50 protein-coding genes and 2 riboswitches (2 of these 52 cut by a window edge) are annotated in these 57,671 nt (G+C 41.6%); of the genes, 4 read left to right on the top strand and 46 right to left on the bottom strand.

Going from position 1 to position 57,671, the window contains the following annotated elements; translation table 11 throughout:
• The 5 genes from PGQ33_RS04210 to PGQ33_RS04190 all read right to left on the bottom strand — a co-directional run.
• Positions 1 to 558, bottom strand: partial view of a serine hydrolase domain-containing protein gene (locus PGQ33_RS04210; RefSeq protein WP_270205329.1) — the 5' end (the start) only. Its footprint begins 882 nt before the window's first position; only the first 558 of its 1,440 coding nucleotides appear in the window; the start codon lies at positions 556 to 558; its stop codon lies off the left edge, out of view.
• Positions 559 to 644: 86 nt separating this feature from the next.
• Positions 645 to 1,940 carry an SLC13 family permease gene (locus PGQ33_RS04205; RefSeq protein WP_118217565.1) on the bottom strand — a complete coding sequence of 432 codons (1,296 nt, stop codon included), beginning with the start codon at positions 1,938 to 1,940 and terminating at the stop codon, positions 645 to 647.
• A 170-nt stretch (positions 1,941 to 2,110) separates the two neighbouring features.
• Positions 2,111 to 3,040: a LysR family transcriptional regulator gene (locus PGQ33_RS04200; RefSeq protein WP_173686736.1), complete on the bottom strand. Its 930-nt coding sequence runs from the start codon at positions 3,038 to 3,040 to the stop codon at positions 2,111 to 2,113.
• Between the two features lie 336 nt (positions 3,041 to 3,376).
• Positions 3,377 to 3,916: a beta-class carbonic anhydrase gene (locus PGQ33_RS04195; protein WP_270205328.1), complete on the bottom strand. Its 540-nt coding sequence runs from the start codon at positions 3,914 to 3,916 to the stop codon at positions 3,377 to 3,379.
• A 93-nt stretch (positions 3,917 to 4,009) separates the two neighbouring features.
• Positions 4,010 to 4,873, bottom strand: a complete 864-nt coding sequence (locus tag PGQ33_RS04190; RefSeq protein WP_270205327.1) for a LysR family transcriptional regulator — start codon at positions 4,871 to 4,873, stop codon at positions 4,010 to 4,012.
• A gap of 208 nt (positions 4,874 to 5,081) precedes the next feature.
• On the opposite strand from PGQ33_RS04190, the gene PGQ33_RS04185 reads away from it, so the two are divergent.
• Both PGQ33_RS04185 and PGQ33_RS04180 read left to right on the top strand, forming a co-directional pair.
• Positions 5,082 to 5,771: a DUF6198 family protein gene (locus tag PGQ33_RS04185; RefSeq protein WP_270205326.1), complete on the top strand. Its 690-nt coding sequence runs from the start codon at positions 5,082 to 5,084 to the stop codon at positions 5,769 to 5,771.
• A 283-nt stretch (positions 5,772 to 6,054) separates the two neighbouring features.
• Positions 6,055 to 7,314: a dihydroorotase gene (locus PGQ33_RS04180; RefSeq protein ID WP_270205325.1), complete on the top strand. Its 1,260-nt coding sequence runs from the start codon at positions 6,055 to 6,057 to the stop codon at positions 7,312 to 7,314.
• Between the two features lie 51 nt (positions 7,315 to 7,365).
• Here the strand turns inward: PGQ33_RS04180 and PGQ33_RS04175 are convergent, their stop codons facing one another.
• The 3 genes from PGQ33_RS04175 to PGQ33_RS04165 all read right to left on the bottom strand — a co-directional run bounded on the left by PGQ33_RS04175 (position 7,366) and on the right by PGQ33_RS04165 (position 10,541).
• Positions 7,366 to 9,054 (bottom strand): Na/Pi cotransporter family protein, encoded by a 1,689-nt coding sequence (locus PGQ33_RS04175; RefSeq protein WP_270205324.1) that lies wholly within the window; start codon positions 9,052 to 9,054, stop codon positions 7,366 to 7,368.
• Positions 9,055 to 9,399: 345 nt separating this feature from the next.
• The gene (locus PGQ33_RS04170; RefSeq protein WP_195368209.1) at positions 9,400 to 9,945 is read right to left on the bottom strand and encodes a chromate transporter; all 546 of its coding nucleotides are present in this window, start codon (positions 9,943 to 9,945) and stop codon (positions 9,400 to 9,402) included.
• Complete coding sequence (locus tag PGQ33_RS04165; protein ID WP_270205323.1) at positions 9,942 to 10,541, bottom strand: chromate transporter; 600 nt, start codon at positions 10,539 to 10,541, stop codon at positions 9,942 to 9,944. Before PGQ33_RS04165 ends, PGQ33_RS04170 begins: the two co-directional genes overlap by 4 nt.
• Positions 10,542 to 10,563: 22 nt before the next feature.
• Here PGQ33_RS04165 and PGQ33_RS17130 point away from each other — a divergent pair, with 22 nt between their 5' ends.
• Complete coding sequence (locus tag PGQ33_RS17130; RefSeq protein ID WP_195250291.1) at positions 10,564 to 10,917, top strand: LysR family transcriptional regulator substrate-binding protein; 354 nt, start codon at positions 10,564 to 10,566, stop codon at positions 10,915 to 10,917.
• A 40-nt stretch (positions 10,918 to 10,957) separates the two neighbouring features.
• Here PGQ33_RS17130 and PGQ33_RS04155 read toward each other — a convergent pair whose 3' ends face one another.
• Both PGQ33_RS04155 and PGQ33_RS04150 read right to left on the bottom strand, forming a co-directional pair.
• Positions 10,958 to 13,276 carry an ABC transporter permease gene (locus PGQ33_RS04155; RefSeq protein ID WP_270205321.1) on the bottom strand — a complete coding sequence of 773 codons (2,319 nt, stop codon included), beginning with the start codon at positions 13,274 to 13,276 and terminating at the stop codon, positions 10,958 to 10,960.
• A gap of 14 nt (positions 13,277 to 13,290) precedes the next feature.
• On the bottom strand, positions 13,291 to 13,989 hold the full coding sequence (locus tag PGQ33_RS04150) for an ABC transporter ATP-binding protein (RefSeq protein WP_117822769.1): 699 nt from the start codon (positions 13,987 to 13,989) through the stop codon (positions 13,291 to 13,293).
• A 329-nt stretch (positions 13,990 to 14,318) separates the two neighbouring features.
• On the opposite strand from PGQ33_RS04150, the gene PGQ33_RS04145 reads away from it, so the two are divergent.
• Positions 14,319 to 15,647, top strand: coding sequence for an MATE family efflux transporter (locus tag PGQ33_RS04145; protein ID WP_270205320.1), 1,329 nt, complete (start codon positions 14,319 to 14,321; stop codon positions 15,645 to 15,647).
• A gap of 156 nt (positions 15,648 to 15,803) precedes the next feature.
• On the opposite strand, the gene PGQ33_RS04140 is transcribed toward PGQ33_RS04145, so the two are convergent.
• The 36 genes from PGQ33_RS04140 to PGQ33_RS03965 all read right to left on the bottom strand — a co-directional run.
• Positions 15,804 to 17,177 (bottom strand): NAD(P)/FAD-dependent oxidoreductase, encoded by a 1,374-nt coding sequence (locus tag PGQ33_RS04140; RefSeq protein ID WP_270205319.1) that lies wholly within the window; start codon positions 17,175 to 17,177, stop codon positions 15,804 to 15,806.
• 372 nt (positions 17,178 to 17,549) lie between these two features.
• Positions 17,550 to 18,083 (bottom strand): prolyl-tRNA synthetase associated domain-containing protein, encoded by a 534-nt coding sequence (locus tag PGQ33_RS04135; RefSeq protein WP_270205318.1) that lies wholly within the window; start codon positions 18,081 to 18,083, stop codon positions 17,550 to 17,552.
• A gap of 159 nt (positions 18,084 to 18,242) precedes the next feature.
• A complete protein-coding gene (locus PGQ33_RS04130; RefSeq protein WP_270205317.1) occupies positions 18,243 to 19,034 on the bottom strand; it encodes a hypothetical protein in 792 nt (263 codons plus the stop codon).
• Positions 19,035 to 19,609: 575 nt separating this feature from the next.
• Positions 19,610 to 22,246 (bottom strand): pyruvate, phosphate dikinase, encoded by a 2,637-nt coding sequence (gene ppdK, locus PGQ33_RS04125; RefSeq protein ID WP_117822757.1) that lies wholly within the window; start codon positions 22,244 to 22,246, stop codon positions 19,610 to 19,612.
• Positions 22,247 to 22,593: 347 nt separating this feature from the next.
• Complete coding sequence (locus PGQ33_RS04120) at positions 22,594 to 23,994, bottom strand: aminopeptidase (RefSeq protein ID WP_270205316.1); 1,401 nt, start codon at positions 23,992 to 23,994, stop codon at positions 22,594 to 22,596.
• Between the two features lie 71 nt (positions 23,995 to 24,065).
• On the bottom strand, positions 24,066 to 24,887 hold the full coding sequence (gene folK, locus PGQ33_RS04115; RefSeq protein WP_008372039.1) for a 2-amino-4-hydroxy-6-hydroxymethyldihydropteridine diphosphokinase: 822 nt from the start codon (positions 24,885 to 24,887) through the stop codon (positions 24,066 to 24,068).
• Positions 24,888 to 24,900: 13 nt separating this feature from the next.
• The gene (gene folP, locus PGQ33_RS04110; RefSeq protein ID WP_270205315.1) at positions 24,901 to 25,710 is read right to left on the bottom strand and encodes a dihydropteroate synthase; all 810 of its coding nucleotides are present in this window, start codon (positions 25,708 to 25,710) and stop codon (positions 24,901 to 24,903) included.
• 16 nt (positions 25,711 to 25,726) lie between these two features.
• Positions 25,727 to 26,263, bottom strand: a complete 537-nt coding sequence (locus PGQ33_RS04105) for an HD domain-containing protein (RefSeq protein WP_227084685.1) — start codon at positions 26,261 to 26,263, stop codon at positions 25,727 to 25,729.
• A gap of 4 nt (positions 26,264 to 26,267) precedes the next feature.
• On the bottom strand, positions 26,268 to 26,822 hold the full coding sequence (folE, locus tag PGQ33_RS04100) for a GTP cyclohydrolase I FolE (protein ID WP_173699321.1): 555 nt from the start codon (positions 26,820 to 26,822) through the stop codon (positions 26,268 to 26,270).
• Positions 26,816 to 28,141 carry a bifunctional folylpolyglutamate synthase/dihydrofolate synthase gene (locus tag PGQ33_RS04095; RefSeq protein WP_173692492.1) on the bottom strand — a complete coding sequence of 442 codons (1,326 nt, stop codon included), beginning with the start codon at positions 28,139 to 28,141 and terminating at the stop codon, positions 26,816 to 26,818. The genes folE and PGQ33_RS04095 overlap by 7 nt, the downstream gene beginning before the upstream one ends.
• 80 nt (positions 28,142 to 28,221) lie before the next feature.
• The gene (gene lpdA, locus PGQ33_RS04090; RefSeq protein ID WP_173699325.1) at positions 28,222 to 29,625 is read right to left on the bottom strand and encodes a dihydrolipoyl dehydrogenase; all 1,404 of its coding nucleotides are present in this window, start codon (positions 29,623 to 29,625) and stop codon (positions 28,222 to 28,224) included.
• A gap of 14 nt (positions 29,626 to 29,639) precedes the next feature.
• Positions 29,640 to 30,638 carry a lipoate--protein ligase gene (locus tag PGQ33_RS04085; protein WP_173699351.1) on the bottom strand — a complete coding sequence of 333 codons (999 nt, stop codon included), beginning with the start codon at positions 30,636 to 30,638 and terminating at the stop codon, positions 29,640 to 29,642.
• 30 nt (positions 30,639 to 30,668) lie between these two features.
• Positions 30,669 to 32,099, bottom strand: coding sequence for an aminomethyl-transferring glycine dehydrogenase subunit GcvPB (gene gcvPB / locus PGQ33_RS04080; RefSeq protein WP_270205314.1), 1,431 nt, complete (start codon positions 32,097 to 32,099; stop codon positions 30,669 to 30,671).
• On the bottom strand, positions 32,099 to 33,412 hold the full coding sequence (gene gcvPA / locus PGQ33_RS04075; protein WP_270205313.1) for an aminomethyl-transferring glycine dehydrogenase subunit GcvPA: 1,314 nt from the start codon (positions 33,410 to 33,412) through the stop codon (positions 32,099 to 32,101). The genes gcvPB and gcvPA overlap by 1 nt, the downstream gene beginning before the upstream one ends.
• A 24-nt stretch (positions 33,413 to 33,436) precedes the next feature.
• Entirely contained in the window at positions 33,437 to 33,814 is a 378-nt protein-coding gene (gene gcvH, locus PGQ33_RS04070) for a glycine cleavage system protein GcvH (protein WP_117555635.1), read from the bottom strand.
• A 106-nt stretch (positions 33,815 to 33,920) separates the two neighbouring features.
• On the bottom strand, positions 33,921 to 35,009 hold the full coding sequence (gene gcvT / locus PGQ33_RS04065) for a glycine cleavage system aminomethyltransferase GcvT (protein ID WP_055246402.1): 1,089 nt from the start codon (positions 35,007 to 35,009) through the stop codon (positions 33,921 to 33,923).
• Between the two features lie 15 nt (positions 35,010 to 35,024).
• On the bottom strand, positions 35,025 to 36,272 hold the full coding sequence (glyA, locus tag PGQ33_RS04060; protein ID WP_117555631.1) for a serine hydroxymethyltransferase: 1,248 nt from the start codon (positions 36,270 to 36,272) through the stop codon (positions 35,025 to 35,027).
• Positions 36,273 to 36,536: 264 nt separating this feature from the next.
• Positions 36,537 to 36,649: riboswitch (glycine riboswitch) on the bottom strand.
• A gap of 493 nt (positions 36,650 to 37,142) precedes the next feature.
• Positions 37,143 to 38,534 carry a glycine--tRNA ligase gene (locus PGQ33_RS04055; RefSeq protein WP_117822739.1) on the bottom strand — a complete coding sequence of 464 codons (1,392 nt, stop codon included), beginning with the start codon at positions 38,532 to 38,534 and terminating at the stop codon, positions 37,143 to 37,145.
• 178 nt (positions 38,535 to 38,712) lie between these two features.
• Positions 38,713 to 39,465 carry a DNA repair protein RecO gene (recO, locus tag PGQ33_RS04050; protein ID WP_270205312.1) on the bottom strand — a complete coding sequence of 251 codons (753 nt, stop codon included), beginning with the start codon at positions 39,463 to 39,465 and terminating at the stop codon, positions 38,713 to 38,715.
• On the bottom strand, positions 39,410 to 39,580 hold the full coding sequence (locus tag PGQ33_RS04045) for a hypothetical protein (protein ID WP_173699385.1): 171 nt from the start codon (positions 39,578 to 39,580) through the stop codon (positions 39,410 to 39,412). The genes recO and PGQ33_RS04045 overlap by 56 nt, the downstream gene beginning before the upstream one ends.
• Positions 39,581 to 39,696: 116 nt before the next feature.
• On the bottom strand, positions 39,697 to 40,593 hold the full coding sequence (gene era / locus PGQ33_RS04040; protein WP_008372068.1) for a GTPase Era: 897 nt from the start codon (positions 40,591 to 40,593) through the stop codon (positions 39,697 to 39,699).
• 11 nt (positions 40,594 to 40,604) lie between these two features.
• The gene (locus PGQ33_RS04035) at positions 40,605 to 43,529 is read right to left on the bottom strand and encodes an insulinase family protein (RefSeq protein WP_270205311.1); all 2,925 of its coding nucleotides are present in this window, start codon (positions 43,527 to 43,529) and stop codon (positions 40,605 to 40,607) included.
• Between the two features lie 274 nt (positions 43,530 to 43,803).
• Positions 43,804 to 45,402 carry a Na+/H+ antiporter NhaC family protein gene (locus PGQ33_RS04030; protein ID WP_442872450.1) on the bottom strand — a complete coding sequence of 533 codons (1,599 nt, stop codon included), beginning with the start codon at positions 45,400 to 45,402 and terminating at the stop codon, positions 43,804 to 43,806.
• A gap of 139 nt (positions 45,403 to 45,541) precedes the next feature.
• Positions 45,542 to 45,709: riboswitch (Lysine riboswitch) on the bottom strand.
• A gap of 62 nt (positions 45,710 to 45,771) precedes the next feature.
• Complete coding sequence (locus tag PGQ33_RS16770; protein WP_117835537.1) at positions 45,772 to 46,086, bottom strand: hypothetical protein; 315 nt, start codon at positions 46,084 to 46,086, stop codon at positions 45,772 to 45,774.
• A complete protein-coding gene (gene nifJ / locus PGQ33_RS04020) occupies positions 46,040 to 49,579 on the bottom strand; it encodes a pyruvate:ferredoxin (flavodoxin) oxidoreductase (protein WP_117822717.1) in 3,540 nt (1,179 codons plus the stop codon). Before nifJ ends, PGQ33_RS16770 begins: the two co-directional genes overlap by 47 nt.
• A 264-nt stretch (positions 49,580 to 49,843) precedes the next feature.
• Positions 49,844 to 50,944, bottom strand: a complete 1,101-nt coding sequence (gene ychF, locus PGQ33_RS04015) for a redox-regulated ATPase YchF (protein ID WP_022220674.1) — start codon at positions 50,942 to 50,944, stop codon at positions 49,844 to 49,846.
• Between the two features lie 77 nt (positions 50,945 to 51,021).
• Complete coding sequence (locus PGQ33_RS04010; RefSeq protein ID WP_195196425.1) at positions 51,022 to 51,174, bottom strand: hypothetical protein; 153 nt, start codon at positions 51,172 to 51,174, stop codon at positions 51,022 to 51,024.
• A gap of 240 nt (positions 51,175 to 51,414) precedes the next feature.
• Complete coding sequence (locus PGQ33_RS04005; protein ID WP_270205310.1) at positions 51,415 to 52,137, bottom strand: hypothetical protein; 723 nt, start codon at positions 52,135 to 52,137, stop codon at positions 51,415 to 51,417.
• Between the two features lie 11 nt (positions 52,138 to 52,148).
• Positions 52,149 to 52,832 (bottom strand): ABC transporter ATP-binding protein, encoded by a 684-nt coding sequence (locus PGQ33_RS04000; RefSeq protein WP_270205309.1) that lies wholly within the window; start codon positions 52,830 to 52,832, stop codon positions 52,149 to 52,151.
• Between the two features lie 100 nt (positions 52,833 to 52,932).
• Positions 52,933 to 53,853 (bottom strand): sensor histidine kinase, encoded by a 921-nt coding sequence (locus PGQ33_RS03995; protein ID WP_270205308.1) that lies wholly within the window; start codon positions 53,851 to 53,853, stop codon positions 52,933 to 52,935.
• 1 nt (position 53,854) lies between these two features.
• Positions 53,855 to 54,508: a response regulator transcription factor gene (locus PGQ33_RS03990; RefSeq protein WP_270203273.1), complete on the bottom strand. Its 654-nt coding sequence runs from the start codon at positions 54,506 to 54,508 to the stop codon at positions 53,855 to 53,857.
• A 194-nt stretch (positions 54,509 to 54,702) separates the two neighbouring features.
• Complete coding sequence (locus PGQ33_RS03985) at positions 54,703 to 54,891, bottom strand: hypothetical protein (RefSeq protein WP_270205307.1); 189 nt, start codon at positions 54,889 to 54,891, stop codon at positions 54,703 to 54,705.
• A gap of 190 nt (positions 54,892 to 55,081) precedes the next feature.
• Positions 55,082 to 55,207, bottom strand: a complete 126-nt coding sequence (locus tag PGQ33_RS03980; RefSeq protein ID WP_270205306.1) for a hypothetical protein — start codon at positions 55,205 to 55,207, stop codon at positions 55,082 to 55,084.
• 97 nt (positions 55,208 to 55,304) lie between these two features.
• Positions 55,305 to 55,919, bottom strand: coding sequence for a TetR/AcrR family transcriptional regulator (locus PGQ33_RS03975; RefSeq protein ID WP_270205305.1), 615 nt, complete (start codon positions 55,917 to 55,919; stop codon positions 55,305 to 55,307).
• A 140-nt stretch (positions 55,920 to 56,059) separates the two neighbouring features.
• Positions 56,060 to 56,962: an ABC transporter permease gene (locus tag PGQ33_RS03970; protein ID WP_270205304.1), complete on the bottom strand. Its 903-nt coding sequence runs from the start codon at positions 56,960 to 56,962 to the stop codon at positions 56,060 to 56,062.
• On the bottom strand, positions 56,962 to 57,671 hold the 3' portion of the coding sequence (locus PGQ33_RS03965) for an ABC transporter ATP-binding protein (RefSeq protein WP_270205303.1). 202 nt of this gene lie beyond the right edge of the window; the window shows 710 of its 912 coding nt (coding positions 203-912); the start codon falls outside the window, past its right edge; it ends in the stop codon at positions 56,962 to 56,964. The genes PGQ33_RS03970 and PGQ33_RS03965 overlap by 1 nt, the downstream gene beginning before the upstream one ends.

Genomic DNA, 57,671 nt, shown 5'->3' with positions numbered 1-57,671 from the left:
AATGTACGGTGCCAGTTCTTCTTCGATCAACTGATGGCATGTTTTTCCTGTAATACGCTGTACAATCGCTGACGTAATATAGGAATTCCCACTTGAATACATAAATTCACTTCCCGGCTCCTTTACAAACGGTACTTTAAAATATGCATCCAGCCAGCTGGTCTTTAATGGTCTCCATTCATTTCCACCTATACTTCTTTCCTGACCACTGCGCATCGTAAGTAAATTCCGTATTGTAAGCTTCTGAAGATACTCATTTGCTCCCTCCCGGTATTCCGGAAAATAATCAAGCACCTTATCCTCCAGCTTTATAAGTCCTTTTGTATAAGCGATTCCTGCCGCTGTATTTGTAAAACATTTTGTAAAAGAATGTACAATATGCGGGATTTCTTTCCGGTACGGTTCGTTATATGCTTCAAATATAACTTTATTGTTTTTCAAGATCATGATCCCATGGATCTCTGCTTCTCTTTTTTCCATCTCATTCAGGAAATTAATAATATATTCTGATGATACGCCTTCATCTTCCGGAGTTGAATAAGTTAATTCTGTGTTCATGCTGCCACCTCATCTATCTTTATTTTAAACTGGAAACGGGGGACAAAATTTTGCCCCCTTTGTTATACATAACTCTTTTCTGTCTTTTAAAAGAACGGGAATACCAATGGAAGAATTCCTACACAGCATATAAAGCTGATAATAACCAATGGCCATCCAAATTTTGCAAAGTCAGTAAATTTTAAGTTTGTAAAGATCATTAATGTCTGATTTGTTCCTGATGCGATTGGTGTCAGGAAAGAGCATCCCGCTCCGATTGCAATTGCAAGAACAATTGCCTGTGGGTTTGCTCCCATTGATTCTGCAATGGAAATCCCAATCGGGGCAAGCACTCCTGCTGTTGCCATATTGTTCATAAACTGTGTTGCAATTGCCGATCCAAGGAACAGTACAGCTGTGATCAGATACAGATTATGTGTATCTCCAAGAATGCTCAACACGATGGATCCAAACACCTCTCCAAGTCCGCTGTTCTTCATAACTGCAATGATCAAATTGATACCTGCACAGAAAAGTACCATATCTACCCCGAATGAAGTAATGACTTCTTTTGGTTTTACAACGGTTGTAAGTACAGAAACTGCAATCAATGCATATCCGATAAAATTCGGGTTCACTGTAATATCTGTAAGTGAATCCAAAATCAGAGCAAGTACAAACAGAAGGAAACTGATTCCTACAACCATCTGTTTCTTTTTCATCTCAGGTGTAATTTCTGTAGCTGCCTCTATCTCTGAATTACTTGGCACTGTTTCCTCATAAGACGGACACCAGCGGTTCATCACAATCATATAAATTCCACCCAGAATAAAAATCGGGATGCCTACCCAGGCAAAATCAAACATACCAAAAAGAGAAAGTCCGGCTTCTTCAAGTGCTGTATTTGCATAAATATTTGTCGGTGTTCCAATCAGTGTACAAGCTCCACCTAAAGTACTTGCATAGATTACGAATAAAATCATTTTTGAATGACTGATCTTATTTTTCTTGGCAATACTGAAAATCACCGGTAAAAATGCCATTGCAACATAACTGTTCTGCAGAACAAATGATACCAGTCCTGATGCCAGATAAAGAATTGCAAAAATTAACATTTCTTTTTTCTTTCCACTTACATTACCGGTTAATTTATCTAAAGCATTTCCCATTACAATATCAAGTCCTGTTGCAGCAATCATTCCAGAAAACATACATATAATTGCCATCAGATGAAAACTTGAACTGCTTAACACGGCATATACACCATCTGCATCCATTGTTCCTGTAAATACAACGATCGGTGCCATGATCAAAAAACAAAACCAGTTTGGTAATTTTGGCGTTGCAAGAACTGCAACGAAAACTATTAATGTCAGGATCGCTCCTATTGTAGCCATACTCATCTTTCTTTTCCTCCGTATACAATAAGCTTTTCGGAATGCGCTTTTCCCAAAACTCTCATTCTTCTCTTGTATGATGTTTACCGGTTCATCACGTTAACCTTATTATAATCATCCGGTACTCTTTTCACCAATGCCAAAGAAAAATAGGGGCATAGCTTCATGCTATGCCCCTACATTTCTCCCTCTTTGATTTTTTCTTTCAAAACAGCTATACAATACTTTTCCTGTCTGGAAAGAATTTTATTTTTCAAATACATAATTCCTGTTTTTGTTTTTTTAATCTTGTTTTTCCCAATACAAAAAAGATCAATATTTTCTGTATTCGTTAAATACGGAAGAAACACTTCTGAAATAAAACAGCATCCCATTCCCCGCTCAAGTGTCTGCATCGCAAGCATCGAACTGTTTACGATCATTTTTGGTTTTAATTCTTTGCCCTGTTCTTCAAATATCTGATCAATCTCCTGTCTGACATGACAGGATTCATCCTGTATGATAAACTCGTCCGGCATTCTTGAAATATCCATCCATAGATATTTTTCGCCTTCTCTTTTTTCTGCTTTCTGAAGCATCTTATACTTTTTGGGAACTGCAAGCAACATATAATCTTCTACAATAAGATCAAATACGATTGACGAATCTTTTTCACTTATATCAGGTCCAAGTGCAAGATCGTATGTCCTGTTTTTTAAACCTGTTATAATTTCCTTTGCCATGACATTTGAAAATGTTGCCTTACAACCGGTATATTTTTTACTGATCTTATCCTGAACTTCCATTGCTAACAAAAGACTGGCACTTAGAGACATACATACATGTATTTCCTGTTCTTCGGATAGTTGAAGCTCCTTTAGTTTATGTTCCATTGTGCTGTTCAAACGTTTGATTTCTTTTCCATACTCAACATAGATTTCTCCAGCCTCAGTCAGACTGATTCCATTCGATTTCCGCTCGAAAAGTAAAATTCCCAGTTCCTGTTCCAGACTGGATATAAATCTGCTGAGTGATGGTTGTGAAATATATAAAAGTTCGGCAGCTTTTGAAATGCTTTTGCACTCTGCAACCGCTAAAACATAGGTAAATGATTTTAAATCATCCATTTTTATCCTTATCCTCCTGTGATCTCACTAAACAGATTATAGACTTTTTTATTTCAAAAGTGCAAGACTTTTTAATAGTTGTTAAGGTTGGGATTTATGAAAATCTGACGATAGACTTTGGATTGATGAAATTTTAAGATCTTACAAGTTTCAATAATCTGAATCTATCTCCTAAATGCGCTATATTAAATGAAAAGAAGGGAAACCGCAAGCGGCTCCCCTATATAGTAACAGCTATTTATATGACAGCCGTCAACTATTGCAGTAGTTGGCGGCTATTTCCGTTTACCCTTGAAAATCTCATATCAAAGACCTACAAGGACAACTTTGTTTTCCTTACACTTCCGTAAGCTCCCCGGTTTCCGAATCCATAATGAATCCCTTGATCTCAATATCCTTCGGCATCAACGGATGTGCCTTCAGTGTATGCACAGTCTCTTCTACCGACTTCTCTACAGATTCAAATCCACCCAGCCATTTTTCCAGATCAATTCCACTGTGTCTCACGATATCGATATGTTCTTTGTCGATTCCGCGTTCTACCAGTTCTTCTAACAGCTCATTTCCATCCATTCCCTGCACGCCGCAGTCAGTGTGTCCGATGACCATAACCTGCTCCACACCAAGCTCCAGAATCGCAACCAGAAGGCTTCTGACCACACTTCCGTATGGATGGGTAATAACTCCGCCTGCATTCTTGATAATCTTTGCATCTCCGTTTTTCAGCCCCAACGCTGCCGGAAGGAGCTCCGTCAGACGGGTATCCATACAGGTCAGCACGGCAAGCTTCTTGTTCGGGTACTTGCTGGTCAGGTACGGCTCATAGCCTTTATTTTCCACGAATTTCTTATTATACTCTACAATCTGTTCTATCATCCTGTGTAACCTCCCATTTGATTTTCGCAACAATATTTCTAAAACAGATTATAGACTTTTTTTCTCTGTAAGCGCAAGGATTCTTAATGAATTTTAATGATGTTCTTTCTTCCAATACCGGAAAAATGCATCCTCCTGCTCTGAACGGATTCCATACTTTCTTCTCGCAATGTAAAATTTAGAATTCCACCCTGAAGTCTTCACCGGAATCGTCACCACATTGTGCAACCGCACGATATCCATATACGGCAATACGGAAATCCCGAACCCATTCTCCACAAGTCCTGTGATAACTTCAATCTCTTCTGCAGCACACACCGGCTTTACCTTAATTCCTTCTTCTGCAAAAATCTGCTCCTGCAAAGTACGAAAACCGCTGGTCTTGGAAAACATGATCTGAGGGTATCCGGCTGTCTCTTTCAGACTGATCTGTTCTCTATTTTCAAGCGGATGCCCCTTCGGAACCACTACCGCGATATACGAATCCCGAATCGGATAATACTCGATTTCATCCGATTTCAGAAGATCCGAACAGAAGCCGATATCATATTTTCCATCCAAAAGTCCTTCTGCGATCTCCGGTGTCATCCGGTTGTAAATGATAAACGGAAATGTTGCCCCAAACTCTTTCAGCATATGTGGGATCGTCCCCGGTGCCAGAGGATACACACTGCCGATCCGCACCGTTTTCTCTTCCGTCCGAAGTCCTGCCGCCCGCTCTTCCAGACGAAGATATGCTCCCAGGATTTCATCCACATCCTTCATCAGTTCTTTGCCGTAGCGGCTGAGACTCACATTCCGCCCTTCCTTCTGAAAAAGCGGGACTCCATACTCTTCTTCTAACGATTTGATTGCATGGCTGAGCCCCGGCTGTGAAATATTCAGCGCCTTTGCCGCCTTTCCGTAATGCTGGATTTTTGCCAGCTCTGAAAAATATTTTAAATATTCGATATTCATATATTCCCTCTTTTATCTTCCGCAGTCACCTTATTTTTCAAAATCAACTCTTTACTCTCCATTACCTTAACATATTTCATTCTATTTTAGAATCAGTTTATTCAAAATAATCATTTGTTTTTATCGATTTTCTTCATTATAATGAGAAACAGCTTAAATATAAAATTTTTGTAAATTATTATTTATCAGGAAAGAAGGATTTGTACCTATGAATAAGAAAAAATTTCATCTGGCCGGAGAAGTCGCTCTGCTCATCGTCCTGCTGATCAATTCACTCGGCGTGGATCTGATGTCGAAAAGCGGATTCGGGATCTCAACGATCTCCTCAGTGCCCCTTGTATTTAGCATCGCCTTCCCACTATTTAGTTTCGGAACATGGAATTATATTTTCCAGACACTGCTTGTTATTACACTGATGATTCTTAAGCGTTCATTCTGTCCCGGCTACCTCTTTTCTTTCGTAGTCGGAATCGGATTTGGAAAAATGATCGACGTACATAACTCATGGATACAGGCTCTGCCGAACTCCCTGCCTCTTCACATCGTTTATTTCCTGGCAGGATTCTTACTGATGTGCTTCGGTATCTGCCTTGCCAACAACTGTATGCTACCGATCATTCCAACGGATATTTTTCCGCGTGATCTGTCCGAGATTGTAAAAAAGAACTATAAAATCGTTAAGACAACCTTTGATCTTACCTGTCTGACAACCACCGTGATCCTCTCCATTGCAATCCTCCATGGATTCTACGGAATCGGAATCGGCACTGTCTTCTGCGCATTTCTGACCGGAAAAACAGTATCTGTCATCCAGAGATTCATTGGAAACCACGTGGAATTTTACCGTGCAACCGGGAAAAAGAAAATTTCTCTTGAAAAGAATATGAGACATGCATAAAAGAAAATAGATTTCAATTTTGATACATACCAGATCGGATATATCAAAACTGAAATCTCTTCTTTATTCTACTTTCCCTTCTGATTTCCTTCTTCTTTTGTTTTCCCCAATTTAAATACGATGACTTATCTTTAACATACCTTATTTCCATCATTTCGGCAAACACTCTTTTGGATTCTGTAGCCAGTCTTATTTTCTCAACTTCTCCTGTCGCATTGACAAACCTTTTTCCCATCCCGTATACTAGAAGCAGACTAATATCCTGCAAGGAGGCTTAACTACTATGATTATCAAAAACGGACTTGTCATCGATCCTGCTTCCGGACTTTCCGAAAAAATGGATCTTCTGATTGAAAATGGCATCATCAAAGAAATGGCATCCCTGATTACAAAAGAAGGAGAGGAAGTCCTTGACGCAGCCGGGCTTGTGGTTGCACCGGGACTGATTGACACCCACGTTCATTTCCGTGATCCGGGATTTACTTATAAAGAAACCATCCACACCGGCGCACTTGCCTCTGCAAAAGGCGGTTTTACTTCCGTGATCTGCATGGCAAATACTTCCCCGACTGTGGACTCTGTTCCGGTTCTCAAAGACAACCTTTCGCGTGCTTCCAAAGAAAAGATCCGTATCTTCCAGGCTGCTTCGATTTCCTGCAACCTGAAAGGGCAGGAAGAAACCGATATGGACGCCTTAAAAGAAGCAGGCGCATGTGGATTTACCGATGACGGGATCCCGCTTCTAAACGCAGAATTCTGCTTCCACGCAATGGAAAAGGCGGCAAAGCTTAACGTACCGGTCAGCCTTCACGAAGAAGATCCTTCTTTCATCCGCAACAACGGAATCAGTCACGGAAAGGTATCCGATGCGCTTGGCATCTACGGTTCTCCTTCCATTGCAGAAGAATCTCTGGTTGCAAGAGACTGCATGCTGGCACTGAAATCCGGTGCCGATGTTGTGATCCAGCATATCAGCTCCGGTATCTCTGTCGATCTGGTTCGTACTTATAAGAAAATGGGTGCAAAACTTCACGCCGAAGCCACACCGCATCATTTTACACTGACGGAAGACGCAGTCCTTGAGCATGGAACACTTGCGAAAATGAATCCGCCGCTCCGTACCGAAAAGGACCGTCAGGCGATTATTCAGGGACTTGCAGATGGAACCATCGACTTGATTGCCACCGACCATGCACCGCACAGCAAAGAAGAAAAAGCAAAACCAATCACCGAAGCTCCAAGCGGAATCATCGGTCTGGAGACTTCCCTTGCCCTTGGCATCACAAGCCTTGTAAGACCGGGACATTTATCTCTTCTTCAGCTGCTTGAAAAAATGACGATTAATCCTGCAAAGCTTTACCACCTTCCATACGGACAGCTCGCCGAAGGAAAGGCAGCTGACCTTGTGATCTTCGATGAAAACGAATGTTGGACTCCGACCGAATATGCATCCCTTTCATCCAACTCACCATTTACCGGAACTCCTTTGTATGGCAAAGTGAAATATACAATCTGTGATGGAAAAATCGTTTATCATGATTAAAAAAATCCACGGACTTTGAATCTTCTAAAGTCCGTGGATTTTTCCATCTTCTTATTTTTCTTCCAGCATAAAGTATTTCATACTTGTTCCGCTTTCCGCCACATCCGCAAGGTTGATACAACTGTTTCCCATACGGTCGATCAGATGCAGGATATTGGTAAACGGAGCAGTAAGACTCGCCTTACATTTTCCTTTATTGACACGCTCAATATGCGCTTTCCGCATCTTGATATCCAGATCCAGAAGCTTATCCTTTCGCTTCATCATCTTGCCTGGTTCGATACCATCATCTCCCTGCAGTGCCTTCAGAGAATCACAGAACATCTTATTCAGTACTTTCAAACTCTTCTGCAGCTCATCCATCGCTTCCGGTGTATATTTATACTTCCGGTCTGATCTTTCCAACATACATTCTGCCATTTCCACACTTAAGGTTCCCATACGTTCCACATCGCTGAGTACACACATGAGGCTCGCCGTCTGCGCTGCCTGCTGCTCGGTCAATGAACCCGAAGAAAACAAAGCTGCAAGATATTCGGTAATACACTTTCCAAGGCGTTCAACCTGTTCTCCGTTTTCTTTCAGACCGTCAATAGATTTCACTTCTTCATTTTTCACAAGCTCAATCGTTTTCTTCAGAATATCTCTTACCTGGTCACTCATACGGAAAATCTCTTTTGCTACAAGCTGCAGCGCTGCTGCCGGCTGACTGATGATATTTTCATCCAGATAAATCGGGCTGCCTGGATCTTCGACACCTTTTTTGCCATCCGGGATCAGTGTCATGACAATCTTCACCATCAGTTTAATCAGGCATACCCAGATCAGTGTCATTGTAATGTTAAATACAGTATGTGCATTTGCAATCTGTCTGGAAATCACTTCAATCTCCGGACCTTTCGGTGAAATGCTCTGGATCAGTGCCGCAAATGGTTTTACGAACCAGATAAACAAAAAGCAGCCGGAAATATTAAAAATACAATGCGCCACAGCGGTTCTCTTCGCATCTTTTGACTGTCCGATACTGGCAAGGAGTGCTGTGATCGTTGTACCGATATTATCACCTAAAAGAATCGGGATTGCTCCTGCAAGCCCAAGTATACTCGTAACCCCGTCCGGTCCCGGCTGGGAAGCGAAGTTCTGCAAGACTGCGATCGTTGCACTACTGCTCTGTACGACCAGCGTCATAAGTGTACCAACTGCCACACCAAGTACCGGAATATGTGCAACCCGTCCGATCAGGTCTGTGAATACCGGACTGGATGCCAATGGCTTCATGACATCTCCCATTGTCTCAATTCCAAGGAACAGAAGACCAAAGGCAAAAATCGTCTGGCCGATACTTTTTACTTTTTCTGATTTTGTTACAAATGAAATCAGAAATCCTATAAAAATAATCACATAAATATAGTCACTGATCTTAAACGCAATAATCTGTGCTGTCATGGTTGTACCAATATTTGCACCAAAAATGATGGAAATTGCCTGTGGTAGGTTCATCAGTCCCGCACTTACAAAACCGATCGCCATAACTGTCGTCGCACTGCTGCTCTGGAGTACCGCGGTTGTGAGCGCACCGGCAAGCACTCCCAGAAGCGGATTCTTCGTCAGAAGTGCAAGAATGCTTTTCATCTTATCGCCCGCCGCCTTTTGCAGACATTCACTCATCATGTTCATTCCATAGATAAAAACTGCCAGACCGCCAAGCAGTCCGAAAATGATCTGAATTTTCTCGTTCATGTTAATTCCTCTCTCAATTTACCCTGTGTTTGTTAACATCTTTTAAACTTACTTCTTACAATGATGTCTTCCCTTTCAGCTCATTTTCCATTTTATCTGTGGTCTATGCAATTCCAATCAAATCTATGTTAAGTTTAGGTTAAATTTTCTTTCTTCTATCATTTTTTCTTTCCCATGATCATAGTTATGTAAAATCGCATTAAAAAAGATTGTGCCTCTCCGGCACGCAGTGCCTTTTGTTTCATAGGAAGTTTCTTCGGAATTTCCTATGAAACAAAAAGAGAGTTACCCTCTTACAAATCTTCAAATTTGCAAAAGAATAACTCTCCTGTTCTATCTATAAATCTATCCAATCCCAAGCACACCATATCCAACTATTCCAAACACCGCCGCAAGAATGATCACCTTCGGTACTGACCAGTTCTTCTTCAATATCAGATAGAACATCACCACTCCGATCCCGCACCCAAACCAGTCAATCCTCGCATCCGGAAAATAATTTTCCTGCATCAGATCCAGAATCACCGCAAGGATCATTGCGATGCAGATTGGCTTGATCACATTTAACATACAGCTCATAATATCATTGCCACGGAACTTTGCGAAGCACACCGCTACGCCAAGCGTCAGCGTATAAGCTGGCATCAGCACGCCCATAACCGCTGCAATCCCACCCAGAACACCTGCCGTCTGCATCCCGGCAAAAGTCGCACAGTTAATCCCAAGCGGTCCCGGTGTCATTTCTGCGATAGCGATCAAGTTAGTCAGATCCTCCGCCGTCATCCACTGATTGACCTTCATCTCCTGCATAATAACCGGGATCATCGACATTCCGCCAAAGCTGGTAAATCCGATTTTCATAAACGCTGTAAAAAGTCTGAGATAGATCATGCCGTCTGTCCTCCTCTTGTCTGTTTCACCGCTCTTATAGAAAGCGCCAGTATCACTCCCGCTACGATCATCACCACATTACTGATATCCGTAAATACACAGAGCGTCAGTGCTAACGCACAGATCGGGATTGCTGATTTTCTGCGGAACGCTTCTTTCCCCAGTGAAAGTGCCGCACTTCCCATAATCGGAACTACCGCACAGCGGATTCCGCGAAGTGCCGCATAGCACCAGACATTACTTTTCAGCACCTTATAAAATGCAGTAACAAACGACAGGATCAGAACCGCCGGACAGGTCATTCCGAGTACTGCACAGACACCTCCGAACCAGCCACCTACATAATAGCCAAACAGCATACTGATATTGGTGATCATAATTCCGGGAACTGACTTTCCAACCGCAACCATATCCAGCAGTTCCTCTTTTGTGATCAGCTTTCGTTTATCTACAAACTCCTGCTCCATCTGCGCCAGAATACTCCATCCGCCTCCAAATGTAAAACATCCTATCTTAAAGAAAAAGGAAAGTTTTGTCCTGGCAATCCCTGACTCTCTGTGTCCTTTTTCCGATCCATCACAAAAAGAGGAGGGCATCTCTGCCACTCCTCAAATTCATTTGCCTGCGTTATCTGCAGTTCCTTTTATTCTGCTTTCAGAAGATCACGATCTCGGAAAGATCAGCCGGAAGATCTGCGATACTGCTGCTTTCCATCCAAATATCCGCTGCATCTGCACCAGCAGTAATACTGCCTTTTCTCTTGCAAGACGAGGGATGGGGATTGCCTTTCTTCCTGAAATTTATGCACGGACTACTTCCTTTCCGGACATTCATTTCTTTACCCCGGATCACTTTCATGACACCAGGGACATTTGTGCTGTCTATCGGAAAAATATTTATCATCACGCACAGTTTCAGGCGCTTCTTGCTCTCCTCCGCGAGATTGTCCCGGCAATCTACAGGGCAGCTTAGTCTGCCCTGATCCGTACCTTAATTCTCTTCTTTTACTCCCTTACTCTACATTTTTCAGTGCCTCATCCATCGGCACATGTTTAATCCTTCGATATTCTAACATTGCCACAACTGCATAGGTTCCGATCCCGATCAGGAACATTTCTACATAGATCTTCGGATCGATCCAAAGCGCGATCCAGCCGGAAATACTAGTCAGCATCATTTCCCGGAACAGCACATTCATAACTGCTTTCTCAATCGGCAGGCTGAGAAGCAGACAGATGATCACCACGATCGTCGTTGACCAGATATAAAGCCTGCTGATCTCTCCATTGGTATATCCCAGGATCTTCGTCATGGAAATAGCCTGTGCATTTTTCTCAACAATGATCTTGGACAACAGATAGATCACAACCATATAAATACCGATTGCAAAAGCGTTGACCATCCCCATCATATTTCCCATAGATACATCCAGCTGTCTCGAAATCTTTGTCAGTGCTTCCAGATCAAGCACCGAACCGATGTATTTCCCGTCAATATCCTTGATCTTCGAATCGGAAAAATATCCACTGAAATAATCGTTTCCCAGATCAAAGGTATCATTTAACTGCTCCTGTGGCATAAAGACACAGATTCCGCCGTTGTATTTGTAGATTCCTTTAACCTTGAATGTATACTTTGTCTTTTCATATTTTTCTTTCAACGTGATCGAGTCGCCCGGCTTCAACAGAAACTTCTCTGCATAGGCACTGGAAATATAAACACCGTCACCGTCCTCCAGATCTGCATCGATATATTTACTGTCCGGTTTGATTCCGTACAGGATCACTTCATCTGTCTTATATTTGCTTGGCAATGTTTCCAATGAGTAAGCGCTGAACGCTTCCGCATCTTCATTTTCCGTCTTTGTTCCATAAGAGAACTGTAAAAGTTCCAGCATACTGTCCAGTTTATTTCCGCTCATCGCACTTACCGGAACCTCCAGCATATACTGGTATTTTGCAAGCATATTGCTCTGGATATCCTGCTGATAGTGCGAAAGTACTGACGGCAGCAAAAGTCCAAAGAACAAAAGCAGATTCGCAAATATGATTCCAATAAAAAGTACGATGTAATTGCTCATATTCTGGAAGATCACACGCAGTCGGAACCGATGGAAGATTCCAAGCTTCGGACTTAACCGAACTGCTCTTTTCCGCCTGCTTCCAGAAAGATCTCTTCTCAGGAATTTCAGCGGTGAAAGCCTCAGCTTGTAACGGAGGATTCCATAGTTGACTACCAGCATGATCAGCACCGGAACCACTGTTGTCATCCAAAAAGCATCTGCATTCCACACCGTCACATAGGTCGGCAGACTATAGCTTCCATAATACATCCCCGCACATACATTTTTCAGTGCTGTATAACCCAGAATATTTCCGACCACCGCACCGATCAGCGTAACGATCACCGGAAGTGCCATGTAATGTCCGATCAGTTCTTTTCTTGTATACCCGGAAGCCCGCAGAGTTCCGATCACACCTGCTTCTTTCCGGATCGTATTGCTAATCGTGATTCCAAATACAAACGCAATGATCACAATGATCATATAAAGGAGCATTGTGATCATTGCACGGTCACTCCCCATATCATCACCGGTAAATGTAATTGCCTGGTTCAGATACTGTGGCACAAAAGACTCCAGAGTGACTTCTTCCCCCAGTGCTTCCATCAGATCTTCCGACATCTTTTTTTCCTGTTTTTCATTTTTCGGTTCTTTGTCATACACCCAGGAATAACTGTACTGAATCTTATCCTGATTCAGAGATTCAAACTCTTCCGGTGTTACAACCGATACCCCGAATTTGATTGCATCAAACATGCTGTCATTATTGTTCTGGAACAGGCAGCTATAGTCAGACAGTGCCACAAATCCTGTGACTTTCCACTTTTGTGAACCACTTTTCAGTGTATCTCCGACAGAAATCTTATTATTGTCCGCATACATACGGTCAATTGCCATTTCTCCTGCTTTTTCAGGAAGCTTTCCTTCCATCAGGCACACCAGGTTGATCTCTTCCCTGTTTTTGAAAATACGCATGGTACTTCCATTATCCAGTGCCTCTTCCAGATAAAAGTTTTCATACAGTGTCACACCATTTTTCTCGATGTTTTCCTGTTGTGCTTTGGTAATTTTTTTCTTTACCCGGAAATTTCCATCTTCAATCTTGTATTTCTCAAAGCCTTCATTATATGCTTTTATCATGCTTCCGTCAGCAACCAGAAAGCCGGATACAAACCCAATCGTTGCAATCATAAGGATCAGAACCACCAGGTATTTTCCAATTTCTCCCTTCAGTTCTCTCGGAAGCCGTTTTCTCAACGGACTCTTCATAACACGCGTCCTCCTTACCATTCCAGCTCACTTGCAGAAAGTTTATGCTCATTACAGTAATTTTTGCGGATCATTCCATCACGAAGTTTTACCACCCGGTCTGCCATATCCTTGATTGCATCGTTATGGGTAACCATAATAATGGTATTCCCATATTTCTGATTGACTGTTTCGATCAGCTTCAGGATTTCCTTGGATGTCTTATAATCCAGCGCACCGGTTGGCTCATCACAGAGCAGGATGTCCGGATTTTTGACAATTGCACGTCCAATCGCGGTTCTCTGCTGCTGTCCTCCGGAAAGCTGGTTCGGCAGCTTGTTCTGATGTTCATAAATACCCAGCGTTTGCATCAGCTCATCCACATCCAGCGGACGATTACTTAAATAAGCACCAATTTCAATATTTTCTCTAAGTGTCAGGTTTGGAATCAAATTGTACATCTGGAATATATAACCCAGATGCTTTCTCCGATACAGGGACAGCTTCTTCTCTGTCATATCCTCCAGCTGTTCTCCATCAATCGTAATACTTCCTTCATCTGCCCCGTCAATACCGCCTATAATATTCAGAAGAGTCGATTTTCCGGAACCGGATGGTCCCAGAAGCACACAAAACTCTCCTCTTTCAATTTCCAGATCAAATCCTTTCAGAACATTTACCCGGCTGTCGCCTGTTCCAAACGATTTTTTGATCCCCTTAATCTCTAAAAACATTCCTCTACTCCTTCCTTTAGTTACTCATATCGTAGTAATGTTATATTTCATACACTTATGTTAGTTTAGGCTTACTTTTTTGTCAATATTTTAATTGTTATTTTTAAAAAAAGATATTGACAAATGGAAGGAAAATTTTTAAAATAACTATCTGTGTAATTTTATACCAAAATCTTTGTGGATTTTTCTGGATATCAAAATAGATATCTACTTTTCGCCACATAACTTGTTGCATACAGCGACAGTTATGTGGCTTTTTATATATCGGGCTTCTGCCCTTTTTTACAGATTTTGTACCTTATGCTTTACATTTATCAGGAGGAATGTTTATGAACCAGACTTACATGAAAGAAAAACCAATTCTGCCACTTCTGATTTCCATGGCTCTGCCAATGGTGATTTCAATGATGGTCAACTCTCTTTATAATATTGTTGACAGCTATTTCGTTGCACGAATCAGTGAAGAAGCAATGACTGCTCTGTCTTTAGTCTACCCGATCCAAAATTTTATCACCTCAGTCGGTGTCGGCTTTGGAATCGGAATCAATGCCGCCATCTCCTTTTTCCTTGGCGCCCAGGATCAGAAAAAAGCAGATGCAGCTGCCACACAGGGACTTTTTCTCTCTGTCATCCACGGTATTGTTCTTACCGTAGTCACAATTGCCGTAATGCCGCTATTTTTACAGATTTTTACAAAAGACATGACCGTTATTCAGATGGGAAATGCCTACTCCCGGATCGCATTTGGATTTTCCATTGTAATCTCTCTTGAAATTACCTGGGAAAAAATTTTCCAGGCAGTCGGACGGATGCGCGTGTCCATGATCTGCATGATGAGCGGATGTATTTTCAATATCGTACTGGATCCACTTCTGATCTTCGGAATCGGACCGTTCCCGAAAATGGGAATTGAAGGAGCCGCACTTGCAACCGGTCTTGGTCAGGTTGTCACACTGGTACTGTACCTTGCCTTTTATTTTACCAGACCGCTTCCGGTGAAGATTCATAAAAGCTGCCACGTAGACCGTGCCATGGCCGGACGGCTTTATGCGGTTGGAATCCCTGCCACTTTGAATATGGCACTTCCATCCCTGCTTATCACCGCACTAAATGGGATTCTCTCCGCCTACTCCCAGGTTTACGTGGTGGTGCTCGGAATCTATTACAAGCTTCAGACCTTCCTGTATCTTCCGGCAAATGGAATCATCCAGGGAATGCGTCCGCTGATCGGATACAACTACGGTGCCGGTGAGACAAAGCGTGTCCACAGACTGTTTGCCGATACCCTTTATCTGAGTCTTGGGATCATGCTCTTTGGTACCGTTTACTGCCAGCTCTTCCCGGATTCACTGATCGCACTGTTCAGTTCTAATCCGGAAACCATTCAGGCAGGAGGAATGGCACTTCGGATTATCAGCCTCGGATTTTTAGTTTCTTCCGTGTCCATCACCAGCTCTGGTGCACTCGAAGGACTTGGAAAGGGAACACCGTCCCTGCTCATCTCACTGTGCAGATATACGATCATCATTATTCCGGCCGCATTTATCTTAAGCCGGATCTTCGGGGCTTCCGGAATCTGGTACGCATTCGGAATTACCGAATTTGCAACTGCTGTGATCGCCTATATGACTTACCGGCAGGCAACCATAAAAAACTAGACATATCTGCATCAAAAAGTTCTACTACTTTTTCGATACAACAAAAAACCGTAAATCCGGATTTGCTCTTTACAATACTGCAAATCTCCGGATTTACGGTTTTTAATTTTCTCTTTATTTTACTTTTCCATCCCAGTCCGACTTTTTATTTGCAGACTATTCTTCTTCGCTGATAATATGTCTCGCAACATAAACACCACTTGCAGATGCATGGGACAGAGAATGTGTAACACCACTTCCGTCACCGATCACATACAGTCCCTTATGGCAGCTTTCCAGATTCTTATCGATCTCTACTTCCATATTGTAGAATTTTACTTCCACACCATAGAGAAGGGTATCGTCATTTGCTGTACCAGGTGCTACCTTATCCAGGGCATAGATCATCTCAATGATTCCATCCATGATTCGCTTTGGAAGAACCAGACTCAGATCACCAGGCGTTGCTGATAAGGTTGGTGTTACCAGACCTTCTTCAATACGCTTTTCTGTACTTCTTCTTCCACGTACCAGATCACCAAAACGCTGTACGATCACACCACCGCCTAGCATATTGGAAAGTCTTGCGATACTTTCACCATATCCGTTACTGTCCTTAAATGGCTCAGAGAAATGCTTTGCAACCAGAAGGGCAAAGTTGGTATTGTCCGTCTTTTTTTCATTTCCTTCATAGCTGTGTCCGTTTACTGTGATGATACCGTTTGTATTTTCATTTACCACAATACCGTTCGGATTCATACAGAAAGTACGCACATTGTCCTCGAATTTTTCTGTACGGTATACGATCTTGCTCTCGTAAAGTTCATCTGTCAGGTGTGCGAAGATCACTGCCGGAAGCTCTACACGGACACCAATATCCACACGGTTTGATTTGGTCGGGATTGCAAGATCCTTGCAGACCTTTTCCATCCATTTGCTTCCGCTTCGTCCGACAGAAACCACACATTTCTTACATTCATAAGCGCCATTTTCACATACAATGCGGTATCCGCCATCAGTAATCTCGATTGTCTCAACCGGTGCATCAAAGAAGAAGTCCATTTTATCCTTCATCTGATCATAAAGATTCTGAAGAACGACGTAATTGATATCTGTTCCCAGATGACGTACAGATGCATCCAGAAGATTCAGCTTGTTCTGAAGACAAAGCTTTTTAAATTTTGTTCCGGCTGTGGAGTACAGTTTTGTCCCTTCTCCACCATTTTCCATATTGATCTCATCGACGTACTTCATCAGCTCAACAGCCTGTTTTTTACCGATATACTCAAATAAAGTTCCGCCGAAATCATTGGTGATATTGTATTTTCCATCTGAAAATGCTCCGGCTCCGCCAAATCCGCACATGATCGAGCAGCGTTTGCAGTTGATACAGCTCTTTACTTTTTTGCCATCAATCGGACATTTTCTCTTTTCCAGCGGATAACCTTCTTCAAATACTGCGATCTTGCAGTCTGGTTTCTTTTTCATCAATTCATAAGCAGCAAAAATTCCCCCCGGTCCGGCACCGATAATAATTACATCATACTTCATCCGTATATCTCTCCTTTTATTTGCATGATAAAATATAATTTTCACTAAATTGCCTGTGTCATAAATATAGACTGTAATATATGTGCAATTCTATACTATGTCACATAATAAAACTGCCGCATATCTGTCTGTATCCAGATGATTCTGCACGGCAGTTGTTCTTCTTTTGCACAACCTTTCATATTTTAAGAGAAATCTTTCTTTTCGTCAAGGTGTTTCTTTCTTTTTTTATATGAATTTTGCATGAATTTATTTTGTTTTTTATATAGATTTTGTAATATTTTTCATTATCCAGTTTTTATATTTGCACTGTCAAAAATCTTTCTGTTTCTATATTGCTGTTTCTGCTACCCTTTTCGTTTTCTGGCGGATTTACAGCTTCACGATGGTCGGCTCATGTTCCATTGCCGGAATAATCTTCTCTACCAGATCTTTTGTCCTAAGTCTGAGACTCGATGTATTGATGCATGGATGACATCCGATATATTCTCCTGTAAGCACATCTTCATCGATCAGAAGCCGTACCATCCTGTCCTTATCATTCATCAGTCCAAGCACACTTAAAGATCCCGGCGTGATGTCCAGATATTGTTCCATATACTCCTCTTTTGCAAAAGAAAGTCTGGACGAACCAATCTGCGCTGACAGATTCTTTGTTTTAAACACCTTATCCCCCGGAAGCATCAGTAAATAAAACTGTGTCTCCTGTCGGTTGCATAAAAGCAGATTCTTGCAGATCGTCGCCTCCAGCGTCCGGTCGATTTCCTCGCATGCCTCCATTGTCATTGCGGCTTCATGGTCGATTCTCTGGTAGCTGACTCCTAGCGAATCCAGGAAATCATATACGCGGATTTCCTTATCCAATCTGCCTTGTGTGTCTGTTGGTCTTCCGTTTACTAATTCCATGTATTTCTCCTCCGTCCTAGACTTTATTCTTTTTAAACATTTCATTCTCTGCATACTTGTATAGCAAATGTTCATCGCGGTGTAAGATTTTTCCAAACAGCTCTATCTCTCCATCAGAGTATCCTTCTCCCCAACAAGCTAATTATATCATAAGTCCTTTTATATCAAATATTTTTCTATCAGATTCTCTATTATCTTTGAATTTAATATATTTTGTTCTGTTTCGAAAGTTATGATCAACCGCTCCCCAGGATATATATGATTTATTTGATAGGATTCAATTTTACGCACTGCTGCTCTTGCATAATCCTGTTTATCCATCATTCCTTCATGTTCCCAATATATTTCCCGGTAAGTCTTTCTTGACAAAAATGTAAAATCCGGATACACGGTACCATACCCTTTCAGATAAAGTGGCTTTTCATATTTGTAAAGAATATTCTTTCTATAAAAATAATCTGCTAATATCTTCTCTGACTTTGATCTGACACGTTCTCCCTTCTCAGTAAGAATTAATGGTGTTCCCTCCTTAAACTCTTTCCCATGATATTCTTCTTCATACCATTTTGTAAGCAGCTGATCCCATGTTGGTTCTATCGGTGTTACCAGTAATTGTCTTGCTTTATTCATAGACGTATAAATTTTTTCAATCTCATCATCCGAATAATTTTTTGTTATTCTCTTTATTTGTTTAAGCCTTGCTTCTCCCTTTTTTACCACTGCCTTATTATAACCTTTTTGCGCCAGGCGCTTTGGCAATTCTTTATTATCTCTTGGAATGTAGACTCCTTTGTTATCATCTATACATTGATAATAGCGCGGCTTATTTTTATCTATTGAAATTCTGAGGTGTCCTTCTGGTACTGTTGTATTCAAATCAGCTTTAGCTTGCGTAACAACTTTCTCCAAATGTTCCTGCATCTGAAGAAGCATGTTTTCTAATTCATACATATATATAAACATTTCTCCTTTGCTTTTCTATTTTTCAAATCCTAATCAATTCATTTCGAGAATTTTCTTGATTTATTTCGAATTTTGAAAATTATAATCAACTTATTCCTATAATCTTCTTGATTTATTTCGAGTTTTGTCAATTACAATCAACTCATTTCTGTAATCTTCTTGATTTTCTTTGAGTTTTTGAGAATACAATCAATTTATTTCCATCATCTTCTTGATTTATTTTCATTTTTCCGGTATGCAATCAATCCATTTCTGGAAACTTCTTGATTTATTTTCGTTTTTTGGAATTATAATCAACCTATTTAATTAGACTGTCTTGATTTGTTTTAGCTTGTAATAATTTGCAATCAATTTACTCTTTGCAAAAATGATTTGATAAAAGATTTTTTGATTTGGTGGATTCAGTGTATCATATATATTCTGAAAAGAACAGTAAAATTTTCATTTTAATCATAATTTAATATTTCTAATCTATAACTAGATAAAATAAGAGAGCGTGTGAAAAAACGAAAGTTTTTTTCACACGCCCTCTTATTATTTATTTCTTGCTATACGCAATATGCTTATTTTGCATTCTTCTGAGCGATTGCAGCCTGAGCAGCAGCCAGACGAGCGATCGGTACACGGAATGGTGAGCAAGATACATAATCAAGACCAATGCTGTTGCAGAATTCTACAGAGCTTGGATCTCCACCATGTTCTCCACAGATACCAACGTGAAGTTTCGGATTAACCGGTTTTCCGAGTTCGATAGCCATCTTCATAAGCTTACCAACACCTGTCTGGTCAAGTTTAGCAAATGGATCGTTCTCGAAGATCTTAGCGTCATAGTAAGCGTCAAGGAACTTACCAGCATCATCACGCGAGAATCCGTATGTCATCTGTGTAAGGTCGTTTGTACCGAAGCAGAAGAAGTCAGCTTCTTTTGCGATGTCATCAGCTGTAAGAGCAGCTCTAGGAATTTCGATCATTGTACCAACTTCGTACTCAAGGTCGCTTCCTGCAGCAGCGATTTCAGCGTCGGCTGTTTCTACTACAAACTTCTTAACATATTTAAGCTCTTTGATATCGCCAACCAGCGGGATCATGATTTCCGGTTTAACATTCCAATCCGGATGAGCTTTCTTAACATTGATAGCAGCACGGATAACTGCGCTTGTCTGCATCTTAGCGATTTCCGGATAAGTTACAGCAAGACGGCATCCACGATGTCCCATCATTGGGTTGAATTCGTGCAGAGAGCTGATGATTGCTTTGATCTGGTCAACAGATTTGCCCTGTGCATCAGCAAGTTTCTTGATATCTTCTTCTTCTGTTGGAACGAATTCATGAAGCGGTGGATCAAGGAAACGGATAGTAACCGGATTTCCTTCCAGTGCTTCATAAAGTTTTTCGAAGTCTCCCTGCTGTTCCGGAAGGATCTTAGCAAGTGCAGCTTCTCTTTCTTCTACTGTTTCAGAGCAGATCATTTCACGGAATGCATCAATTCTGTTGCCTTCGAAGAACATATGCTCTGTACGGCAAAGTCCGATACCTTCAGCACCAAGTTCGCGGGCTTTCTTAGCATCAGCTGGTGTATCAGCATTTGTACGAACTTTCATAGTTCTGTACTTGTCAGCCCATCCCATGATTCTTCCGAATTCACCTGCAATTGTAGCGTCTACAGTCGGGATGATTCCGTCATAAATGTTACCTGTAGATCCATCAAGAGAGATTGCATCTCCTTCATGGTATTCTTTTCCACCAAGTGTGAATTTCTTGTTTTCTTCATCCATGTTGATGTCACCACAACCAGATACACAGCATGTTCCCATACCACGTGCAACAACGGCTGCGTGTGATGTCATACCACCACGAACTGTCAGGATACCCTGAGCAGACTTCATACCTGTGATATCTTCCGGTGATGTTTCAAGACGTACAAGAACAACTTTTTCTCCTCTTGCAGCCCATTCTACAGCATCATCAGCTGTGAAGACGATCTTACCACAAGCAGCTCCTGGAGATGCTCCAAGTGCTTTAGCCATCGGTACAGCAGCTTTCAGTGCAGCTGCATCGAACTGTGGATGAAGCAGTGTATCAAGGTTACGAGGATCGATCATAGCAACTGCTTCTTCTTCGGTTCTCATTCCTTCATCAACGAGATCGCAAGCAATCTTAAGAGCAGCCTGAGCTGTTCTCTTACCATTACGTGTCTGAAGCATGTACAGTTTACCATGTTCTACAGTAAACTCCATATCCTGCATATCTCTGTAATGTGTTTCCAGAGTCTTGCATACTTCTTTGAACTGTTTGAATGCTTCTGGGAATTTCTGTTCCATTTCTGAAATGTGCATTGGTGTACGAACACCTGCAACTACGTCTTCTCCCTGAGCATTTGTAAGGAATTCTCCGAACAGTCCGTTATTTCCTGTAGCTGGGTCACGTGTAAATGCAACACCTGTACCACAGTCATCACCCATGTTACCAAATGCCATCATCTGTACGTTAACAGCAGTTCCCCATGAATACGGGATATCGTTGTCACGACGGTATACATTTGCTCTCGGGTTGTCCCATGAACGGAATACGGCTTTGATAGCTCCCATTAACTGTTCCTTTGGATCTGTCGGGAATTCAGCACCGATTTTTTCTTTATATTCTGCCTTGAACTGGTTAGCTAATTCGTGAAGATCTTCTGCTGTAAGTTCAACGTCCTGTTTAACGCCTCTTTCAGTTTTCATCTTGTCGATCAGTTCTTCGAAGTATTTTTTACCTACTTCCATAACTACGTCAGAGTACATCTGAATAAATCTTCTGTAGCAGTCCCAAGCCCAACGTGGGTTGCCTGATTTTTCAGCAAGTACATTGACAACGTCTTCGTTAAGACCAAGGTTCAGGATTGTATCCATCATACCAGGCATAGATGCTCTTGCACCAGAACGAACGGAAACAAGAAGTGGATTCTCTTTATCACCGAATTTCTTTCCTGTGATTCCTTCCATCTTTGTAATAGCTTCCATGATCTGAGCCATGATTTCTTCATTGATCTGTCTTCCGTCCTCATAATACTGAGTACAAGCTTCTGTTGTGATTGTGAAGCCCTGTGGCACTGGAAGACCTAAGTTTGTCATTTCAGCAAGGTTAGCGCCTTTTCCACCAAGCAGGTTTCTCATATCGGCATTACCTTCTGTAAACATGTAAACCCATTTTGTTGCCATTTTACAATTCCTCCTCGTTATTGGTAATTGATATATATAAAACTTGAAAATCACAGTCAGACTGGTAACTGTCTGCTCTTTTCATATCTTATATCGCCCTTAAAAAACGGATTTTACCGCACTAATATTGTAAATGTTTTAACTGTGATAGTCAACCCTTATGCACTTTTTTTCGTACAAAAAAAGTGAATTTATCGAAGAGTTCAATTTCTTCAAGTGATTTCTTCTATAAAAAAAATCTCCGTAATTAAATTTCTTTTATATACTATAAATTTTGTTATTATCAAAAAAAAAACTCAGGCAAAACCGGACTGTATCCATTGTTTTGCCTGAGTTCTTTTCATCTCTTACATATTCAGAAGGAATGCTCTGTATCCCTTTACTGCTTCATACACATCAGCTTTGCTGCTGACTTCATAAGGTGCATGCATGGAAAGTACAGCAACACCGCTGTCGATCACTTCCATACCATAATTTGCCATAATATATGCGATGGTTCCGCCGCCGCCTACATCGACTTTACCAAGTTCTGCGAACTGGTAAGTAACGCCTGCATCGTCCATCACCTTGCGCAGTCTTGCAAGATATTCTGCATTTGCATCATTGGATCCGCTCTTTCCGCGGCTTCCTGTAAACTTGTTGAATGCAAGTCCCTTTGTAAAGAAAGCGGCACTTCTCTTTTCAAATGCTTCTGCAAACATCGGATCATAAGCAGCACTTACGTCAGAAGAAAGCATTCTTGAATTAGCAAGTGCACGGCGTACCTTCAGTTCAGATTCACCTTCTGTAAGTGCAACAAGCTCTGCAACTGTATTTTCAAAGAAACGAGAATGCATTCCTGTTGCTCCGACGCTTCCGATCTCTTCTTTATCTACTAACAGACAGCATCCTGTACGCTTTGCATTTTCCACATCCAGCATAGCGAACAGAGAAGTAAATGCGCAGACTCTGTCATCCTGTCCATAAGAAAGGATCATGCTGCGGTCAAATCCACAGTCTCTTGCCTTTCCGACCGGAACAATTTCCAGCTCAGCCGATGCAAAATCCTCTTCTTCGATTCCATAGTTCTCTTTTAAAATATGAAGTACGTTAGCCTTGATCGTTTCTTTTTCTTCTTCATCAAGTCCCTCCGCTTTATCAAGCGGACTGTTTCCAATCAGAAGATCCAGCTTTTCTCCTTCAATCACTTCACTTGCTTTCTTTGACATCTGGTTTGCTGCAAGATGAACAAGAAGGTCTGTAATAACAAATACCGGATCAGACTCTTTTTCCCCAATGCTGATCTCTTCTACGCTTCCATCTTTTTTCGCAACAACACCATGAAGTGCCATCGGTCCTGTTACCCACTGGTATTTTTTGATTCCACCATAGTAATGTGTATCCAGATAAGCCATTCCTTCACTTTCATATAATGGATTCTGTTTCACATCAATACGTGGTGAATCGATATGAGCTCCAAGGATATTCATACCGTTTGAAAGCGGTTCTTCGCCCATACGGAACATGGCAAGCATTTTTTCCATGCATACCGCATATACTTTATCTCCTGCTTTCAGGCTCTTTCCTTCTTTCAGAACATCTTTGATATCCTGATATCCTGCTTCTTTCGCCATCTCAACCGCAAGCTTTACGCATTCACGCTCTGTCTTTCCGGCATCCAGGCAAGCTTTGTACTTTTCATTGATTTCATGAAGTTCTTTTTTGGCAGCTTCATCATAAGAGCTCCAGAGATTCTTTTTTTCTTCCATTTCTATACCTCTCTTCAATTCAGTTGGGATTCCCCACAATATTTTTAGTATAATCCTCTCCCGATAAGAAGTCAATTATTACCCTTTAACTTTACAAGCATTTCCGTCATCGTTTCCTTCAAAACCGGATGCCGTTTATGCGGTGCGATCTCACACATTGGTCCAAGCACAAATTCCCTGTTCTGCATATCGATATGTGGTATACATAAATCATCCTCTTCAATGATCTGATCCCCATAGAAAATGATGTCCAGATCCAGTGTTCTCGGTCCCCATCTGCGGATCCGCTTTCTTCCGGCTTCCTGCTCAATTCGGTGTAACAGCTCCAGAAGCTCATGCGGGGTAAGCAGTGTTTCCATTTTCAGAGCCCCGTTCAGGAATTCATCCTGATCCGTCACGCCATATGGCTCGGTTCCGATCAGTTTCGATACCTTTAGGACTCTACAAAGTTTTTCATTTTTCAGCTCTTCTACCGCATTCTCAATGTATTTTTTCTTGTCACCCATATTCGATCCGAGTGCGATAAACGCTTCATTCCAGCAACGTTCAATCTTCACGGAAACCGTCTCAAGCGGCAGTCCTACCGGTGCCCATGGTTTCTTTACTTCCACCATGACTTTCCGGATCTTCTCATCAAATAATAAGATCTCTTCTGCAAGCTGCTCTGCTACTGCTTCGATCAGCCTGTAATTCTTCTCTTCCATCTTTTCTTTTATCAGATGGGAAATGGTTCCGTAATTCACAGACGCTTCCAAGTCATCCGTTTTTCCCGCCTTGCGTGTATCCACATATAAAATGCAGGAAACCAGAAACTTCTGTCCCAGTCTGTTTTCTTCCGGATACACCCCATGATTTGCAAATATTTCCAGGTTTTCAATTTTTATCTGATCCATCTTTTTCTCCTGCTTACTCTCTTGCCAAAATCACTTCTGTCATCTTGATCGCTCTGCGGTTTTTCTCAACATCATGAACGCGCACAAATCCATAATGACTCTGTACTGCCATCACGGTTGTGACAAGAGTTCCTTCTTCTCTTTCTGATACCGGCAGATCCAGTGTCAGACCGATCATGGATTTTCTGGAAGTTCCAAGAAGCATCGGATATCCAAGTCCGTTAAAAAGATCCAGATGCTTCATCACATCCAGGTTCATCTCGTAGGTCTTTCCAAATCCAACCCCCGGATCCAGCATGATCCGGTCATCTTCAATCCCAGCCGCTTTCGCTGTATCTACACACTTCTGCAATTCTGCATACATATCCTTCAGGAAATTCTTGTACACCGCCTCATTTTTATTATGCATCAGACAGCATGCCGCATCATATTTTTTCACAAGACCTGCCATCTTTTCATCGTACTGGAATCCCCAGATATCATTTACCAGATCTGCCCCTGCCTGAAGTGCTGCCTCTGCCACATCACTCTTATAAGTATCAATCGAAACCGGCACATCAAAATTCTTTTTGACAGCCTCGATAACCGGCGCAGTTCTTGTAATTTCTTCTTCTGACGTAATCTGCTGGTGTCCTGGTCTTGTGGACTCTCCTCCGATATCCAGGATATCGGTTCCGCCTTCTAAAAGCTCTTCTGCATGACGCATTGCCGCATCATAACCGTTCCACTTTCCCCCGTCCGAAAAAGAATCCGGTGTTACATTCAGGATTCCCATAATATAAGTATGTTTTGCTGTGTCAAATTCTTTATTCCCAATTTTCATTTTGTTTCCTCGTTTTCTACCAGATGATTTTCTGATTCTTCTTTTCTCCACTCCAGTTACAGTCCTTCTCAGCCGGACACGTATAACACGCACGGGAAATCTTATCTGCATCATAAAGGATTTCTGCAAGCTGCCACTTATCCTGCCCTGCATTTTCTGTCTCTTCTGCATTGCCCCGGTGGCTTAAAATTGCAAAAAGAATCCTGTCCGACTCCTCCTTTGTAAATCCAGTCTCTTCCAGAATCCTTTTTGCAATTTCAGCACTCGCTATCTCATGGGGAACTCCCGCCTTATACTGCTGCCATTTCCCAATATCATGAAGTAATGCCGTCGCATAAATCTCTTCTTTTCCAAAGGCATATCCACGCTCCATCGAAAAAATATACATCAGACGTGCCACGTCCAGAAAATGGTTCATATCATGATGGCAGAATATTCTTTCCTTTTCTGCATCTTTATTCTTTACCAGTCCTTCTATAAAAAGAGGATGCTCATATATTTTCCAGATTCTCTGCATCCTCCTCTGTTCTTCCAGTTTTCGTTTTATTTCCATCGCACTAACCTATCATACGGAAAAACATGTTCTGCAGCTTTTCATTTTCTTCAAATGCACCTCTTGTAACAACACTGACCGTCTTGCTTCCCGGCTTCTTGATTCCACGCATGGTCATACACATATGCTCTGCCTCAGCAAGTACCATTACTCCCTTGGGATGAAGATTCTCCATCAGGGCATCCGCGATCTGTGCTGTCATCTGCTCCTGCAGCTGAAGTCTTCTGGCAAACACTTCCACAGTCCGTGCAAGCTTGCTAAGTCCCACTACCTTTCCATCCGGAATATAGGCAATATGAACCTTTCCGTAAAATGGCAGCATATGATGTTCACACATGGAATAAAACGTAATATCTTTTTCCACAACCATCTCATTGTTTTCTGCTGTAAATGTCTTTTTCAGGTGTTCCTCTGCATCCTCATTCATTCCGCCACAGATTTCTTCATACATTCTTGCAATCCGGTCCGGTGTCTCAGCCAGTCCTTCCCTATCCGGATCTTCACCGATTCCTTCCAGTAAAAGACGGATTGCCTGTTCTACTTTTTTATGATCTACCATAATGTTCTCTCTTCCTTTTTTCTTTCAAACACGTTTGTTTCCCGTTCAAGTCTTATCACTTCTCCCAGATAAGATAAGGAACCAAACACCAGAACAACATCTTCTTTCCCACATTCTGCTTTTGCTTTTTCAAGCGCATCTGCAATGTTCTCTGCCGGTTCTGACTGTACGTTCTTGGCCTTTAATACTTCACATAATCTCTCTTTTCCCAGATTCCTCTCCCCATTTGGAAGATCGATCGTATACACCTTTGAAAGATACGGAGCCATGATCTCTGCGATTTGTTCATATTCTTTATCTTTAAAAACCCCCATCACACCGACAATCTTTCTGTCCGTCAGATAGGTTCTCACATTTTCCGCAAGTCTTCTTGCGGCATCCCTGTTATGCGCTCCGTCGGCGATCACGGTCGGTTCTTTTTCAAGTACCTGAAACCGTCCAGGCCATGTCACTTTCACAAATCCCTTTCTTACAGCGTCTTCCGGAATCGGGACACCGCTCCTTCTTAACGCATCCACAGCTTCCAATACTGTCGCCGCATTGTCAATCTGATATCTGCCAGCCAGGCGAAGACGGATATCTTTATATTCTCCATAAGAAAAAATCTGTCCATCCATCGTTTCTTCAGAAATCACAGCCTTTTCCGGATGCGAAACCACAAACCGGCATCCACACTCTCCGGCCTTTTTCTGGAGGATATCGGTCACAGACATCTGCTGTGGCGACGTGACAACTGCCAGACATGATGGTTTTATAATTCCGGCTTTATTTTCTGCTATCTCTTCTAATGTGTTTCCCAACACTCCGATATGATCCATACTGATCGATGCAAAAATACTCAAAACAGTTGTATCTATTACATTTGTCGCATCAAGAAGCCCACCCATTCCGGCTTCCAGAACGACATAATCACACTGCTTTTCTCTGAAATAGAGAAATGCGATCGCTGTTTCTATCTCGAAAACAGTTACGGTGAGATCCGTTTTTTCTTCTACTTTTTCTGCTGCCTCTTTCACCTGAGATACAAAAGGGGCGAGCTCGTCCTCCGCCATCCATTGGCCATCAACCTGAAATCGTTCCATATATCCCATCACGGTCGGAGAACAGTATCTTCCGGTCCGGTATCCAGCCTGCTGCAGGATACCGGAGAGTCCGGCGAGAATCGATCCTTTTCCATTAGTCCCGGCTATATGTATAAATTTCAAATCTTTCTGCGGATTTCCAAGCTCACCCAATAAGCTCTTTATACTATCTAAGCCAAGTACACTTCCGTATTTCGATACATGATCCAAATATACCCTTGCTTCTTCGTATAACATGATTTAATTTTCCTTTTTGTACTTTTCAGCATATGCTGATATCTGAATATTTTATCATATTCCCTTACTGCTGTACAGTTCTATTTCTTTTTCTTTGGTACAACGTGGATCGCTCCACCCTCTGCTTCTTCCAGGGCTTCTCCGATTCCTTCATTATACGTCGGATGTGCACGCATTCCCTTCAAAAGCTGTGCAACCGTCATTTTGTTTGCGATCGCAGTTACAAATTCACCGATCATGTCTGTGGCTCTTGCACACATCATCTGTGCTCCGAGAATCACATTTGTCTCTTCATCTGTCACGATCTTGATAAATCCTCTTTCTTCTTTTGTAATAAGCGATTTACCATTGGCACTCATGATAAATTTACCAGTCTTCACTTTGATTCCCTGTTCTTTGGCTGCATCTTCGGTAATACCTGCTGATGCGATTTCCGGATCTGTATAAACACATCCCGGAACCACATCCAGATTCACAGAAGGTTCTTTTCCCGCCAGCTGCTCTGCAACAACGATTCCCTGTGCACTTGCTGCATGGGCAAGCTGTGCGCCAAAGATCAGATCACCGATCGCATAGACTCCCGGAATACTGCTTTCGAATTTATCATTTACAAGAACACGTCCTCTTTCCATATCCGGAGCAGCACCTTCTGCAAATAATCCGTCGGTATTCGGGCATCTTCCGACTGCACACAGAACATATTCTGCTTCTACAGTCTGTTCTTTTTCTTTTTCAACGAAGGTACATACACAGGTATCCCCTTCCATATGCACACCCTGTACTGCTGCTGATGTATGGCTTTCTACGCCACGTTTCTTCAGGATCAGTTTCAGGTTTTGTGCGATCTCTTTATCCATATTTGGAACCAGACGCGGCATTGCTTCAAGAATGGTAACCTTAGATCCAAGTGCGGAATATACGGTAGCAAATTCTACACTGATCACACCGCCACCGATGATAACCAGACTCTTTGGAACTTCTCTCATCTTGAAGAGTTCATCACTTGTCAGAACTCTCGGAAGATCCATTCCCGGTATTGGAAGAATCAGTGGTTTGGAACCAGAAGCCAGAATGACATTCTCTGCTTCAATAGACTGTTCTTCATTCCCTGTAATCTTAACTTTTTTCCCCTCAAAAAGTGTGCCTTTTCCATGATATCTTGTTACGCCGTTTGCCTGCAGAAGCTGTTCTACTCCCTGAACAAGCTGTCCGGTTGTCTGCTCCTTATATTCCAGAATTTTTTCAAAATCATAAGTAACATCTGATGCTGAAATTCCGAAGCGGTCCGCTTCTTTGATTTCACGATATAATGTCGATGCATGAATCATTGCTTTTGCCGGAATACATCCTCTGTTCAGGCATGTTCCCCCGACTTCTCTCTCTTCGATCACTGCGGTCTTCATTCCAAGCTTCGCAGATTTGATTGCTGCCACATATCCTCCCGGACCGGCTCCAATTACTACTACATCAAACTTCTCGCTCATTTTATTTCATCCTCCTACAGTTCCTCGCCCTGAATCCATTCGATAATGTCTTTCATCATCTCTTCTTCCTGTGGATCATCTGACCAGAACAGCCCCAATTCCGTACAGATACTTTCCTTTCTGTACTTCAGTCCTTTCAGATACTTCGGAAGTGCATGTATGAAATCCGGATTCAGTGCATCCGACCATGCAATTGCATCCTTGATCTTTCCTGATTCTACTGCAAACTGAAGTGTAATTCCTCCCCATCCAAAACGGTGGGAAAGCTCATACTGAAAATCAATTTTTCTGCCATAGAGCCAGTTCCATGAAGAGAAAAATTTCTCTCTTTCTGCAATTACTCCGGTATCAAGGTCTTCTATTTTTTTATCACGTACCTTTAATCCGTATACTTTTTCAAATGACTGCTTAAGTGCCACCTTCAGTTCTTCCATTGTAAGCTCCGGAAGATAATCTCTTAAATTTGTCACTCTGGATTTTACCGAATCAACCCCCTTTGATTTCAGTTTATCCTTTGATACAGTCAGATATCTGGATAAGGTTTCCATGTTTACTCCTACCATGATCGTGCCATGGTGATAGCAATGTTTTTCCTGCTCATAAAACGCATTTCCCGAGAATTTCTTTCCATCGATCAGGATATCGTTACGCCCGGATTTTTCAGCCTTCAATCCAAGGATCTCCATCGCTCCTATGATTACCTGAAGCTGCCGGTCCAGATCATATTCTTCTTTACTGATCAGAAATGTGAAGTTTATATTTCCCAGATCATGGTACACAGCTCCACCACCTGACAGACGCCTGGCAAGATGACCACCTTCTTCTTCCAGCTTTGTTGTTCTACATTCTTTCCAAGCATTTTGATTCCGTCCGATAACAACTGTATTCTGATTCTGCCACAAATAAAGAATACATTCTTTATCCTCGCAGTGGAGGAGCAAATACTCCTCCACTGCAAGATTTCTATATGGACTGAACTGATTGCTTTCAATATAAGTAATCTTTTCAATCATAGTTTTTCCCTCGCTTTAAGCTATAACTTATTAGTCCTGCCATTCGTATCGCAGATATGGATGTCTTGCTGCTCCAACCTCATCCATTCTTGTAACCGGTGTTGTAACAGGAGCCTGATGAAGCTGTTCGGCATCTGTTTCTGCAATTTCATACAGTTTGCGTAATACTTCTACTGCTTCATCCAGAGTTTCTTTGGACTCTGTCTCTGTCGGCTCTACCATCAGTGCTTCCTCAACGATCAGCGGGAAGTACATTGTCGGTGGATGTATACCGTTATCAAGAAGTCCTTTTGCAATATCCATTGCAGAAATTCCTGTTTTCTTTTTCAGATCTGCAAGACTCATTACGAATTCATGCATACATACCTCGTCATACGCCATTGTATAAAGGTCTTTCAGTTTGTTCATCATGTAATTTGCATTCAGAACTGCATTCTGGCTCGCTTCCGGAATACCTTCGCGTCCCAGTGTCTTCACATAGGTAAGTGCTTTTACGATGACTGTAAAGTTTCCATAGAAGCTCTTCATCTCACCGATGCTCTGTGGTTCTTTTACAAATTTCAGTTCTTCTTCTCCATCTACTACATAAGACGGAAGGAACGGAACCAGCATGCTCTTGCATCCAACAGGTCCGCTTCCAGGACCACCGCCACCGTGCGGAGTTGAGAAGGTTTTGTGAAGATTCAGATGGATCACATCAAATCCCATATCTCCAGGGCGAACAGTTCCCATAACTGCATTTAAGTTTGCTCCGTCATAGTAGCAAAGTCCGCCACAGTTATGAACGATCTCCGTGATCTTCAGGATATTCTTATCGAAAAGTCCTACCGTATTTGGATTGGTAAGCATAAGTCCTGCTGTATCCTCTCCGCATACTTCCTGTAATTTTTCAAGATCAACACCACCATCCGGTGCAGATTCAATGCTGACTACCTGGAATCCTGCCATTGCCGCACTTGCGGGGTTGGTTCCATGTGCAGAATCCGGAACGATAATTTTCTTTCTCTTTTCGTCTCCACGGCTCTTATGATATGCTTTGATCAGAAGAAGTCCTGTAAATTCTCCGTGAGCACCGGCTGCCGGCTGAAATGTCATGCGATCCATACCTGTGATCTCGCAGAGAAGATTTTCAGATTCTTTGATGACTTCCAGGCATCCCTGTACCGTATGTGTCGGCTGCAGTGGATGAATCTCTGTGAATCCCGGAAGTGCTGCCATATCTTCATTGATCTTTGGATTATATTTCATTGTACAAGATCCGAGTGGATAGAAACCATCATTCACACCATGTGATTTCTTTGCAAGCTCTGTATAATGTCTGCTCAGTTCAATCTCAGAAAGCTCTGGCAGATGAAGTTTTTTCTCTCTTTTATCTTTTTCCTGTGGAAGTGTTACTTCTACATCGCATTCTGGCAGTAAATCGCAACCTCTTCCAGATCTGCTTTTTTCAAATATTAACATTACTGCACCTCCTTCAGAATCTGAATAACTGCGTCCATCTCTTCTTTGGTATTCACCTCTGTACAGCACCACAGAATTCTGTGTTCGTTAAGCGGAAATCCTCCAAGGATTCCTTTTTCCTCAAGTGCTGCAAGTGCTTTTGCGGCCGGAACATCTGATACAGTTACGAATTCATGGAAAAATTCTCCTTTGTTCTCGGTCTGGTATCCAACTTTTGCAAGTTCTGCTGAAAGATAATGTGCTTTTGAGGTTGAAAGTGTTGCTGCTTTCTTAATCCCTTCATTGCCCATTGTTGCCAGATAAACGCCTACTGCAAGTGCGCAGAGTGCCTGGTTTGAGCAGATATTGCTGGATGCTTTTTCACGACGGATATGCTGTTCTCTTGCCTGAAGAGTAAGTACATAACCTTTCTTTCCATTGTGGTCTTCTGTCTGTCCGACGATACGTCCCGGAAGATTTCTCATCATCTTCTGTGTTGCAGCCATAAATCCAAGATATGGTCCGCCGAATGCAATAGAAAGTCCAAGTGGCTGTCCTTCGCCAACTGCCACATCAGCTCCATATTCTGCCGGTGTCTTTACTACACCGAGAGAAATCGGATTGACATTCATCACATATTTCGCACCGGCTCCATGTGTGATCTCACCAATCTCGGCTGCTTCTTCCAGATTACCGTAATAGTTCGGATGCTGGATCAGTACACATGCTGTCTGTGCATCTACATGTTCCTTCAGATATTCAATATCTGTAAGTCCGTCTTTTTCCGGAATTACTTCTACTTCCATTTCATTTCCGAAGCAGTATGTTTTGATCGTCTCAAGGACATATGGATTCACGGTAGCTGAAACAAGTGCTTTGCTGCGTTTTCTGTCACGGCACATTGCCACACCTTCTGCGGATGCTTCTGCGCCATCGTATACGCAGGCATTGGAAATATCCATTCCTGTCAGATCACAGATCATGGTCTGATATTCAAAGATCGACTGCAGGATTCCCTGGCTGATCTCTGCCTGATAAGGAGTATATGCAGTTAACAAATTTTCTTTTGAAATCACGCTCTTTACTGTTGCCGGAATAAAATGCCGGTAAGCGCCTGCGCCGCGGAAAATCGTCTTAAAGACCTGATTCTTTGCAGCAATATTTTCCATATCACGACGTACTTCTAATTCTGTTTTTCCTTCCGGAATATTAAGACCGCCCTGGATCTTTACTTCTGCCGGAATATGTGCGAACAGATCATCAATTGTCTGAAAACCGATTTCTTTCAGCATTTCCTGACGCTGTTCTTTTGTATTCGGTACATAGCTTCCCATGAATGGTTCACCGCCTTTCCCTGATTATTCTTCGCTTGCTACAAATGCCTCATATTCTTCTGCTGAAAGAAGTTCCTCTGTTCCGGATACATCTTTTACTTTGATAAACCATGCATCATACGGAGCGCTATTGATCGTTTCTGGTGCGTCAAGAAGTTCTTCGTTGATTTCTTCAACTTCTCCAGTTACCGGTGAATATACATCTGATACCGCTTTTACAGATTCAACATCTCCAAATACTTCTCCTGCCTCTACACTGTCTCCGGCTTCCGGAAGATTTACAAATACGAGATCACCGAGTGCTGACTGTGCATAATCCGTAAGACCAATTGTCCAGACTCCACCTTCTTCTTTTACCCATTCGTGTGATTTTGTATATTTTAATTCTGCTCTTACTTCCATGATTTTAATCTCCTTTTCTTTTCAACTGCCGGTCACCTTTTCCAAACACTCTCTATCGCTTTTTTCTGCGACCGACCTGTTAATCTATTTTCGTTATTATTTTCTTTTATTTTGCTCTCTTATAGAACGGAAGCTGCACAACTTCTGCTTCCACTCTTCTTCCACGTACATCTGCTTCTACCTTGTCGCCAATTGCTACGCTTCCGGCATCAACAAGTGCCATGGCGATCGGATATCCAAGATAAGGGCAATGCGTTCCGGATGTTGTATGTCCGATCTTCTGATCTCCAGCATACAGATCCTGATGTTCACGGATGATTCCTCTTCCTGTTACTTTAAGACCAATTCTTTCGATCTTTGGTGTTCCTCTGTCTTCCATGGCTTTCTTTCCGATGAATTCGTCTTTCTTCATCTTAACACCGAAGTTCAGACCTGTTTCAAGAGGTGATACTTCATCATCCATCTCATGTCCGTAAAGAGGCATTGCTGCTTCCATACGAAGTGTATCACGAGCACCAAGTCCACAAGGGATTAGTCCCTCTTCTTTTCCTGCTTCAAGAAGTGTCTCCCACATCTTTTCTGCCAGATCACTTGCCAGGTAGATCTCTACACCATCTTCACCGGTATATCCTGTCTTGGATACGATGCAAGGCATTCCGGCAACTTCTGCGCCAAATACTGCATGATAATATTTCTTTGGAATATTTTCTTCTGTTGTAAGTTTTCTTAAGATTTCCATCGCCTTCGGTCCCTGAAGAGCGATCTGTCCATACTGGTCGGATACATCTGTAAATGTAACCTCTCCTGACTGATGTGCGAGCATCCACTGATAATCCTTATCCTTGTTTGCTGCATTTACTACGATAAAATAGTGATCATCTGATCTTTTGTATACGATCAGGTCATCTACAGTTCCACCGTTCTCGTTACACATCGGGCTGTATCTTGCCTGTCCGTCTACCATATTTGTAAAATCGTTTGTAAGAATGTGCTGCAGATTGACAAGAGCATCTTTTCCTTCACAAAGGATTTCGCCCATATGAGATACATCAAAAAGTCCTGCCTGTGTACGTACTGCCATATGCTCTTTGATCACGCCTGTCTCATACTGAACCGGAAGAAGGTATCCGGCAAACGGCACGATCTTTCCACCTGCTTTTACATGAGCGTCATAAAGGGGTGTTTTTAATTCCATTATTTTTTCCTCCTGTTATTCATAAAGTGGATATTTATCGCAGATCTTTGTAACTTCGGCACGGATTTCATCTGCTTTGGTATCAAAGTCTGTAATCGTCATCTTGATCAGTTTTGCGATGGTCTTCATATCTTCTTCTTTCAGACCTCTTGTTGTAACAGCCGGTGTCCCGATACGAACTCCACTGGTCACAAACGGGCTTGCAGGATCATTCGGAACTGCATTCTTATTAACTGTGATGTAAACTTCATCCAGTCTGTTCTGAAGTTCTTTTCCTGTGATGTTCATGTTCTGAAGATCTACCAGAATCAGATGGTTGTCTGTTCCACCACTGACAAGGTTGAATCCTTCTTCAACCATGGCTTCTGCAAGTGCTTTTGCATTCTTGACAACCTGTTCCTGATAGGTTTTGAATTCCGGTTTTAATGCTTCTCCAAAGCATACAGCTTTTGCTGCGATAATGTGCATCAGAGGTCCGCCCTGTGTTCCCGGGAAGATTGCTTTGTTGATCGCTTTTGCATATTCTTCTTTGCACATGATCATTCCACCACGAGGTCCTCTGAGTGTCTTATGTGTTGTTGTTGTAACTACATCAGCATAAGGAACCGGGCTCTGGTGAAGTCCTGCTGCAACAAGACCTGCAATGTGTGCCATATCTACGAAAAGATAAGCTCCAACTTCTTTTGCGATATCTGCAAAAATATCAAAACGGATCTCTCTCGGATAAGCCGAAGCTCCTGCTACGATCATCTTCGGTTTGCATTCATGTGCAAGCTTTCTGATCTCATCGTAATCCAGAACACCGTCATCATTGACATTGTAAGGTACGAAATTGTAAAGGATACCAGAAAGGTTTACCGGTGAACCATGTGTAAGATGTCCGCCGTGTGCCAGGTTCAGTCCCATAACTGTATCGCCTGGTTTGATCAGCGCCTGATATACAGCTGTATTCGCATTTGCTCCTGAATGTGGCTGTACACATACATGGTCACATCCAAATAACTTCTTTGCACGTTCGATTGCAAGATTTTCAAGAATATCTACATCCTCGCATCCACCATAATAACGTTTTCCCGGATAACCTTCTGCATACTTGTTTGTCGGTACAGTTCCCATCGCAAGCATAACTGCCGGGCTTACGATATTCTCTGATGCGATCAGTTCAAGGTTTCTGCGCTGACGGCCAAGTTCTAACTGCAGCGCTTTTCCTACTTCTTCATCACATTCAGTAATGTAATTTGTTACATCTTCAATTCTGTTCATTCTCTTTTACCTCCTTAGAACCAACTACCTTGTCTTTTTTGCTCCCTTTTTTGTGTGTTAAATTCAGAATTTTATCATTTATATCTATGTTTTTCTGAATATTCCGCTTTTTATGGTACAAAAAAAACAGGCAAAAAAGTTTTCGTCATTGAAATCTTTTTTGTCTGCCTCTGTCCGTTCACCTGAAAGATCACCTGGGCTTTTGCGCTATACAGTCCAGACTACTTCTTCGGTACAATACGTATATATTGTTCTCCAGAGTGTTGTCCGAATATGTTCCTTTTGCCTGAGAGTTTCTGCCTGCCCCTTCGGCTCATGCTATACATTAAATAACGGAGCGCGCCGTCTGTACAACAAGTATCTCACATATTCATCTTCCAACCTTAACGTTAATCCCATTATATAATTGTCGTTACAATTAGTCAAGCGTTAAATAATTTTCTTTATTGTTTATTATTTATCAGAATATTTAACAATTTTCCCTATAGGCATTGTTTTTATTGACTATTTTTTAACTATATCATCGATTTTCTTTGTCTATTTTCACAAATCAAATTTTTTCTCAAAATCCCATCACACTTGCCAGCATTTCCCCTGCCACAAAATAGTTTCCACCAGTAAAGTTGAATGACAAATGGGACAAATATAAGTGTTCAAATTCGATTGTTGTGCCATGGCGAGGAGACTCAGAAATTATGGAAGCCTCTGCTGACATATTTTTCGCTTTCAGAGGCTCCTCAAAATGGTTGGCACAACGGAATTTGAGCACTTATATTTGTCCCATTTGTCTCACAATCTCCCAAACAAACTTTTTTTGCACAAAAAGATCCGGACTTCCCAAACCTGGGAAATCCGGATCTTTTCAAATCTCTACCACTCAAATTTCTTCTCAAAGTACGCTTTGAGATCTTCAATTTTAATTCTTTCCTGCTGCATTGTATCACGGTCACGAACAGTAACTGCTCCGTCTTCTTCCGAATCGAAGTCATAAGTTACACAGAACGGTGTTCCGATCTCATCCTGACGGCGATATCTCTTACCGATATTTCCTCTGTCATCGAATTCGCAGTTGTAGTATTTGCTAAGCATAGCATAAACCTTCTCAGCGCCTTCGTTCAGCTTCTTGGAAAGCGGAAGCACACCAATCTTAACCGGTGCAAGTTCCGGATGGAAATGCATCACAGTACGTGTAGAACCATCTTCCAGTTCTTCCTCATCATATGCTGCGCAAAGGAACGCAAGTACCACACGGTCAGCTCCAAGTGATGGTTCGATTACGTATGGGATATATTTTTCATTGGTCTCATCATCAAAGTAAGTCAGATCCTGTCCGGATACATTCTGATGCTGTGTCAGGTCATAATCGGTTCTGTCTGCGATTCCCCACAGCTCGCCCCATCCGAATGGGAAGAGGAATTCTACGTCTGTTGTAGCCTTGCTGTAGAAAGAAAGCTCTTCTTTATCGTGATCTCTGTAGCGGACTTCATCTTCCTTCAGTCCAAGTGAATACAGCCAATTCAGGCAGAAGTTCTTCCAGTAAGCAAACCATTCAAGGTCTGTATCCGGTTTGCAGAAGAATTCAAGTTCCATCTGTTCGAACTCACGGGTACGGAATGTAAAGTTACCCGGTGTAATCTCGTTACGGAATGATTTACCGATCTGACCAATACCAAATGGAAGTTTCTTTCTTGAAGTTCTCTGTACATTCTTAAAGTTTACGAAGATTCCCTGTGCAGTCTCAGGACGAAGGTAAACAACGTTCTTTGCATCTTCTGTTACACCCTGGAAAGTCTTGAACATCAGGTTAAATTCTCGGATCTCTGTGAAATTGTGCTTTCCACAGGTCGGACACGGTACTTCATGTTCTTTGATAAATCCTTCCATCTCTTCATGTGACCATCCGTCAATGCTGTCCGGAATATCAATTCCATGCTCATGTGCATAATCTTCAATGATCTTATCTGCACGGAAACGTTCGTGACATTCCTTACAGTCCATCAGCGGATCACTGAATCCTCCCAGATGTCCGGAAGCGATCCATGTCTGCGGATTCATCAGGATCGCACAGTCAACACCTACGTTATACGGGTTCTCCTGTACGAATTTCTTCCACCATGCTCTCTTTACGTTGTTCTTAAGTTCAACACCCAGGTTACCATAATCCCATGTATTTGCAAGCCCACCGTAGATTTCAGACCCCGGATATACAAAGCCTCTTGATTTTGCCAAAGCTACAATTTTGTCCATTGTCTTTTCTACCATAACACTAATCCTCGCATTCTTTTTATTTTTCGTTAGAAGAACAAAGCTACTTATCGCGATAACATTTATTCCTCTCTGATTCACCTATTATACCTATTGCATATAGGTTTTGCAAGCTTATCCTGCTAATTTTCGCCAGATTTGTCTTTATTTTCTAATCTAATATACAATTTTTCGGTTATTTCAGCCCTGTGAGCTGCTTCAGAATCTCAAGCGACTTGAATCTGTGATCCACGTATACATCCAGATAACGCTCCATTACTTTTCCCAGTTCCTGTAAAACTTCATCGCTTAAGGTAAAGGTATAGAGCTTTTCCACCGGTGTCCCGACAATGAACTGCATGGCATAAAGGGTAGACGTATTCAGCCGCATTCCGTCATAGACATTCTGACCGCATTCACTGCAGACCAGACCGCCCTCCTTCACACTGAACACACAGGGACGTTCCCTGTTCCCGCATCTGACACACTGAAATACCTGCGGTCCTTCCCCGCTGACACTGAGTGCCTTCAGTTCAAATATGTAGCGTACCAGCTCAAATGGAATGATCTTTTTCGTCAGCACGCGCATCGTCTGATAAAGAAGCTTCAGCATTTCCCGCTCGTCATTGGCTTCCCTTGTATAAAAATCTGCAAATTCGAGAAAATAAAATGCATAATATGCCGCTTCCACATCCGTTCGGAGCTCTGCAAAATAATTTTCGATCTCTGCCGACTGGAGAGTATTGGAATTTCTTCCTTCATACAGCATGAATTTTCCGAAATTACAAGGTGTACAAGCCCCTGCAAGCGGACTGTTCGGTCGTCTCGCCCCTTTTGCAAACGCTGATATTTTCCCTTTTTCTTTTGTCAGGATCACGACTCTTTTATCATATTCACCGATCGGTGCTACCGACAGAATCATCCCTGTCATTGTTGTTAACTGATTCACTGCATTTGTCCCCGTATTTCTCCGTTTTCGCTTTACAGACTTCCTTTTCCCGGTAGGAGAGATAATCCTCCACCCGTCCTGTCCTTGCAAACTGATCCCAGTATTCCTGATTCATCCTTCGGTCACCTCATCTTTTTCTTATGCCTTTTAAGATTAGGTTCTCCCATATTTTCAGATGCTATACTGCGTAATATCTGCCAGCTGTTTTTCAGAGAAACACCTTGACATTTTTTACTCGTCTTCTCGGTATCCGAAGTTTTTGATCAGGAAATCGCTGTCTCTCCAGTCTTTCTTTACTTTTACCCAAAGCTGGAGATTTACCTTACATTCGAGCATCTGCTCGATCTCATATCGCGCCGTACTGCCAATCTTTTTCAGCATGGATCCCTGCTTGCCAATGATGATTCCTTTATGTGAATCACGTTCACAGATGATCGTTGCCTCAATATCCATCACTTTTTTGCGTGCTTTCATCTTCTCGATCGATACCGCAATTCCATGTGGAATCTCCTCATTCAGGCAGTGTAGTGCTTTCTCACGGATCAGCTCTGCCACGATCTGCCTTTCCGGCTGGTCGGTAATGGTATCTTCATCATAAAACTGCGGTCCATACGGAAGATATTTCATGATGACCTTTAAAAGCTCGTCTGTATTTTCACCGGTTCTTGCAGATACCGGAACGATATCTGCAAACTGGTATACTTCGTTGTATTTTGCAATACACGGAAGAATGTCTTCCTTCTTCACAGTATCTGCCTTGTTAATGACCAGCACGACCGGTGTCGTCACCTTCCCAAGCTGCTGCACAATGTGCTGCTCTCCGGCTCCGATAAAGGTACTTGGTTCAACCAGCCACAGTACCACATCCACTTCATTTAAGGTGCGCTCTGCCACATTTACCATGTAGGTCCCAAGCTTGTTTTTCGCCTTATGGATTCCCGGTGTATCAACAAATACAATCTGTCCTTCATCGGTCGTAAGTACCGTCTGGATCCGGTTTCTGGTGGTCTGTGGTTTATTCGATGTAATAGCAATCTTCTGACCGATCAGATAGTTCATAAGTGTGGATTTCCCCACATTCGGCCTGCCGATCAGCGTTACAAATCCTGATTTAAAATCTGCTCTCATGCATTCTCCTTCTAAAATAAATTCTCAACTGTCATAAATAATTCTTTTTCTTCTTCTATCTTTGCTTCATTTCCGATCACACAGATCTGATCATTTGCAAGCACTGCACGTGCCACACCTGCAAGTGCGCGGATATCCTCCTGGTTTGCTGTAAGGATCTGTTCTCTTTCTTTTCTGATCATCTCTGCACTGACATGATTCATATAAAGGTTCATGGAACGGTCTCCCTTGGTTGCCGGAGTCATCGGCTGATCAATGTTGCTGATCGTTCCAATAATATATTTTGTCATATCGCGTTCGCTGACCGTGAAGTTCTCCAGATATTCCGGAACTCCGTCATAGATTTCCAAAGTTCTTCCCAGATTCGGGTCACGGTAAGATACAAAATAGCCCTCACCAATGCGGTTGAAGTTACTCATGCAGCCATACGCACCACCTTTTACGCGGATATTGATCCAGAGATACTCATAACTCATGATCACTTTCAGGATCTGCAGTGCCCCGTTATATTCCTCCCCTGCGTCGATAAAGTTGCCTGCCTTTGCCGCAAACTGTACTTTAGAAGAAGTTTTAAATCCTTCATTCTTCTTTTCACAGTGCAGGATGCATCGGCTCTCTGGCATTCTCTCCGGATAAAGAGCTTCTTTTAAGCTTCCGATCTCCTCTTCCAAAACGGCAAGTCCCTCTCTTGAGGCTGTGTAACTGATCATCACATTGCCTTTTCTAAAAAGCAGTTCAGATAAAGCTTTTAATCCATTTGTAATCTCTTCCTTCTTCTCCTCGAAATGTTCTTCCATCTCACGGATGTTCTGATAATATCCGATTCCATTTGTCGTATCTTTAAATTTTGAAATCGGTGACTTATAAGACATTGCCCGGAGTGCTGCTGCAGAATGTCCTGCAGACAGGAAACGATCCTGCAATCTGGTCTTTGTCATAGAAAGGATTTCTTTCAGACGTTTTTCATCGTCCAGCTTCGAAGCTGTCAGGATCTCTTTCATCATACGGATGGCAAATGGAATCTGTCCGTAAAGCGCTTTTGCCTTGATTTCAAAAGTTGCCCTGAATTCTTTTTCTTTGACCTTCGTCACATCCGGATAAAGCTCCAGTGAAGTTCCGATTCCTCCGGTATGTCTGTTGATCTCGTTGAAAAGTTCTCCATATTCATAATGCTCGGTGTCAATGATTCCGAGAACTGCCTGCAGAAGTCCTACCATCGGGAGATCTTTCTCCGGCACATCGGAAAGGTCAAACATCAGATCCAGATAACCGATTCCGTTCGTTTCAATCTCATGGAAGACAGTCGGGATATCTGCAATCTTCATCTCTTCATTGTAAATCGGTGCGATCTCTCTGGAAATATCCTCCCTTGTCAGCATCGGAATCTTCTCCAAATCCTCCTGACTTGACGGTTCTTCCTGATACTCCTGTAAATGCTTCGTATCTGTAACCAGCTTTTCGATTTCTTCCCTGCTAAGGCTTTCTTTGTATGCCTGCAGTTTTTCTTTTAATTCTGCATCCAGTCTGGCTGTACGTCCCGGTTCCGGCACGATCGTAACCAGTGCTCCATGCTGATTATCCAGAAGGTATGTCTGAATCAGCTTTTCAAAATACCCGGTACTGATCTGCTCTTTTAAGAATGCAAAGGTGCCCAGCGCCTCCACATGGATAAACGGCTTTGTTTCATCATAAAGCCAGCTGTCAAATATCTGCAGACCGTACATCAGTCCCTTCGGATAGCCTCCGAAGTCTGCTTCACGGTAACGGAATTCATGGTAATTGATTCCCGCTTCCAGTGCCTTTTTGTCCATTCCGTTTTCTACAATACCTTTTAATGTATCTTCGATCACTTTTACAAATTCTGCCTTCTGCTCTTCATTCGCATTCTTTGCCACGATCGAGAAAATCGGCTGATAGGTGCTGCTGTCATAAGATCCGCTGATGTCTTTTCCGATTCCTGCTTCCAGAAGTGCTTTTGTGATCGGTGCTCCCGGAGCAGAAAGCAGTGCATAATCCAGGATCTGGAATGCCAGATACAGCTTTTCATCCAGAGAAGTCCCAATGACCTTATTGTAGGAAAGATAGGTATTATCTTCTGTCGATTCATTACTTGCGATCGAATACGGCTTTGTGATATCATGCATTTTTTCAAACGGCTTCTGCAGATGGATCTCGGAATCTACTTCTTTTTTATCGTAAGCAGACAGATATTCCTGATCCAGCCAGTTTAATTTCTCTTCCATATCCATATTGCCATAGAGGTAAATATAACTGTTGGACGGATGATAATAGGTTTTGTGGAAATTCAGATATTCTTCATAAGTCAGTTCCGGAATCACATCCGGATCTCCGCCGGACTCATTTGCATAAGTCGTATCCGGAAACAGAGAATTCAGGATCATACGGTCCAGAACACCATCCGGTGAAGAAAAAGCTCCCTTCATCTCATTATAAACAACTCCGTTATAAGAAAGCTCCCCATCTGCTTCCTCCAGGTGATAGTTCCAGCCCTCCTGCCGGAAGATCTCTTCGTGTTTGTAAATATTCGGATGCAGGACTGCGTCCATATACACGTCCATCAGATTCTGAAAATCCTTTTCATTACAGCTTGCAACCGGATATACGGTCTTGTCCGGATAAGTCATCGCATTCAAAAAGGTGTTCAAAGATCCTTTTACCAGTTCCACAAACGGATCCTTGGTCGGAAACTTTTCCGAGCCACACAGAACAGTATGTTCCATGATATGTGGCACTCCGGTACTGTTCGTGGTCGGTGTGCGGAATCCGATATTAAATACTTTATTTTCATCATCATTGGAGATCAGAAGCACCCTCGCACCGCTCTTTTTATGTCTTAAAAGCGCTCCTTCCGATTTCAGATCCGGAAGAGGTCTGTGTTCAATGATCTCATATGCTGTAAGCTTTGTTAAATCCATATATGATTTCCTCCAAGTTCTGTAGTTAGTCTCATAAATAACATTGTACACATTTCTTTGATTTGATACAAGGTCTTGGTGGGAAATGTTTTCCATAATCCGATGTACCTTCCCAGTTCTTTATGATTTTTCCGTCAACTATTAGAAACACGCTCCGCGAGTTTCTCAAGTTATCGCGTCAGTCGCCAAGGTCTCGTGCAAGCACGGACTTTGATTCGTTGCTCGCGTAAATAAAATAAGGAACAGCTACGAAAGCCATTCCTCATTTTCTCTGTTATGCTTCTTTCTTCTGTGAAAAAGCTGTTGTCTGCTCTTTCTGTGAAAATTTCATGAATGTCACAAAGACAAGCATCATGATGATTCCTGCCGGAAGTGCGATCCATGCACTCTGTACGAATCCGGCAATAATATAAGTGATAAACGAAATCGCCGCGCAGCTTGCCGCATATGGAAGCTGTGTATTGACATGATTAATATGATTGCACTGTGCACCAGCAGATGCCATGATCGTTGTATCCGAAATCGGTGAACAGTGGTCACCACAAACTGCTCCGGCCATACATGCGGAGATAGCAATGATCATCATCGTCTCATTCTTTCCTTCAAATGCATGTACCACGATCGGGATCAGGATTCCGAATGTTCCCCAACTTGTACCGGTTGCAAATGCAAGAAAGCATCCCACAAGGAAGATGATTGCCGGAAGAAGATTTACCATACCTTCCGCACTTCCGGCTACAATGCCTGCTACATATTCTGCCGCTCCAAGACTGTCGGTCATAGATTTCAGCGTCCATGCAAAAACAAGAATCAGGATTGCCGGAACCATCGCCTTAAATCCGTCCGGGAGACATGCCATACACTCATCGAATTTCAGCACACGTCTTACCAGATACAGCACGATTGTGATCACAAAAGCAAAGAAGCTTCCATACACCAGTCCCTGGGAAGCATCACTTCCAGAAAATGCTTCTACAAAACCAACTCCGTCAAAGAACCCACCGGTGTAGATCATTCCGATCACACAGCAGATGATCAGTGAAATGATCGGGATCAGAAGATCCATTACTTTTCCTTTACAGTTATCCACTGCCTCTTCCTCCGTATTTGCATACGGTCTGTCCGGTGTGGTGTAAATATCACCTTTTTTCGCATTATCTTCATGAACCTTCATCGGACCATACTCAACCTTCATCACAACCATTGCGATCATCATCAGGATGGTAAGGATTGCATAGAAGTTATATGGAATTGCACGGATAAATATTGAAAATCCATCTTCACCTTCTACAAAACCCGTAACGGCTGCTGCCCAGGATGAAATCGGTGCAATGATACATACCGGAGCTGCTGTCGCATCGATCAGATACGCAAGCTTTGCTCTGGAAACATTCTGCGCATCCGTTACCGGACGCATCACGCTTCCGACTGTCAGACAGTTAAAATAGTCATCGATAAAGATCAGCACACCAAGAATGATTGTTGCCAGCTGTGCACCTACACGGCTCTTGATATGGGTACTTGCCCATTCACCGAATGCGGCAGATCCTCCTGCCTTGTTCATCAGGCAGACCATGGTTCCTAAGATAACCAGGAAGATCAGGATTCCCACATTATAGCTGTCAGAAAGAACAGCTACGATCCCTTCCTGAAAAATATGGGTGATGGTTCCTTCAAAGGAAAATCCAGAATAGAATATTCCACCTACTAAAATTCCTACAAATAATGAGCTGTACACTTCTTTTGTGATCAGTGCCAGTGCGATCGCAACCACCGGTGGAACCAGTGACCAGATGCTGGCGTACATCTTCGGTACATACTCCTCCGCGTCTGCTGCAAATGTGACAAGGGGACTTGCCATTACGCAGATCATTACAGCTGCGAGCAGACTGCTTAACTTTCTCATTTTTTCTCTCAATTAAAATACCTCCTGTTTTAAAACATAAAAATGCCATGAATAACGCTTGCACCGGCAAAACGCATTCATGGCATGTAAAGTCTTCCTTAAATGTTCTTCCGATAGCGCTCCACGTGTGTGACAGTACGCTGCATCTTCTGCATCGTCCCAGAAACCGGGGTTGGGGTTCCGGCTCCTTCGGCGGTATTTCCTTTCTCTTCTGTCGGCTTCCCTGCCGCATCTTTCAGAAGGTACTGATAAATCCCGCGCCTCTATCAAGCTGAATATTCATCATTTTCTTTATCAACCATACTACAAAATTTTCATTTTTGCAAGAGATAATTGCTATTTTACAATATCTACCGCTTCTTTTGTCATTTCTTTGATCTTTTCAAATTCTCCGCCATTTATCAGAGCATCCTTTACCATCCAGGTTCCGCCGCATGCGAGTACCTTGTCAAATGCAAGATAGTCTTTGACATTCTGTGGACCTACAACACATTTGCAGGCGGTGTGCAGCGCAGGTTCTTTTGCGTACGCGTCCCCTTTTGAATCCTCACAAACCAAAAAGGAGCCAGAGACTTTCGTCCCTGACTCCTCATTAAAGTCAATCTTATTCTTCAGAACCGTACAGTGTAACGAGTTTCTGCAGATATGCATATCTAGCTTTTGCTTCTTCTTCGTTCTTAGCAAACAGAACTTTAGCCTTTTCAGGATTGAATCTGGCAAGAGCGTTGTAACGAACTTCACCGTTAAGGAATTCTTCGTATCCGGCAAGATCTGGTGCCTTGCTGTCAAGAGTGAACTTAGATCCTTCTGCTTCTGGATTGAAACGGAAGTTGTTCCAGTATCCACATTCAACTGCAAGCTGTTCTTCTGTCTGAGCTTTGCTCATACCTTTCTTGATACCATGGTTGATACATGGAGCGTAAGCGATGATCAGGGACGGTCCCGGATATGCTTCAGCTTCTGCGATAGCTTTTACAGTCTGGTTGAAGTCAGCACCCATAGCGATCTGTGCAACGTATACGTAACCGTAGCTCATTGCGATAGAAGCAAGGTCTTTTTTCTTAGTTTCTTTTCCGCCTGCTGCGAACTGAGCGATAGCACCAGTCTTAGTAGACTTAGAAGACTGTCCACCTGTATTAGAGTAAACTTCTGTATCGAATACCATTACGTTGATGTCTTTTCCACTTGCAAGTACGTGGTCAACACCACCGAATCCGATATCGTAAGCCCATCCGTCACCACCGAAGATCCACTGGGATTTCTTAGCAAGGAAGTCTTTCTTTTCTACGATATCTTTGCATGTCGGGCAGTCGCATCCTTCTAATGCAGCAACAAGTTTGTCTGTAGCTGTTCCGTTAGTAGCTCCGCATCCGTATGTTTCAAGCCATTCGTTGCAAGCAGCTTTTGCTTCTTCGCTGGCTTTATCTGATGCAGCAACTTCTTCTACTTTCGCTTTCAGACCTTCTCTGATTGCTTTCTGAGCAAGTAACATACCATAACCGAACTCAGCAGCATCTTCGAACAGTGAGTTAGACCAAGCCGGTCCCTGTCCCTTAGAGTTTACTGTGTAAGGTGTAGACGGTGATGAGTTACCCCAGATAGATGAGCAACCTGTTGCATTAGCGATGTACATTCTGTCACCGAATAACTGTGTGATAAGTTTAGCGTATGGAGTCTCTCCACATCCAGCACAAGCTCCTGAGAACTCAAGCAGTGGCTGTTTGAACTGAGATCCTTTTACTGTATTTTCTTTAAATTTAGCAACAACTTCTGGTTTTACTTCGATTTCTGTACCAAAGTCAAAGTATACCTGTTCTCCTGCGTTCTCTTCCATGTTACCCATAACAAGAGCTTTTTCACCCTTCTTACCTGGGCAGACATTTGCACAAGAACCACATCCTGTACAGTCATAAGCTGATACAGTCATTGTGAACTTCATTCCCGGCATACCGATCATGTCGATTGCTTTCAGTCCTTCTGGTGCTTTTGCAAGTTCTTCTTCTGTAAGAGCTACCGGACGGATTGCAGCATGCGGACATACATATGCGCAACGGTTACACTGGATACATGTCTCTGACTGCCAGATCGGGATATCTACAGCGATACCACGTTTTTCGTATGCAGCTGTTCCTGACGGTGTAGATCCATCTACATAATCTTTGAATGCAGATACAGGCAATGTATTACCTTCCTGAGCATTAACCTTAGCCTGAATATTCTTAACGAATGCTACTGCATCTTCTCTTCCACCCTTAACTTCTGGTGTGAACAGACCTTCGTCTTCGCAGTTCTTCCAGCTTTCCGGTACTTCAACAGCGTTAACCTGTTTAGCTCCGGCATCGATAGCATCGTAGTTCATTTGTACGATCTTATCACCCTTCTTGCCGTATGTAGCTTTTGCAGCTTTCTTCATAAGGTCGATAGCTTCTTCTTCCGGAATGATGTTAGCCAGTTTGAAGAATGCAGACTGAAGAACTGTATTGATACGTCCGCCAAGTCCGATTTCTTTACCGATCTTGATACCATCGATTGTGTAGAATTTGATGTCATGGTTAGCGATGAATGCTTTTACCTGTCCTGGAAGATGTTTGTCCAGTTCTTCTACTGTCCATGGGCAGTTAAGAAGGAATGTACCACCATCTACAAGTTCCTGAACCATGTTGTATTTGTTGATATATGACGGGTTATGGCATGCAACAAAGTTTGCTTTGTGAATCAGGTAAGTAGATTTAATTGGTTTCTTACCGAAACGGAGGTGAGACATTGTAACACCACCGGATTTCTTTGAGTCATAATCAAAGTAAGCCTGTGCATACATATCTGTGTTATCACCGATGATCTTGATAGAGTTCTTGTTAGCTCCGACTGTTCCGTCAGCTCCAAGTCCCCAGAACTTACAGTTGATTGTTCCTTCCGGTGTTGTAACCAGTGGAGCACCTACTTCAAGAGAAAGTCCTGTTACATCATCAACGATACCGATTGTAAATTTAGCTTTTGCTTCATTTTCAAATACAGCAACAACCTGAGCCGGTGTTGTATCTTTAGAACCAAGTCCGTAACGTCCTGAGTTGATCTTAACAGCATCGAATTTTGTTCCTTTAAGAGCTGCAACAACGTCAAGGTACAGAGGTTCTCCAAGAGATCCTGGTTCTTTTGTTCTGTCAAGAACGTTAATGTACTTAACGGAATCCGGAATTGCATCTACAAGTGCCTGTGCGCAGAATGGTCTGTAAAGGCGAACTTTAACAACACCAACCTTCTTGCCCTGAGCAAGTAAGTAATCGATTGTTTCATCGATTGTGTCGCAAACAGATCCCATAGCGATGATTACGCTTTCAGCGTCCTCTGCACCATGGTAGTTGAACAGTTTGTAGTTTGTTCCGATCTTAGCGTTAACTTTGTCCATGTATTCCTGTACGATTGCCGGCATAGCATCGTAGTATGGGTTACATGCTTCACGAGCCTGGAAGAATGTATCCGGGTTCTGAGCTGATCCTCTTTCACATGGATGGTTCGGGTTCAGTGCATGTGCACGGAATTCCTTGATTGCATCCTTGTCTACGAGATCTTCCAGATCTTCGTAATCCCATGTTTCGATCTTCTGGATTTCGTGTGATGTACGGAAACCATCGAAGAAGTTAATGAATGGAATCTTACCTTTCAGTGCTGCACAGTGTGCAACCGGTGTCAGGTCCATAACTTCCTGTACGCTGGATTCACAGAGCATTGCGCATCCAGTCTGACGACAGGCGTAAACATCTGAATGATCACCAAAAATATTAAGAGCGTGTGAAGCTACTGCACGGGCAGATACGTTGAATACACCCGGAAGCTGTTCACCAGCAATTTTATATAAGTTAGGAATCATAAGAAGTAAGCCCTGGGAAGCTGTGTAAGTAGTAGTAAGCGCACCTGCTGACAGTGAGCCGTGTACAGTACCTGCTGCACCTGCTTCAGACTGCATTTCTGTTACCTGAACAGTCTGACCAAAAATATTCTTTCTTCCTTGTGTTGCCCATTCGTCTGTGGCTTCAGCCATTACAGATGAAGGTGTGATCGGGTAAATAGCAGCAACTTCTGTATAAGCATAAGAAGCATGAGCAGCTGCATGGTTACCATCCATGGTCTTCATTGATCTTGCCATTTTCTTTGTTCCTCCTTAGATTGTGTCAAAACTTTTACTTGTGTTAAAATTTTTCTACACTTTCGTTCGATATTATTATAGCTGTTCATATATGAAAAGTCCAGTCATTTTACTGTTCTGATTGTTCCTTTTGACGTACAACCCCTGCATTTCAAGAGGTTGTTTTATGCAAACTATAGTAAGCTTATACTATCTTATATCATAAAAGAGACGGACATCTGTCCGTCTCTCACCATACATTATCAATTACTTTTTTAACAAATATTATACGTTGAATCTAAACAGGATAATATCTCCGTCCTGTACAACATAATCCTTACCTTCCAGTCTTACCAGACCTTTTTCTTTTGCAGCGTTATAAGTGCCACATGCCATCAAGTCATCATAGGATACGATTTCAGCGCGGATGAATCCTCTTTCAAAATCAGAATGGATCTTTCCTGCTGCCTGTGGTGCTTTCGTTCCTTTTTTGATTGTCCATGCACGGACTTCCGGTTCTCCTGCTGTCAGGTAACTGATCAGTCCAAGAAGGCTGTAGCTTGCCTTGATCAGCTTTTCAAGACCAGATTCCTTAAGTCCCAGTTCTTCCAGGAACATGCTCTTTTCATCATCATCAAGTTCCGCGATCTCCTGCTCAATCTCTGCACAGACAACGAATACTTCGCAGTCCTCTCTTTTTGCATACTCACGGACTGCCTGTACTCCCGCATTACTTGCACCATCATCTGCAAGATCATCTTCTGCCACATTTGCAGCAAAAATGACCGGCTTGTAGGTCAGAAGATTGTAGCTTTCCAGCCACTGCTGTTCATCTTCGTCATTGATATCATCAAAGCTCTTTGCCATCTTTCCATCTTCCAGATGTGCTTTAATTCTTTCCATCAGTGCCAGCTCTTTTGCGATCGTCTTGTCATTTCTTGCTGCTCTGACTGCTTTGGAAATTCTTCTTTCCAGGATCTCAAGGTCTGAAAAGATCAGCTCCAGGTTGATCGTCTCAATGTCACGCAGCGGATCAATACTTCCGTCTACATGGACAATATTGCTGTCCTCGAAACAACGTACTACATGAACAATTGCATCAACCTCACGGATATTTGCAAGAAACTGGTTTCCAAGACCTTCTCCTTTGGATGCACCTTTTACAAGACCTGCGATATCTACAAACTCAATCGCTGCCGGGATGATCTTTTTGGTGTGATACATCTCACCAAGCACATTCAGACGTTCATCCGGTACAGTAACAACACCCACATTTGGATCAATGGTACAGAATGGGTAGTTGGCTGATTCTGCTCCTGCTTTTGTCAGTGAATTAAATAAAGTACTTTTTCCCACATTAGGTAATCCTACGATTCCAAGTTTCATTTTCTCTATTTCCTCCTATAAATCCTTTAATTTCAAGGGATCTCAGCATACTTATTTTTGCAAGTGGGTCAGTAACATCAATTCTTCCCATTCTGTTGAAATTTCTGAAATCCTCTTATTCTTTTCTTTACTTCTGCGAATCTGAATTCTACAAATCTGGCTGAGTATAATCCCGTACTTTCTTGGGATATTTCCTTGCCAGGTTCTTTGCCTTTAAAATCTTTTCCCATATTTCAGCTTCTCTCATAAAAAGCCCTAATACAGTACCTTGTATTATACCATAGCATCTTATTTTTGTGAATATTCATTTTCATCTCATCTCCTGTTTGTTCACAAAATCCTTTCCTTATGGTTTAACGTGCGTAGCATACACTTCTATCCGCAATACACACGCTCATTCTTTGTATCAAGTCTGCTACTCGTAAGTAATACAAAATTGTCAAAATGACAATACTGTATTCCAAGACCTGTCATAGTTCATAAATAGTCACCGTGTCACTTTTATCTCTTCTGCTTAAATGATTGCTCTGACTGAAAAGTAAAGTATAGGAACCCTTTTCCAGGTTTAACTCATTAATTTTGTCATGTGAAATATATCCGGTTGCCAGTTCATTTCCAGAGTCCGTATACCAGCCACATAGTTTGAATGTTTCTTTCGAATGTTCGAACACACCTTTGTATACATCTAAGTTTATTTCCATTCCCTGGTCTGGTTCAAAAATACCAAGTTTTTTCAATGCCCGCTCCGACAATAGAATTTCATCCTTTTTCTGTGGGTAGCTTCCAATCACATTGGTATATGCAGGCTTCAAAAAATTGTTCCAGCTTTCTGAGTCAGCCCATACTACGTTGCATATCGTTTTTGCATTATCCTCTGAAATGTCTGTAGCTTCACCTACAAAAATGCTTTTCCCAACCTGTTTTATATAATCCAGTTGTTTTAATTTTGCATATTGTTCTTCTGTTCCATCTTCTATTCTGCCCGAAGAAGCAGTTCCATTTTCTCTGGTTAATCTTATTTCTTCTGCCTGTATTTTCCCAAAGGAGATTCCGAAGACCATGGTTATAGCAACAATACCGATTACTACTGAGCAAAATAAAATCGTATTTCTTATCTTTTTTGTGCCTGCAAAATTTTTAGCCAGGAATCGGATTATGTCTTTATTGTTATTTGGAATGTTCTTATGAAACATAGTGATACCTCCTAACAATCGTTACAATCTCTTGTATAGATTTTTCCATCGGACATACGTATTACTCTGTCTGCCATCTGTGCTACTTCCTCTTGATGAGTCACGATCAATGTCGTCTGATGGAATCTGGCGGCACAGGATTTCAATAATTCTACGACTTCCATACTTGTAACAGAATCCAGATTTCCGGTCGGTTCATCCGCCAGGACAATTGCCGGTTTCGTTAATAATGCCCGTGCTATAGAAACTCGCTGTTGCTGCCCGCCGGACAGGGTTGATGGAAAACGTTCTAATTTATCTTTTAGTCCTAGTATTTCTATAATCTCATTGAAAAAATCCACATCGATTCCCTTGCCATCCAGTCGCATTGGGAGGACAATATTTTCACGTATACTAAGAGAGGGTATCAAATTATATTGCTGAAATACAAATCCGATATTTCTTCTTCTGAATATCGTTCTTTCTTCCTTGTTAAGATCTTTTAAACTTGTATTTCTAATCCAGACACCTCCAAAATCCGGAGTATCAAGACCTCCTAAGATGTTCATAAGTGTTGTCTTTCCGCATCCGGATGTACCGACAACTGCTATAAATTCACCATCTTCCACAGTCAACGACACACCATCTAAAGCACGCACTTCATATGTATCGGATGTATAATATTTTTTTAGATTCACGGCTTTGATCATATCCATTTTTCTATAAACTCCTTTCGCAGATGCTACCTCTAAATCAGCCATAATCTATTTTACATGGTACATCTTACAAACTTCTTACAGACTGCATATGAAATATCTATACCGGAAGATTCACTTCTATGAGCAACCCGGGCTTCATTTGTGTTGCTTTCATAATCCCTTTTTGTAATAGAACAATCTCTCTGGAAAGATACAAACCAATTCCGCATCCTTCCTGACCTCTTGCCTGTTCACCTCGATAAAATCTTTGAAAAATTTTATTTTCTTCTCCGTCTTTTATCCCGATTCCATAATCTCTTATTTGGATCTTATAAAACATTTCCGTTTGTTTCATTGTGATATCGATCGTACTGTTGCTTTTGCTATATTTGACTGCATTATCAAACACATTATAAAATGCCTCACACATCCAGTTTTTATCATGTTCGCAGATAATTTTCTCTGGCAATTTTACTTGAAAAAAGATATCTTTATCTTCTGCCTTCTTTTGTATTTGCCCTAACGCATTTAAAATAGCCTCAACAAGATTTCCTTTTTGCATATGAACTTGCATGATTCCTTGTTCTAATCGAGCAGTTTTTATAAAGCTTTCCACCAAAAAGCATAACTGTTCTTCACTCGTTCGCAGATCTTTCATATATTCTATATTCAATATTTCCTGCGTTTCATTTAATGACTCTTGCAGCAATTCTGTATAATTTTTTATATTCGACAGCGGTGTCCGTAATTGATGTGCAATCTCAGAAATTAATTTCTGGATCTCATATTGGCTTTTTTCAGCCTCTTTTCTTCTCCCATCCAGCATTTCCTGCAAACGAATTAATTGATTGGCCGTTTTTGAATATAATGTTTCTTTTCCTATATCAAAATCATCTAATTCATTGCCATTTATTAAAGATTCGGCTAGTTTATATATTTTTTTCATTTCATTTGTTCTAAAATGATTTTCAAATAAATATACAACACTTCCACCAAGTATTATCCCCACCAAAAGTACTGTAAATATTACTACCGCCATGCTATTCTCCCATTCTATATCCCATTCCAAATACATTACTAATAACATCGGACGAATCATTTAATTTCTTTTTCAATCTGCTGATCATAACACTAATTGTATTTGGGTCAATGAATTCACTATCTATTCCCCAAATGTTTTCCATTATCATATCTTTTGTAAGAACCTGATTTTGATTCATAATAAAATATTCCAAAAGCTGATATTCTTTGACTGTCAAAAATATTTCCGTTTCTCCAACAAAAACCTGTTTTCTATCAGAATACAAGGTGACTTGTCCGCACATAAAAGTATTTTCATTTGACTTTCTCTTTAAAACAACTTCAATACGTTTTAACAATACTTTTATTGAAAATGGTTTCACCACATAATCATCTGCTCCTGTATCAAATGCTTTTAACATATCTTTTTCATCATCTTTTGCAGTTAAAAAAATTGCTGGGATTCTTCCATTTTTTTGAAGCTCTTGATATAGACTTATTCCATCTCCATCCGGTAATCCAATATCTACGATCAACAAATCTACAGATCTATCTATATTTTTAATTGCTTCTTTTCTTGAACCAGCAAGAATCGTTGTATAACCTTGATTTTGCAAAGATGTATCCAAAGCTTTTCTCAACAAATTGTCATCTTCTATAATTCCTATTACCATACACACCTCCTGATTTTTCTAGAATATAATACAAAAAAAGCCCATTACAATATACATAACACCTCTGCATATTGTAACGGACTTTTTTCAAACCCAGACTTGGTGCAAGCACCATTTCTGATAAAAACCTCGAAAGTTTTTATTCTATGTGCATATATTACCCAATTTCATTCACAAAGTCAATATGTTTTCTACTAAATTTTCAAGTACCTTTTATGTTTTGGATTATTATTTTGCTTCTTAATATATTGTATTACTCCACTAATGAATCTATACGCTTCAGCAATAACCTGATTTTTTTCAAAATACTCTTTGTACTTCAAAACTCTTCCATCTTTTTCACAGAAAAAATGGTACAATTCATCCATTGTTTTATCACGCATATTACGGTTAGCAGCCTCCTTTAAAAGGTCATTATAAACAAATAGAAGTGCTACAAAATCATGAAATGCCGGATAAGCCATATATCTACTACGAGCATGTAAACTAATTTCCTTTTGAGCCTGAGATAATGCATTTTCATACTTAAAGGATAAAGATACATTTTTTCAGTCTCTACTCTCATAAAAACTCCTAAAACATCTGTGTAATTCTTGCGATCTCCATAACTACAATCTTTAGCATCACTCCACCAGACATCACATGAAACCATATCTCACGCATATGCTGTGACTTTGCTATTGGTGCAATAAGTTTCATCCTTTTTTCCTCCTCCATATAAACGACGCAGTGCAAAACTGTAACGCTACAATCCATTCCTGATGCTCTGATTCATCATTCAAATCGTTTCACCCTTTCAACTTATCTGCATTTCCTGTAAGAAATGATCCATATGCTCTTCCAGTAACTTTATCACTTGACTTTTGTCTTCTGCTCCATCATATATGCTATAAAGCAAAAAAATAGATCCATAAAAATCAAGTGCTGTCTGTCTGGCTTTTCCTTCATCGCCCAGCATTCCTGAAAACAAAGCTTCCATATAAGTTAATGGTCCGCTTGCAAGATAATTCTGATATAGCTGTGCCATCTGTGGCTCCCTGTACTGTTCCAATGTCAACATCTTACGGAAACAGCATGAGAACTCTTCCTCTGTCCAATGAAGAAACTGCACCTTTGTGAACTGCTTAATCTTATCAAATGCCGTTTCTTTATACTCGGCTGTAACCTTTTCCGGATCACCCTCCGGCATTTCATACTGCTTTACTCTCTCAATATCCAATTCATTCATTTTTTCAATAATACTGTCCAATATCTCCTGCTTGCTTTTATAATGCTTATACAATGCAGCCTTGGTTACTCCAAGTTTTGAAGCAATATCATTCATGGATGTTCCCATATATCCACTCTGTGCAAATAACTTCAAAGCTTCTTCCAATATTTTTTCCTTTGTGTTCTTTTCTTTGCTTTCCATGTCTATCTCCTAATTTAAATCTGTTATTAAGTTACCTTTTGGTAACTTGTCAAGTAAATTATAAATTAGTGTTTTCTTTTTCCATATCAACGATTGGTGAAATGAAAAAGGCTTTGTCTATCTGCCGAAAATAATATTTTCTATCGTCCGCCTTCACCATCTGGCAGCAATGTAACAAAATAATAAATAATTCCGAATACAGCTATACTTCCCATCATAATACCGATCATCTGATTTACACCTACCACATTTTCATGAAATACCGGATTGCAATCAAGAGTGGCTCTTATCGCTTCAACCATTTCATCCGGATAATGTTTTCTCTCCATCTCCATGAATACTCCGTGAAGCATATGATTCTTAATCAATGAAGTGGCATATGTACTCGGGAGATAAGACAGTGCCTTCTGAAGACCTGATCCAAAATTTGAAATCGGCATATAAGCACCACATATAAAACCATATCCTGCGCTGACAATTGTACCTACAGCCGAAAGCTGTCCCTGTGTTGTCAACGGAAAGCTAATGATACTTGAAAGCGTACTTCCAAACAGGACGAGCAATATCATATCAAATAAAACCCATAATACATCTACTGCATTCAGATACCATCCCATTTTAAGCAGATATCCCAGACATAATACAAACGCAAGTGTATTGACCATCAATGAATTAGCTACTGTTGACAGAAAATATCCCAAATATATTTTTCCCTTGCTGACAGGCGAAACATTAAAATCCTTCCATGTTCCATTTGCCTTGTCCTGCACCATAGTCAGATTCACACAAAATGTTACAGTGATACAGCTCACTGCCATAAGTGATGCTGTCAGTTGTGCTGCCACGGTTCCATTAATGAGCTTATCCGAAATCGTGATCATATCCGGAATCGCTGCTGTAAAAGAATCTCTGAAAACTTTTGCAAGAAACGTAGCATACAGAACAATCAGAATGACGGGGGTGATCATTGATGTAAACAACATACCTTTATCTTTAAAAAACAGTTTCCTGTTCCTGTTCATTAATGCCAATACTGTTCTCATCAATGCTCACCTCCTAGCTTTTTCCCTGTGACTGCAAGAAATACATCATCCATTCCGCCTTTTACTACTTCATAATCCCTGAATAGGTCCTGATGTTCTACAATAAGCTCCGTAGCTTCCTTCGTATTTCTTACTTTTATCTGATATCCGTCACGTATTTTTTTATATTCTCTGTTCAATGACTTTATTTCATCTTCGGAAACACCATAAACAGATACTATATCCTGTACATAATCATTTTTAAGTTCAAACGGTGTACCTTCCGCTGCGATACTTCCTTTGTCGAGAATCACAACATACCCGGCATTAGCAGCCTCTTCCATATAATGGGTGGTTAGAAATACTGTCATATTTTCATTTTTCTGAAGCTTCTCGATAACATTCCAGATTAATTGCCTTGTCTGTGGATCAAGCCCTGTTGTAGGCTCGTCAAGAATCAAAATTTCCGGTCTGTGCAATAATGCACGGGCAATATCAATTCTTCTTCTCTGACCTCCCGACAGCTTACCTACAGGTCTGTTTAAAAACTCGTCAAAATCCAGAATTTCGACCAGCTCCTGTAATCTCTTATCAAAGGCATTTCCTGTAATGCCGTACAAAGCAGCTCTGCTCTTTAGGTTTTCTTTCACCGTTAGCGGTTTATCAAGTACGCTATCCTGAAATACAACACCAAGCATCCTTTTTATCTGTGCGCCGGCTTTGTCAGTTT

It is taken from the genome of Coprococcus sp. AM100_B19A (assembly GCF_027662015.1).
Lineage (GTDB): Bacteria > Bacillota > Clostridia > Lachnospirales > Lachnospiraceae > Allocoprococcus > Allocoprococcus comes.
This window is presented reverse-complemented; position numbering and strand designations above follow the sequence as displayed.

What these genes read in the sequence shown, in the direction of transcription:
- PGQ33_RS04205 (WP_118217565.1), bottom strand. Translation starts at nt 1,940, where the DNA reads ATGAGTATGGCTACAATAGGAGCGATCCTGACATTAATAGTTTTCGTT.
- PGQ33_RS04200 (WP_173686736.1), bottom strand. Translation starts at nt 3,040, where the DNA reads ATGGATGATTTAAAATCATTTACCTATGTTTTAGCGGTTGCAGAGTGC.
- PGQ33_RS04195 (WP_270205328.1), bottom strand. Translation starts at nt 3,916, where the DNA reads ATGATAGAACAGATTGTAGAGTATAATAAGAAATTCGTGGAAAATAAA.
- PGQ33_RS04190 (WP_270205327.1), bottom strand. Translation starts at nt 4,873, where the DNA reads ATGAATATCGAATATTTAAAATATTTTTCAGAGCTGGCAAAAATCCAG.
- PGQ33_RS04185 (WP_270205326.1), top strand. Translation starts at nt 5,082, where the DNA reads ATGAATAAGAAAAAATTTCATCTGGCCGGAGAAGTCGCTCTGCTCATC.
- PGQ33_RS04180 (WP_270205325.1), top strand. Translation starts at nt 6,055, where the DNA reads ATGATTATCAAAAACGGACTTGTCATCGATCCTGCTTCCGGACTTTCC.
- PGQ33_RS04175 (WP_270205324.1), bottom strand. Translation starts at nt 9,054, where the DNA reads ATGAACGAGAAAATTCAGATCATTTTCGGACTGCTTGGCGGTCTGGCA.
- PGQ33_RS04170 (WP_195368209.1), bottom strand. Translation starts at nt 9,945, where the DNA reads ATGATCTATCTCAGACTTTTTACAGCGTTTATGAAAATCGGATTTACC.
- PGQ33_RS04165 (WP_270205323.1), bottom strand. Translation starts at nt 10,541, where the DNA reads ATGCCCTCCTCTTTTTGTGATGGATCGGAAAAAGGACACAGAGAGTCA.
- PGQ33_RS04155 (WP_270205321.1), bottom strand. Translation starts at nt 13,276, where the DNA reads ATGAAGAGTCCGTTGAGAAAACGGCTTCCGAGAGAACTGAAGGGAGAA.
- PGQ33_RS04150 (WP_117822769.1), bottom strand. Translation starts at nt 13,989, where the DNA reads ATGTTTTTAGAGATTAAGGGGATCAAAAAATCGTTTGGAACAGGCGAC.
- PGQ33_RS04145 (WP_270205320.1), top strand. Translation starts at nt 14,319, where the DNA reads ATGAACCAGACTTACATGAAAGAAAAACCAATTCTGCCACTTCTGATT.
- PGQ33_RS04140 (WP_270205319.1), bottom strand. Translation starts at nt 17,177, where the DNA reads ATGAAGTATGATGTAATTATTATCGGTGCCGGACCGGGGGGAATTTTT.
- PGQ33_RS04135 (WP_270205318.1), bottom strand. Translation starts at nt 18,083, where the DNA reads ATGGAATTAGTAAACGGAAGACCAACAGACACACAAGGCAGATTGGAT.
- PGQ33_RS04130 (WP_270205317.1), bottom strand. Translation starts at nt 19,034, where the DNA reads ATGTATGAATTAGAAAACATGCTTCTTCAGATGCAGGAACATTTGGAG.
- ppdK (WP_117822757.1), bottom strand. Translation starts at nt 22,246, where the DNA reads ATGGCAACAAAATGGGTTTACATGTTTACAGAAGGTAATGCCGATATG.
- PGQ33_RS04120 (WP_270205316.1), bottom strand. Translation starts at nt 23,994, where the DNA reads ATGGAAGAAAAAAAGAATCTCTGGAGCTCTTATGATGAAGCTGCCAAA.
- folK (WP_008372039.1), bottom strand. Translation starts at nt 24,887, where the DNA reads ATGGATCAGATAAAAATTGAAAACCTGGAAATATTTGCAAATCATGGG.
- folP (WP_270205315.1), bottom strand. Translation starts at nt 25,710, where the DNA reads ATGAAAATTGGGAATAAAGAATTTGACACAGCAAAACATACTTATATT.
- PGQ33_RS04105 (WP_227084685.1), bottom strand. Translation starts at nt 26,263, where the DNA reads ATGGAAATAAAACGAAAACTGGAAGAACAGAGGAGGATGCAGAGAATC.
- folE (WP_173699321.1), bottom strand. Translation starts at nt 26,822, where the DNA reads ATGGTAGATCATAAAAAAGTAGAACAGGCAATCCGTCTTTTACTGGAA.
- PGQ33_RS04095 (WP_173692492.1), bottom strand. Translation starts at nt 28,141, where the DNA reads ATGTTATACGAAGAAGCAAGGGTATATTTGGATCATGTATCGAAATAC.
- lpdA (WP_173699325.1), bottom strand. Translation starts at nt 29,625, where the DNA reads ATGAGCGAGAAGTTTGATGTAGTAGTAATTGGAGCCGGTCCGGGAGGA.
- PGQ33_RS04085 (WP_173699351.1), bottom strand. Translation starts at nt 30,638, where the DNA reads ATGATTGAAAAGATTACTTATATTGAAAGCAATCAGTTCAGTCCATAT.
- gcvPB (WP_270205314.1), bottom strand. Translation starts at nt 32,099, where the DNA reads ATGTTAATATTTGAAAAAAGCAGATCTGGAAGAGGTTGCGATTTACTG.
- gcvPA (WP_270205313.1), bottom strand. Translation starts at nt 33,412, where the DNA reads ATGGGAAGCTATGTACCGAATACAAAAGAACAGCGTCAGGAAATGCTG.
- gcvH (WP_117555635.1), bottom strand. Translation starts at nt 33,814, where the DNA reads ATGGAAGTAAGAGCAGAATTAAAATATACAAAATCACACGAATGGGTA.
- gcvT (WP_055246402.1), bottom strand. Translation starts at nt 35,009, where the DNA reads ATGGAATTAAAAACACCCCTTTATGACGCTCATGTAAAAGCAGGTGGA.
- glyA (WP_117555631.1), bottom strand. Translation starts at nt 36,272, where the DNA reads ATGAACAGAATTGAAGATGTAACAAATTACATTACTGAATGTGATGAA.
- PGQ33_RS04055 (WP_117822739.1), bottom strand. Translation starts at nt 38,534, where the DNA reads ATGGTAGAAAAGACAATGGACAAAATTGTAGCTTTGGCAAAATCAAGA.
- PGQ33_RS04045 (WP_173699385.1), bottom strand. Translation starts at nt 39,580, where the DNA reads ATGAATCAGGAATACTGGGATCAGTTTGCAAGGACAGGACGGGTGGAG.
- era (WP_008372068.1), bottom strand. Translation starts at nt 40,593, where the DNA reads ATGAGAGCAGATTTTAAATCAGGATTTGTAACGCTGATCGGCAGGCCG.
- PGQ33_RS04035 (WP_270205311.1), bottom strand. Translation starts at nt 43,529, where the DNA reads ATGGATTTAACAAAGCTTACAGCATATGAGATCATTGAACACAGACCT.
- PGQ33_RS04030 (WP_442872450.1), bottom strand. Translation starts at nt 45,402, where the DNA reads ATGATCTGCGTAATGGCAAGTCCCCTTGTCACATTTGCAGCAGACGCG.
- PGQ33_RS16770 (WP_117835537.1), bottom strand. Translation starts at nt 46,086, where the DNA reads ATGCATATCTGCAGAAACTCGTTACACTGTACGGTTCTGAAGAATAAG.
- nifJ (WP_117822717.1), bottom strand. Translation starts at nt 49,579, where the DNA reads ATGGCAAGATCAATGAAGACCATGGATGGTAACCATGCAGCTGCTCAT.
- ychF (WP_022220674.1), bottom strand. Translation starts at nt 50,944, where the DNA reads ATGAAACTTGGAATCGTAGGATTACCTAATGTGGGAAAAAGTACTTTA.
- PGQ33_RS04010 (WP_195196425.1), bottom strand. Translation starts at nt 51,174, where the DNA reads ATGGGAAAAGATTTTAAAGGCAAAGAACCTGGCAAGGAAATATCCCAA.
- PGQ33_RS04005 (WP_270205310.1), bottom strand. Translation starts at nt 52,137, where the DNA reads ATGTTTCATAAGAACATTCCAAATAACAATAAAGACATAATCCGATTC.
- PGQ33_RS04000 (WP_270205309.1), bottom strand. Translation starts at nt 52,832, where the DNA reads ATGGATATGATCAAAGCCGTGAATCTAAAAAAATATTATACATCCGAT.
- PGQ33_RS03995 (WP_270205308.1), bottom strand. Translation starts at nt 53,853, where the DNA reads ATGGCGGTAGTAATATTTACAGTACTTTTGGTGGGGATAATACTTGGT.
- PGQ33_RS03990 (WP_270203273.1), bottom strand. Translation starts at nt 54,508, where the DNA reads ATGGTAATAGGAATTATAGAAGATGACAATTTGTTGAGAAAAGCTTTG.
- PGQ33_RS03985 (WP_270205307.1), bottom strand. Translation starts at nt 54,891, where the DNA reads ATGCGTGATAAAACAATGGATGAATTGTACCATTTTTTCTGTGAAAAA.
- PGQ33_RS03980 (WP_270205306.1), bottom strand. Translation starts at nt 55,207, where the DNA reads ATGAAACTTATTGCACCAATAGCAAAGTCACAGCATATGCGTGAGATA.
- PGQ33_RS03975 (WP_270205305.1), bottom strand. Translation starts at nt 55,919, where the DNA reads ATGGAAAGCAAAGAAAAGAACACAAAGGAAAAAATATTGGAAGAAGCT.
- PGQ33_RS03970 (WP_270205304.1), bottom strand. Translation starts at nt 56,962, where the DNA reads ATGAGAACAGTATTGGCATTAATGAACAGGAACAGGAAACTGTTTTTT.